The sequence below is a fragment of the uncultured Fibrobacter sp. genome, from assembly GCF_947166265.1.
Lineage (GTDB): Bacteria > Fibrobacterota > Fibrobacteria > Fibrobacterales > Fibrobacteraceae > Fibrobacter.
The window spans coordinates 56,913-113,649 of the sequence record NZ_CAMVDO010000009.1 but is presented as its reverse complement, the minus strand read 5'-3'; the positions used below and the strand labels follow the sequence as shown (position 1 = coordinate 113,649).

Genomic DNA, 56,737 nt, shown 5'->3' with positions numbered 1-56,737 from the left:
TTTCGATGATGTCTTTGATAAGGATAGGGTAGCTGTAGCTGGTGAGAACGATTATTTTCATGCTGTCTGCAATCATGTCGTTCACGGCCTTTTCAAGCGGGAGCCTTTCCTCGGGAATTTCGGTTGTCAGGGTCATCTGCACACCGAGCGTATCGCAGGCGGCCTTGATGCCTCTGTAATGGGTTTCGTTCCAGCCGTTGTCCGCGGTGTCGCTTAAAAGGACGAAACCGACGCGAAGTTTCTGAACTTCGGCCTTTTTCTTTATTTCATCGTTTCCGACCTTGGAAAATGATAGGTACAGCAACGCAAAGAATGCGGCAACTGCAACCAGAGCGGCGATGGTTATTTTACTTTTCATCGGTTTTTACCCCCATTACGAACCAGTTGAATTGGTTGAACATGTCGCTGTCGGACATACTTTCTCCTTCGTTTATGCGTATTGTTCCGCTGTTGTCCTTGATGGGTCCGTAGAATACATCGAAAGAACCGTTCAACATTTTTTCACGTTCGCTTGCGACTAGCGCAATGGCCTCTGGATTCACATGACTTGTAAACGGGGCCAGGTCGACAATGCCCGATTCGATTCCGCCTAGGTAGCTCTTGCCGACAAACTTGTTCTTGAGTGCATCGCGAATATGCGGTGTGTAGAATTTTTCCCACCGCCACACGGGAGCTGTCAAGAAATGTTCCGGATAAAATTCCGCGTTGTCCAGGTTATAGCCGATAATCCATATTCCAAGCGAATCCGCTATTCGCATGGGTTCGCGGCTATCGGTGTGCATGGCGAGAACGTCGATGGAGCGGTTTGCCAAAAGGGAACGAGTCTCCTTGGCGCAGATCTTGTCGTCTTCCCAGGATTTGGTCCAACGGACAATCACATTTGCTTTCGGATTCGCCTTCTTGACGCCCAGGGTGAACGCGTTTATTCCGCGTACGACTTCGGGAATGTCGAAGGCGGCCACGTAGCCGATGTTTCCTGTTTTTGTTTGCATTCCGGCGACGATACCTGAAAGGTAGCGCATCTGGTAGATTCGGCCAAAGAAGGTGGCGACGTTCGATGAGGTTTCTATGCCGGAGGCGTGGAAAAACTTGACTTCGGGATGCTTGCTTGCAACCGCCTGGATGTGTGGCCCAAACTGGAAGGAGTTTGCAATGATAATCTTAACGCCTGCGGCAATAAGCCCTTCCATCACCGATTCCGATATACGGTTTGCGGCGATATTTTCGCGGAACGCAACGTCCAGATTGAGTTCTTTGGCGGTCTTTTTCATGCCCTCGTAATGAGACTGGCCCCAGCTATGGTCGTCGGTGGCACCGTTCATGATCATCGCAACTTTGGTCTTTTCGCGGGTGATGTCGGTGTTTTTCTTTTTGACATTGGTCGCGAGTAACCCTACTACAATAATGACGAAAATAATAGTTGGAATGACGTAGATGAGTTTCACTTTATGCGTCTCCTGATGCGAGGTGCTTTGAAAGTTTGTCTAAAATCGTTTTGTACTCCGCAATACATTCGGGGTGCATTTTTTGAAAAAATGCGGTGTCGCCTTCCTTGCAGGCGGCTTCGAGAGCCTTGGCTTTTTCAGAAAGTTTGACGGCGCCGATTGTAAGGGAGGTACTCTTGAGCGAATGGATAGCGATGCGGTAGTTTTCGAAATCACTCTTTCCGAAGAAATTTTCAAGGTCTTTTGTGCGGTCGTTCTTGACGTATTCGGCGAGCATTTCGAGGTAGAAAGCCTCGTCGTTCATGCAGTAGCCCAGACCTGTATCGGTGTCCAAAATTTCTGCAAGGGGACTGATGGCAGGACTTGCTCCGTCGTTGTGGCCATCGGTTGTAGAACTTGATTCTGTGCTGTCGTTTAAGGTGATTAGGTTTTGTGGCAGGTGCTTCTTGACCGTCGACAGGAGCACTTCTTCGCGGATGGGCTTTGTAATGTAATCGGTGAATCCCGCTTGGATGTAGGCATCCTTGGCGCCGACGATGGCGTTTGCGGTAAGCATAATGACGGGCGACTTTTTGATGTCGAATCCGTTGATGCTATTCATGTGGTGGAGGGTTTCGACTCCGTCCATGACGGGCATCATGTGGTCCAGAAGTATGAGGTCGTAGTGGTTCTTCTCGACAAGTTCGAGCGCTTCTTCGCCGTTAGTCGCGGTGTCGATTTGTATTTCGGTTTCCCTGAGGAGCCCGCTTACCACTTTCAGGTTCATCTCGACATCGTCTACGACCAGCAATCTTGCATTTCTTGCCTTGAACCTGGTAACTTCGGAACTGTACGAAATGAATTCCTTGCGGCGTTCCATAAAGTTTCCTATGGTAGCGTCCCCCTTGACACGTTGCGGTAGGTGCACTTCGAAAATGGAGCCTGAACCGTAGACGCTTTTCACGGAGATAGTTCCTCCCATCATTTCGACAATTCTTTTGGTCAGGTTCAGTCCAAGGCCGGTTCCTTCGATATTTCTGTTGTGGTCCAGGTCGATTCGTTCAAAATTTTGGAAGAGCTTGTCGCGGTCTCCGGAACGGATGCCGATGCCCGTATCTGCGACAATGATGACAAGTTCGATTTGCGGACCGCCGACCCTTATTTCGAGGTTTTTAAAGCTGATGGACAAGTCTACCGTTCCCATGGGGGTATACTTGATGGCGTTGGAAAGCAGGTTGTTCACGATTTGACGGAACCGCACTTCGTCGCCTTCTAGTCGGGAGGGAATTTCCGGTTGGACGTTGATATTGAATTCGAGGTTCTTGCTTTTGGCTCGGGGTTCGGCGATACTGTAGCAGTCGTTGAGGATGGTGAACAGGTCGTACTCTGCGGAAAGCAGTTCCATCTTGCCCGATTCGATTTTGGTGATGTCCAGGATGTCGTTTACAAGAGAAAGGAGCGAGTGCCCTGCATTCTGGATGTTCTGGGCGTATTCGCGCAGGGTTTCGTCTTTGCATTCCTTTAGGAGAATGGTGTTCATTCCGAGAATGCCGTTGATGGGGGTGCGAATTTCGTGGCTCATGTTGGCCAGGAAAATGCTCTTTGCCTTGTTGGCCGATTCCGCGTTCTTTCTCGCTTCTTCGGCTTCGGCCCATGCCTTGCGGAGTTCATCGGATCGCTTAGCCTTTTCTTCGGCGTCTTGCGCCTTTTGCCGCGCGAGAGCTTCGTTTTCGAGCAGGCTGTGGGCGTGCCGTGCGATGACGGTGCATACAAGCGTCATGACGATCGCTTCGATGAGGAATCCGGCGCTTCGTGAAATCCACCAGAGGGTATCCGAAGAGAATTCTCCGTGGTTTGCCCCTTTTGCCCTAAAGTAGAGCGAAATGACTATAAGAAGATAGCTGACGATCGAAATCTTGAACGTGAAGCTAGGATTGAAAAAGAGCAGGCTTGTCACCATGGCAAGCGCATAGGTCATGTAGATGCCGATGTTTTCGTTGGTGGCAAGCATCGCGATGATGCTTGCCATGCCGAGGACGCAAAAGTACCGGCGCAATGTAAGGGGTGCATGCATCCGTTCGATTAAGGTCGGAATCCATAAAATGACGAACGCGATAGCCGTAAAGACATTCAGCTTTCCGTAGTCGATTTGGAACAAGTGAACAATGTTTCCGAAATAAATTAACGGAAACATAATCCATAGCCAACGCATTACCCGCGTCAGCGTTCTTAAGACCCGACGGTCATTCGCTTTGAAGATATCTCTAGAACTCATCGTCGGTACTCGCTTGCTGAACTAAAGGGCCTGCCCGTCGTCACGCATTTCGTAACGCGGGTCTTCGTCGATCATGGTGAGCATAATGTCGGCAAAGTCCGGGTCGAACTGCAAACCCTTGCCTTTCACGATTTCGTCGCGGACAACGTTCTGCGGCAATGCGGCACGGTAACTGCGGCGGCTGGTCATGGCGTCGTAGGCGTCTGCTACGGCGATAATGCGAGCCACTTCGGGAATCTCGTATCCGGCGAGTCCTTCGGGGTAGCCCTTGCCATCGAATCTTTCGTGATGGTAATGCGCCCCGATTTCGATGTTGGGCATTTCCGTAATGTTCTTTAGAATTTCGACCCCGATGCTTGGATGCTGCTTGATGGTCTCGTATTCATCATCGGTGAGTTTTGAATTCTTGTTCAGGATGTGGTCGGGAATGCCGATTTTTCCGATGTCATGCAGGAGTGCTACGAAATAGATCTCGTCCTGGAATTCAATCGGTTTTCCTGCGCGGAGCGAAATTTCCTTGCTGTATTTGGCGACTCGGCTGGAGTGACCGTTGGTGTAGCGGTCCTTGGCGTCAATTGCCGAGGCGAGCGTTTTCACGACCTGTAGCGAAAGAATTTCAAGCTTGCGTCGACTTTCTTCGAGTTCTGCGGTGCGGCGTTCCACTTCGCTTTCCAGGGAGGTCTGCAACTTGCGTAGCGTAAGAATTCGCTTGATTCTTTCCAGGACTACTTCCGGGACAAACGGCTTTTGAATGTAGTCGAGCGCCCCTTCCCTGAAAACGCGGATTTCGGTTTCACGGTCGCTGTCGGCAGTCAAGAATATGACGGGGAGGTCGTGGCAGTTCCTGATTTTTCGGATTTCGGCCAAAAGCTCGAATCCGTTCATGCCCGGCATGTGCAAGTCCAAAAGAACGAGCGAGGGCAATTCCTTGGAAAGGTAGTCGAGGGCGTCCTTATACGATAGCGCGGTCACGACGTTGTATGTCGGACTCAGCATGTGTTCGGCGAATTTCAGGTTCATCCTGTCGTCGTCGATGACTAGCACGGTGTCCTTTGCCGCTGTGTCATTTGCGAAAACGGCCTTGATGCGTTCCTGAATTTCGGGGCCGAACATCGGTTTTGAAATAAAATCCAGGACGCCCAGCCGCTTGGACGGTTCTTCGTACTTGCTGAATTCGTTTGCGGTCAGAAAAAATACCTTGGTATGGGCGATAGATTTGTCGGCGCGGATCATTTCGAGCGTTTCGATGCCGTTCAACTGCGGCATTTCGATATCTAGCAGGACGAGGTCTACGCCGCTCCTGTTTTTCAGGTAATCAATGCATGCTTCGCCGGACTCGACGGAGAGGACGTTGTAGCCGTCCTTTTTCAGCACGAATTCGGCCAGTTTTCTGGACATCTGGTCGTCGTCTGCTATCAAGATGGTTTTACTCTGCAATAATGCCATGTTAAATCCCTTTTACATAATCAAATATATAATTATTGCAAATAAAAACGCCCGGGGATATCCGGGCGAACCGATCGTAAGAGCGGCCTTGATGGCAGCACGCTTTTTTACGGTAATTCGCCGCCGATGAGCTCCATCTGCTTTTTGTAGATGTCCTTGCAGGCGTTTTCGCCGAGGTCAAGCAGCGTGTTCAACATGTTGCGGTCAAAGCTTGCGTGTTCGCCGGTGCCCTGCACCTCGATAAAGTTCTTTGCGTCCTGCATCACCACGTTCATGTCGACATCTGCGGCGGAGTCTTCTACATAGCAGAGGTCGCAGAGGGGCTTTCCGCTCACGACACCGACGGAAATCGCGGTAATGCCATGCTGCAAGATCTGCTGCGTGATTCCGAGGCGCTCCTTGATTTTCTTGAGGGCGATCGCAAGGGCCACGAAGCCGCCGATAATGCTTGCGGTGCGTGTACCGCCGTCGGCTTCGATCACGTCGCAGTCGACCACGATGGCGTTTTCACCGAGGGCAGCAAGGTCGGCGGCACCCCGCAGCGAGCGGCCTACCAGACGCTGGATTTCTTGAGTGCGGCCGCTCGCGCCCTTGCGCTCACGTTCCACGCGCTTGCCCGTACTCTGCGGGAGTAAGCTATATTCAGCGGTAATCCAGCCGGTGCCCTTTCCGGCGAGCCAGTCCGGAACTTTCGGCAAAAGGGTGGCGTTGCAGATGACTCGGGTGCGTCCCATTTCGATAAGGACAGAACCGTCGGCGCTAGAAATAAAGCCGGTGGTCATCTTGAGATTGCGGTATTCATTAAACTTTCGGTCGGTACGTTCGTATGCCATAAAAACCTCTTAGTATTTCAGCGTTTCGACGACGCCTTTCTTAAATGTTCCCAGGATGTACATCTGGCTTGTGTAGTTCTTGAGTTCTGAAAGTGCCGCCTGGGCGCGTTCTTCGTTCACGTTCGCCTCGAAGGATACGTGGAAAATGTATTCCCACGGCTTGTCGGGGTGCGGCCTGCTTTCGCAGCGGGTCAGGTTGATTCCGCGTTTGGCAAAGCAACCGAGCGCGTTATAGAGAGCGCCCACCGCATGGTCGTCGGCAAGTTCGAAAAGCATGGTCGTCTTGGCGCCTTCGGTTTCGTCGAAGGTGGCTGGCGATTTCTGGATGCCGTAAAAGCGAGTGAAGTTCGTGCCCTTCAGGTTTTCAAGGCCCGCCTTCAGAATGTCCAGATTGTAGATTTTGGCGGCGTAGGCACTTGCGATAGCGCCTTCGTCCATTGCCTTTCTTGCGGCGAGTTCTTCGGCGGAACCGGCCGTGTCAAAAGCGGGAATCGCCTTAATCTGCGGATTTTCGGCGAAAAACTTGGAGCATTGGGCGAGTGCCTGTGGGTGGCTGTAGACGCGCTTAAGGTCGGAAATCTTGACGCCCGGCATCACGCAAAGGGTATGCTCGATGCGTAGCATGACTTCGCCCACGATGCGGTGGCGCCACTTGTAAAGCAGGTCGTAGTTGGCATCGATAGAACCTGCCGTCGAGTTTTCGATAGGAATGGCTCCGCCATCGGCTTCGCCGGTTTCTATTGCCTGGTAGATTTCCTCGAAGGTGTCCATCGGGAGTGTCTTGATGTCGTCCCCGAATAGGTAATGTGCGGCACAGTCGCTGTAGGCACCCTTTCGGCCCTGGAATGCAATCTTTTTCATGAGTAGAAATATAACTATTTAAACCTTCTGCCACCCTGGTACTTGTGTCCCCAGTACTTGTCTTGCATGGGTGAAATCATGACGCCCTTGCTTGTGCTTGCGTGAATAAAGCGATCGCCGCTCAGGTAGATTCCCACATGGTCGATTTTCCAGAGGCTCCCGAAGAACACGAGGTCTCCTTCCTTGAGGCTTCCGCGGCTTACGGACTTTCCGCGGTCGTCCTTGTACATCTTGGAGGCGTTATGGTCGAGTGAAATCCCGTAGTAGCCCTTGTAGACCTGCATGACGAAACCGGAACAGTCCGTCTTGGTCTTGGTGGCGGCACCGTAGACATATTTGGCACCCATCCATCCGCGAGCGTAGTTTTCGAGGCTTCCCCGCGGGGCGGCCTTTTGTGCCGCCTTGGCCGCTTCTTTCTTGTTGATAATCTCGCGTGCCTTGGTGACGGAGTTCTTCGCGTGTTTCGTGGTGTCTTGTACGCTGTTTTCCGGGGCGTTCTTGGTCGCTTTTTCTTGCTCCACAGGGGTGGACTTTGCGGCTACGGGCTTACTTGCCGTTTCGCTTGCCGGAATGGGCTTGTAGTCGCCGATGTTTCGGTCGTAACCGGTTCGGACCGGGAAGGTGCAGCACGCGATTCCCAGGCAGAGGGAAACACATATCATTCTTGCTGCGTATTCAAAAAACGAAACCATCGGGTAAAAATGTAATATTTCAACTCGTGGCATAAAAAGAAATGAAACATAATTTCTAGTTTGTTGGCGTGCCTTTAGTCGTTCTCATTTTTTTGTTCCTGCTGTTTTCGCCTGCAACGCTTCTTGCTGAGGCGGACTCCCTGGAACAGGCGTCATCGGTCAGATCGGTTGCCTTGCCCGGAATGTCCGCTTATACGGGCGTGGGCCTTTCGGTCGGCTTGGGCGGCGGTATTTTTAGTCCTATCGAGGACTGCGATTGCATGGGGTCGTGGCAGGCCCAGCTAGAATACTTTTACTCGCCTAGGTTGAGTGGTGGACTCGAAGCCCGTTTTTTCGGCGGGAACCTGGATCGCGATGTCATGCTGATTTACCAGCGCTACATTATGAATGTGCGCTTTCACATACCCCTGGACAATTTTGACATCTTTATGAGTCCGTTCCTGGGCTTTGAAACCACCGATTTTTCGGCGTTTCGCAAGCAGGTGCTAGACCGGAAACAAGAAGCGGCGCAAAAACAGTTGCTCTGGTGGCAGAGGGGCTTGGCCGACTCGCTGGATGTCGATACTGTCGATGTCGAGGTTGAAGACGAACATTGCCAAAAGGCGTTCACCATGGATGGCTTCACTGTAGGGAGCGCTATCGGTATGGGGTATAATTTGTCTAGATACTTCGCTCTGACGGGGCTTGTCCAGGTGGAATACAACTTTTCGGACGATGTCATCTTGAATATTGTTCCGGGGGTCGCCTTTAACCTCAGGGAAATATGGCCCTGGGCGAAAAGGACGCTCCTTTCCAACTGGATTTCCTTTGAAATAGGGGGGCAGCGGAACTTCAACCGCGACGTAAAGGGCTGGTCCAACACCTTTTTCCTGGGACTGCAGCTCGGTGCGTAGCCCAAACCGGACCCTTAGGTTTGACACCGAAATCCCGATTTTCTATATTTGACGCACCGATTTTTATCGGAACCCTCCCGGGGCCAATGGTGGTAACCTGGGCGAAAGACCAAAGGGACTCATTATATGAGACAATACGAAACGATGGTGATCATCGACGCTATGATCTCTGACGACGCTATCAAGGCCGAAATCGAGACTATCGCAGCCAACATCACCAAAGGCAACGGCGAAATCCTCCGCCGTGACGACTGGGGCAAGCGCAAGCTCGCCTACTCCATCAAGAAGCGCCAGCATGGCTTTTACGTGATCTTCTACTACAAGGCTCTCGCCGCTACGGTTGCCTCTGTGGAAGCCGCTCTCAAGCTGAACGAAAACGTTCTCCGCTGGATGACTCTCGCTGATTATCCGATGAGCGAAATTGTTTACGACCAAACTCAGACCCAGTCTACCGAAGAAATCATTCCGGTTGACGCAGAAGAAGGGGAGGCTGAATAATGGCTTTTGAAGATAAGAAGCAGGCTACTCGTATTCGCCGCAAGAAGACTTGCTGGTTCACCGAGAACAACATCAAGTTCATTGACTACAAGGACGAAAAGACTCTTCGTCGCTTTATCTCTGAACGTGGCAAGATCATCCCGCGCCGCATTTCTGGCACCTCCGCTAAGTATCAGCGTATGCTGAACGAAGCTATCAAGCGTGCCCGTCAGATGGCTATTCTCCCGTTCGTTTCGGACAGTCTGCGCTAAGGAGGAACTAGACTATGGAAATTATTCTTAAGGCCAACGTTCCCCACTTGGGCAAGATGCTTGACGTCGTGAAGGTTAAGGACGGCTATGCCCGTAACTACCTCTTCCCGCGTAAGCTCGCTGTTCGCGCAACTAAGGAAGCCAAGCTTGAAATCGAAAACAACCGCGCTGCTGTCGAAGCTCAGTTCCAGAAGGAACTCGCTGCCGCTGGTGACGTGGCTGCCAAGCTTTCTCAGGTTTCTGTCAACCTCGAACGCCGCGTTGTGGAAGGCGAACGTCTGTACGGTTCTGTGACCGCTTCTGACATTGCCGATGCCATCACCAAGCAGGGCGTTAAGGTTACCCGTGCTCAGGTTGCTCTCGAAGAACCGATCAAGCAGCTCGGTGTTTACACCGTGACGATCAAGGTCTTCAGCGACGTTGAAGCTCAGGTCAAGGTTTGGGTGGTTGCAGAGAAAGCATAAGCTTTTTCTAAATCACTAGAAATCTTAAAAGGCCGCTCCTTCGGGGGCGGTTCTTTTTTTAGATTATGATATTGAAATAGCCAATGCTGAAGGAGAGTTGGTCTAATGGATTTCGATACACTGCTTGCTCACTATAGGGCGAAGGCCTGCGTTATATCCGTTGAATTCTTCCCGGACGGGTCTTACGGGAATATCCGCGTTGTTGCGGGAAACCAAGCGCACTGTGCCGACATGGAGGCGCTTCTGCACCATCCGTTTGTGCCGGGCTCTCCGTACGAGACGTGCTTTCCCAAGAACCAGAATTTTGAGGACCATTGCTACCGTTGCGTTCACTCCGGTCAGCCGATTCATGCGTATGTCGACCTGTACATGATGGGGCTCTGGCTCAACATGTTCCTGATTCCTCTGGAGTCGGATCGTCCAAATTTCGGTTACTGTATTTACTGCTACGACGTCACTCCCAAGGCGAACACGACGGCAATGGCAGACCTTTCGGGGGAAACGGCGTCCGCGGTACTGAAAGCCTGTATCAAGCTGCGCGGTGCCGAAGATATCAAGAAGGCGTTCCAGGATGTGGTCGAGGATATTCGCGTCATTTGCGGGTCGGACCACTGCTGTATCTTGCTGACGGACTCTGAGAAAAGGGAGTGTTCCATTTTTGGCGAGTCGCTTCGCGAAGGGGCCGCGTTGCTTCCAATGTCGAGGTATATCGAGGGCTTTTATGCCATTGCTGAAACCTGGCCGAAAACCTTGGCGGGCAGTACCTGCATTATCGTGAAAGATGAACGCGATATGAAAAAGCTTCGCTTGCAGAATCCGATTTTTGGTTCCATACTGGACCTTGCTAACGTAAAAAGCATCGTACTGTTCCCGCTTCGGCATGGGAACGAAACGCTCGGCTACATGTGGACGCTCAATTTCAATGTGGACGATGTGCTAAAGATTAAGGAGACTCTTGAACTGACGACTTTCTTTATTGCGTCTGAAATCGCAAGTTACAAGCTTTTGGACAAACTATCTATCATGAGCTCGATTGATTCGCTGACGGGAATCAAGAATAGAAACGTGATGAATAACCGCGTCGACAGGATTGTTGCGGGTGCAGAACCTGTTCCGAAGGCGGTCCTGTTTGCCGATTTGAACGGCTTGAAGCGCATGAACGACAGGCAGGGACATACCGCAGGCGACAAGATGTTGCGCTCGGCGGCTGCTATTCTGCAAGGCATATTCCTGGAAGAAGAGGTGTACCGCGCGGGCGGTGACGAATTTGTGCTGCTGATCTCCAACATTACCGAAGACGAGCTGCAAAAGCGTGTCGAAAAGATCCGCTGGAAATCGAATATGACCGAAGACGTCCGCTTTTCGATAGGAGTCTGCTACGGTGAACCGGATGTCCGCCGTGCAATGCGTCTTGCGGACCTGCAGATGTACGACGACAAGAATTCCTATTACAGCGTGCATCCCGAATTAAAATACCGGTAAATTTTGCCCGCCTCTTTGGGCGATTGCCCCCTGATTCCTTGTGCCTAATTTGCTATTTTAGCTTTGTATGCGCAAGTTTTCTTTTATAGCCTGTGTGGCAAGTCTTTTGGCGGTGCAGTCCTTTGCTCAGCCGCGTGACCTTTTTGCAGAATTCGAGGCGGAGGCCGAGGCTCACGAACAGTCTTCGGCCGCGGTCGCATCTTCTAGTAGTGTCAAAGCCTCTGAACCTGCCGAAAAGCCCGCTCCGGTTTCGTCTGCTGCGGCCCCGAGTTCCAGCAGCGTCAAGGCCCCTGCAAGCTCTAGCAGCGTCAAGGTCCCTGAGCCTGCCGAAGGGCCCGCATCTAGTTCATCGGCTGCAGTCCCGAGTTCCAGTAGCGTCAAGGCCCCTGCGCCTGTGTCGAGTTCCTCGGTTGCGAGCTCTAGCAGTATTAAGGCCCCTGAGCCTGCCGAAGGTCCGTTGTCGAGCAGCTCTGAAACTCTCGCGCCCGCCGCAGCTGAGGATTCTTCCGCGGTTGCCGCAGATTCTGCCCTGGTGGATTCGACTGAAAATTCCTCGAGCTCGATGACTCCCGAAGAATTCTACGCCGCCGAAATGAAACGCCACAACGAAGAAAACCGTATCCGCGATTCCCTCGCCATGGTAAGTTCCTCGTCTTCTGTGGCTGCCCCGTCGTCGAGCAGCATGAGCCGTCGTGAACTGCTGGGACCGGTGAAGGTTTCCAAGGTGAACGGAATCGACGAAATGAAGGGCCGCTATAAGAGCCCGCGCAAGGCGATGTTCCTGTCGCTTGTGATTCCGGGTTCTGGACAGCTGTATGTGGGTGGCTCTACTTTCACCTATACCCGTGGCGCCGTTTATCTCGCTCTTGAAGCCGCCCTGTGGGGGAGCTGGTATTATTTCTCGGTCCACAAGTACAACCAGCAGGTGGACAAGTACAAGAAGTACGCCAAGAACCATTTCTCTATCGGTCGCTATGAAAACGAGATGCGCGAACTGTACTATGCCGACGCCCTGAACTATGAGTCTGAATTCCGTCGCCGCTACTTTGGCTCCCGTGAAACGTTCTGCGAAGGCATTTTCAGGGATGCGAGTATGCACGGTTGCTATGACAAGTCCAGACTCTTCTATGGCGACGTGGACTACAAGAACGACTTTGTGAACAAACCCCAGAACCTGGGCAAGGAAATGGACAAGATCGATTTCGATTCCCCTGCCGACGTTTACCAGCTGATTGCCGACGATGCATACGTCCTGGGTTGGGATGACGTTGGCGACGATAGGCCGGGGGCAACGGCCCTGAACCTCGCCTTTTCCGATTCGGCGACGGTCGTGTTGGGTGAGTCTGAAAACCAGAAGGAATACCGCAGCCTGCGAAGCAAGGCGAACGATTACGCCGATATGCAGGCGTGGTTCTTTGGCGGCCTGATTCTGAACCATATCGTATCGGCCGTAGACGCCCTTTTCACGGCGAACGCCCATAACAAGACGCTCTACGAGGAAGACCTTTCCTGGTACGACCATCTGCATTTTGATAGCGGGGTGACGTTTGTCGACGGCTTTGGGGTGAACGTTCAGGCGAGCTGGGGATTCTGATGCGCGTACTTCTTGTTTTATTGTTTGCCGCCGCTACCGCCTTTTCACAGATGGTGGTTTCGGTCGATGAAAACGTGAGCAAGAATTCGGGTAAGAACTGGTTATTGGCGATGGGTGCCTCTGCGGTATTGCCTGGCATGGGTGAACTCTACCTGGGCGAACGGCAGTACGTGCGTCCTTTCGTATGGACAGACATCGCTCTCTGGTTTACCGCGATAGGCTCGTATGCCATTGGCGAACGCTACATCACATCTGCTCATAACTATGCGGTACGTCATGCGGGGCTTTCTTCGAAAAGCCGCGATGTCGACATGCTCAATACGGTTGGCGACTACCGTAGCCGTAGTGGTGTCGCGGGGCAGAACTCTTCGCCCGACATGGACGAGGACTATAACCAGGCGATGCTCCGTGCGGGCAAGGAAATTGACGAGGACCTGGACGCAGATATCCAGTGGGACTGGGGATCCAGCGACAATCCCGAAACGACGGAACACATTGACGAGTTCAAGAGCCGTATGCGCCATTATCGCCTGAGCCGTATCGTTTTTCAGGTGTCCGTGGGAGCCCTTCTCTTGAACCGTGTGGTCTCGATGCTGAACACGATACGCGTTTACCGATCCACATCTTCGAAGGCCTTTACCGAGCGCATGGAGTTCGTGCCGGAATTCTACGAAGACGGCAGCGGCCTGATGATGAATGTGAAATTCTAAAGGCTTGCAGCTCCCGAAGACTTCTTTAAGGTATGTGGGAGATGGACGGTGCATGCAGTGGAGCGAAGTGCGAGGGGGTAAAGTGGCTTGGAATTTTCCGTTCATAATAATTTTGCTACTAGCCTTATTCTTTGCAAGCTGTGGTGGCGATTCCGTGTCCAGTCAAGACGACTCGTATTCTAGCGCCTTGCAAAGTAGCACCGGGGAATCTTCAAGTTCTACAGTTGATGTCGACAAGTTTTCTTCGAGTGAACTGAAACTTTCGTCAGCGGATGAGTCCTCTTCATCTGTAGCAATTTCGTCTACAAGCACATCTTCTTCTAACTCAGAAAGCGAATCAAGTTCTTCAACGGAATCGCAGTCATCAAGCAGTTTATTGAAAGAGAAATCTTCTTCGTCATCTTCATTGAACGTTGTCTTTGGCGAGATGACCGATGAACGCGATGGGCAAGTTTATAAGACAATAACGATTGATGGAAAGGCTACATGGATGGCGGAAAATCTGAACTACGCATACCTGCAGCCGACATCTACTCTTGACTCTTCAAGTTGGTGCTATGAAAATGAACCTGACAGCTGTACAAAATATGGCCGACTTTATATATGGTCGGCTGTAATGGATAGTGCGGGGGTATTTAGCGATGACACCAAAGGTTGTGGTTATTATGCTGATGAAGAAAAATGGTATGAGTGCCCTATAAGTTCTAATGTTCGTGGAATCTGTCCAGAACATTGGCATGTTCCAACAGCAAGAGAATTTGACTTGCCCTTAACATTTCCTTATTATGATTGGACGTATTATCCGAATCAGTTAGTTTATGGGAGGGGGTATGGGTTTGATATTTTGTATGCGGGTTATTATGATTCTATGGATGATTTTTTTTGGGCGGGAGGGAATGATGCTAATTTATGGTTTGCTACAGAAGGATCTTATAAAACGGCCGTTTCCGCGGGCTTTCCGTATTTAATCGATATGGGATGGGTGGAGCCTAGAGGGAAATATAGGAAAAATGAGGCCTATTCACTCCGCTGTGTAAAGGATGAAGTAGAAGAATAAATTTGCTTAACATTGATAATTTTTTTATTTGGAATGTATATTTACATCAAAAGGAAGGTGAAATATGAAAAAGAAAATCTTGATTTATGTAGCGCTTTGAATTTCTGCGATTTTTGCAGAAGGTGAAAGATGTTTTGGTAAAAATGAGGATGGCATGAAAGAGGGATCCTGTGAACAGAGCGGCTATGTCTGTAATTTGGGATTCGATGTGAGTAATGGTCCAAATGTGATGTTTTTTTCTCTTGGCAGAGATCCGTCCTGTGAAACTTTGAAGACTAGCGACTTAAAGACGATTGCGTATCCAGGTTCCTCAAGTAATAGTCTATGGCTAAAAATTTTTTTGATAGATGACAAATATAATGCAGATCCCCTGTCTTTGGCGCTTGCGGGATCCTTGGCTTTGGCTGCTTCTAATAACAAGGAACGTGTTGACGTGATTTATGAAAAAGTGGAACCGTACGAATATGGTGGTATTAGGTTGATGAGTATTTCTAAGGCAATAAAGAAATGAAAAATATAAACCTCTTGCAGTTTTGTAGGCGTTTTGTTTTGACGATAGCAACTTGCTTATTCTTTGCAAGCTGTGGTGGCGATTCCGTGTCCAGTCAAGACGACTCGTATTCTAGCGCCTTGCAAAGTAGCACCGGGGAATCTTCAAGTTCCTCTGTAGAAAACGATGAGTCCTCTTCAAGTGTCTTGAGTGTTTCTTCTGCAGAGGAATCATCCTCATCTATGGAAGAAGTCTCGTCTTCTAGCGATGAAATTAGTTCAAGTGAGAGTAGTTCAAGTTCTTCATCGATGTCGCGTGATTTGTCGGATTGTTTAATGTATTGGGGAGAAACAGAATGTAAAGCGTGCTTGGAATTGTCCTCATCTAGTTTGCAGATTTCTTTGGGAGAAATGATTGATGAACGTGATGGGCATGTTTATAAGACAATGACGATTGATGGCAAGGCCACGTGGATGGCGGAGAACTTGAACTACGCATACCTGCAACCGACCTCAACCTTAGATTCTTCAAGCTGGTGTTATGAAAATGAACCGGACAGCTGTGCAAAGTATGGACGGCTTTATCTTTGGTCGGCCGCGATGGATAGCGCCGGCTTGTTTAGCCCTGATGCCAAGGGGTGCGGCTATTACGCTGAAAGAGAAAATTGGTATGAATGCCCTGCAAGTAATGTACGAGGCGTTTGCCCTGAACATTGGCATGTTCCTTCTTCTAGTGAATTTAGTGTGCCGTTGCTGCTAGCAAAAAGATATGTTCCTTGTGGTCCATATTCTTATGGTATTGGTCCTGATAAATATGAATATTTTGGAAATACGATAACCGCTCCCAATGATTTACTTTCTGTTGAATGGTCTAATCCATATCAGCAGTGGTCAGAAGAAGATAGAGACGAAATGGGCTTTAATCTCTTGCCTGCTGGTATATATTATGCAGGAGATGATTGGTTTGAATACAATTACTCGGGGGCATCATTGTGGTTTTCTGATGAAAAAAATGGTTCTATGGCGAAATCTATTTCTTTGCCGCAATTAATCCCAGAAGGTGCGTATGATCCGAGAACAGCCTATGAAAAAAATTGGGCGTTCCCCCTCCGTTGCGTAAAAGATGAAGTAGAAGAATAAGGGGATATATGATGAATCATTTTAGGTCTTTGTTCGGGCGGATTGTCTGTTGGCAATGGATGCTTGCGGCTTTGCTTGCTGGCTGTGGTGGCGATTCTGTCTCAAGCCACGATGAACCGAATTCTAGCGGCTTGCAGAGTAGCGCCGGGGAATCTTCAAGTTCCTCTGTAGAAAACGATGAGTCCTCTTCAAGTGTCTTGAGTGTTTCTTCTGCAGAGGAATCTTCCTCGTCTATGGAAGAAGGTTCTTCTAGCAGTGAAATTAGCTCAAGCGAGAGTAGTTCAAGTGAAAACAGTTCCAGTTCGTCTTCGGGAGAACATTCCTCGTCGAGCAGCGTATTGCCGGAGTCGTCATCTTCGTTGAACGTAGTCTTTGGTGAGATGGTCGATGAACGTGACGGACAAGTTTATAGGACTATAACGATTGATGGAAAGGCTACATGGATGGCGGAAAATCTGAACTACGCATATCTGCAGCCGACATCTACTCTTGACTCTTCAAGTTGGTGCTATGAAAATGAACCGGACAGCTGTGCAAAGTATGGACGGCTTTATCTTTGGTCAGCCGCGATGGATAGCGCCGGCTTGTTTAGCCCTGATACCAAGGGGTGCGGCTATTACGCTGAAAAAGAAAATTGGTATGAGTGTCATCATAATTATGCGCGAGGTGTCTGCCCGGAACATTGGCATGTCGCAACAAGGGGAGAAATTGAATTGCCTTTACAATTTCCTTATTATGACGGGACATATTACACGAACCAGTTAATCCACGGTTATGGGTATGGGTTTGATATTTTGTATGCGGGTTTTTATGATTCGAAGGAAGATTTTTTTGAGGAAGAGGGATATGGTGCCTATTTGTGGCTCGCTACAGAATATAGTTATAGTGCAGCCATTTATGCTGAGTTCCCAGATTTGGCCGCAATGGGAAATGGTGACCCCAGGGGGGCGTGGAGTAAAGATATGGCTTTTTCCATCCGTTGTGTAAAAGATAAAGAAGTAGAAGAATAAGGTAAAATGGATATGGTGAATCTTTTTAAATCATTGTTCTGCCGGGCTGTATGTTGGCAATGGATGCTTGCTGCTTTGCTTGCAGGCTGTGGTGGAGATTCCGTCTCTAGCCACGATGAACCGAATTCTAGCGGCTTGCAGAGTAGCGCCGGGGAATCTTCAAGTTCCTCTGTAGAAAACGATGAGTCCTCTTCAAGTGTCTTGAGTGTTTCTTCTGCAGAGGAATCTTCCTCGTCTATGGAAGAAGGTTCTTCTAGCAGTGAAATTAGCTCAAGCGAGAGTAGTTCAAGTGAAAACAGTTCCAGTTCGTCTTCGGGAGAACATTCCTCGTCGAGCAGCGTATTGCCGGAGTCGTCATCTTCGTTGAACGTAGTCTTTGGTGAGATGGTCGATGAACGTGACGGACAAGTTTATAGGACTATAACGATTGATGGAAAGGCTACATGGATGGCGGAAAATCTGAACTACGCATACCTGCAGCCGACATCTACTCTTGACTCTTCAAGTTGGTGCTATGAAAATGAACCTGACAGCTGTACAAAATATGGCCGACTTTATATATGGTCGGCTGTAATGGATAGTGCGGGGGTATTTAGCGATGACACCAAAGGTTGTGGTTATTATGCTGATGAAGAAAAATGGTATGAGTGCCCTTTTCGTTTTAATGTTCGAGGAGTCTGTCCAGAACATTGGCATGTTCCGAGATGGGAAGAATTTGAGTGGCCTTTAGGACTTACTTACTACAATAGAGAGACTTACGCGAATCAGTTACTCTATGGGAGAGGGACCGGATTTGATATTTTGTTAGCAGGTTATTATAATTCTATGGAAAAAATATATGGAAGGGGAGGGGAAAAAGCCTACTTATGGTTCGCTTCAGAAAATTATTATGAAACAGCCATTTCCGATGATTTCCCATATCGAACCGATATAGAATGGATGAAGATTACGAATAAAGATTGGAAATATATGGCCTACTCACTCCGTTGTGTAAAGGATGAAATAGAAGAATAAAAATGCATACTTTGCACAATGTTGGTATGTTTCTTAATTTGTAATGTATATTTACATCAAAAGGAAGGTGAAATATGAAAAAGAAAATCTTGATTTATGTAGCGCTTTGAATTTCTGCGATTTTTGCAGAAGGTGAAAGATGTTTTGGTAAAAATGAGGATGGCATGAAAGAGGGATCCTGTGAACAGAGCGGCTATGTCTGTAATTTGGGATTCGATGTGAGTAATGGTCCAAATGTGATGTTTTTTTCTCTTGGCAGAGATCCGTCCTGTGAAACTTTGAAGACTAGCGACTTAAAGACGATTGCGTATCCAGGTTCCTCAAGTAATAGTCTATGGCTAAAAATTTTTTTGATAGATGACAAATATAATGCAGATCCCCTGTCTTTGGCGCTTGCGGGATCCTTGGCTTTGGCTGCTTCTAATAACAAGGAACGTGTTGACGTGATTTATGAAAAAGTGGAACCGTACGAATATGGTGGTATTAGGTTGATGAGTATTTCTAAGGCAATAAAGAAATGAAAAATATAAACCTCTTGCAGTTTTGTAGGCGTTTTGTTTTGACGATAGCAACTTGCTTATTCTTTGCAAGCTGTGGTGGCGATTCCGTGTCCAGTCAAGACGACTCGTATTCTAGCGCCTTGCAAAGTAGCACCGGGGAATCTTCAAGTTCTACAGTTGATGTCGACAAGTTTTCTTCGAGTGAACTGAAACTTTCGTCAGCGGATGAGTCCTCTTCATCTGTAGCAATTTCGTCTACAAGCACATCTTCTTCTAACTCAGAAAGCGAATCAAGTTCTTCAACGGAATCGCAGTCATCAAGCAGTTTATTGAAAGAGAAATCTTCTTCGTCATCTTCATTGAACGTTGTCTTTGGCGAGATGACCGATGAACGCGATGGGCAAGTTTATAAGACAATAACGATTGATGGAAAGGCTACATGGATGGCGGAAAATCTGAATTACGCATATCTGCAGCCGACATCTACTCTTGACTCTTCAAGTTGGTGCTATGAAAATGAACCTGACAGCTGTACAAAATATGGCCGACTTTATATATGGTCGGCTGTAATGGATAGTGCGGGGGTATTTAGTGATGACACCAAAGGTTGTGGTTGTTATGCTGATGAAGAAAAATGGTATGAGTGCCCTGTAAGTTCTAACGTTCGTGGAATCTGTCCAGAACATTGGCATATCCCAACAGCAGAAGAATTTTTAGTACCGTTGTCGTTAAGCAATGATAAAAGTTTACTTTATGGGCGTGATCCTAATAGGTTGATCTTACGAAATGAAGGAAAATATCACGGAATGGGATTTGATATACGGCTAATTGGAAGATATGCATCTTTTTGGTTTTCAACAGAATATGATAACATTGATGCTCATTGTGCAGAATTTCCTCTCGTTTCTTTGTCCAGCGATATGGACCCTAGAACTGTTGCTAAGAAAAATGAGGCCTATTCACTCCGTTGTGTAAAGGATGAAGTAGAAAAATAAATATGCATACTTTGTTCAGGTTCTTTGTTTTTTTGGTGATGGGAGCAAAATTTATTTTTGCAGATTCTCCGTCTGTACTGTTGTTAAGTGAACGCCACCGTACCGAATGGAACTGGGTTGAATATAGGATTGCGTTAAAGAACACATCGTCAGAAATCATCTTCAATCGACCCGTTGAACGGAAAGAAAAATTCTGATGCGGTCTTATGGAGTGAACGTGGTGTAAATACGGTTGTTCAAAAGTATACGGGTGATCCCTTCAATTTACGAATAGGACACGTCAGTAATTGGGGAGCTTTTGGTTGTAATTTACCAGAAGGTCCACAATATTGAATATGGTGGCCTCAGGTTGATGTTTTTTCTAAGGTGAAATAGATATATTTGGGCAACCAAATGCGTCTTCTAAGCATCTAAAGAATATGAACCCCTTTTATTTTCTCCTTCTGGTAATTTTTTTCTTTTTTGCCTGTAGTGGCGGTGATTCTGCTCCTGGTGCGGGGGCTCCTGGTAAAGGGGCCGGCAAGGGCGGCCCTGGTGGCAAAGGTGGCCCGGGCGGCAAAGGTGGCCCGGGCGGCAGGCCCGCTCGTGAAATTGCGGTAGAAGGCTACATTGCCGAAGCCCATGAATCGGGCAAGACTTTCTCTGCCATGGCGACGCTTGAACCGCTGAACAGCGTACAGCTGACGGCAGCTACTTCGGGCAGGCTCACGAACCTTTACGCGAAGGATGGCGCCTCGGTTCAGAAGGGGACGCTCCTTGCAAAGATTGACGATTCCGAATTGAGAGCGCAGCTCAAGCAGGCGGAGTCGAACCAGCAGTTGGCCCAGCAAAAATTTGACCGTGTAAAGGCGCTCTACGAAAAGGATGGCGCCACCAAAGCCGATATGGAAGCGGCGGAAGCTTCTCTCAAGTCGGCAGAAGCCTCGGTGGAACTCATCAAGGCGCAGATTGCAAAGACCGAAGTCCGTGCCCCGTTTGCAGGCAAGCTCGGATTCGTGAACGTTTCCGTAGGGGCTTGGCTTACGACGGGAACTTCGATTGCAACGCTTAGCGAAGTGAAAAAACTGAAGGCGAAGTTTGCGCTCCCGCAGCGCTACGCCTCTACCCTTAAGGTGGGCGATGCCGTAGATGTCAAGGACGAAGAACGCAACGTGGCGAAGTCCGGCAAGGTGAAGGCCTTGGAGGCCTCGCTTTCTGAAAGCAGCCGCACGCGTCAGGTTCTCGTGGAAGTCGATAATGCCAAGGGTGAACTTTTGGCTGGTTCTTACGCCAAGGTGAATGTGACGATGCAGACTGGTATGGCGAAAAGTATTCCGGTTCCGGCCGAAGCGTTTACTCTCGATAAAGATGGCGCCTACGTGTTTGTAGCGACCGGTGGCAAGGCTAAGATTAAACATGTCGAAACGGGACTCCGCACACCGATTGCTGTCGATGTCACGGGAGGTCTCGACGAAGGCGATACGGTGATTACCTCGGGCCTAATCAGCTTGCGTGAAGGAACGTCTGTCCGCATCCGTGAAATCCGTCATAATACCGATTACGAAGTGGAGTAGGTGAGCGATGAGTGTTGCTACCCTTTCCGTACGTCGCCCGGTGCTCATGACCGTGATGGCGCTCGTGATTATTTTGCTCGGCGCCTTTGGTGCGTCGAACTTGGGCGTGCGCGAATACCCGAACGTGGACTATCCACTCATTCAGGTGCGAACTTCGTACCCTGGTGCAAACGCTGCCGTGGTCGAAGCCGAAGTCACCGAAATCCTGGAAGCCTCCATCAACAGTGCGTCCGGTATCAAGGCGTTGACCTCTACTAGCCGCGACGGATTCTCTTTCATTAACATTGAATTTGAAACAGGCATGGACCTGGAAGTGGCCGCCAACGAAATCCGCGACCGCGTGAGCCGCGTGCGCCGCAGGCTCCCCGATGACGTCGACGAACCGACGGTGTACAAGTCCGACAGCGACTCCGATCCGATTTTGATGGTGAGTCTCGTGAGCGATAGGCTCGACCCGATGGAGGTTTCTGAACTCGCGAACAACTTTGTCAAGGAACGCTTGCAGACCATCAACGGTGTTTCCGAAGTCGCCATCTGGGGTGAAAAGCGTCCGACGGTGCGCCTGTGGATTGACCCGGTGCGCTTGCAGGCGCTTGGTGTTTCCGGTGCCGAAATGTCGGCCGCTCTCAAGAAGGGTAACCTGGAATTGCCGTCCGGCTCGATCGAAGGGAGCGAAACGACGCTTTCCATCCGTACGCTTGGTCGAATCCTTGATCCGAAATCTTTCGAAAATATAGCGGTGAAGACTGCCGCCGACGGCACCGTGATTCGCATTTCGGACGTGGCTGACATCCATTATGAACCGAAGGATACGCGTACGGGCTTTAGGCGCAACGGCAAGAATTCCATTACGCTTGCGCTGATGGCGCAACCCGGCAGCAACCACGTGGAAATTGCCGATGAATTCTACAAGCGCGTCGAAGATATCCGCCGCGAAATTCCCGAAGGCGTCGATGTGCTTTATGGACGAGATACTTCGGTGAATATCCGCGCCTCTATTAGAGAAGTAGTGGAGACGATTTTTATTGCGTTCCTCCTAGTGATTGCGATTATCTTTGCGTTCCTGCGCGAAGGTCGCACGACACTGATACCGATGGTGGTGGTGCCGGTGTCTGTCATCGGTAGCTTCTTCGTGCTTTATCTGTGCGGGTTCTCGATTAACGTGCTGACCCTGCTTGCGATGGTCCTGGCGATTGGCCTTGTGGTCGATGACGCCATCGTGATTGTCGAAAATATTTACCACAAGATTGAAAAGGGAATGACTCCTAAGCAGGCGGCGGTCGCGGGCACGAATGAAATCTTCTTTGCCGTGATTGCGACTTCGGTGGTGCTGATGGCTGTGTTCGTTCCGGTACTTGCCTTGGGTGGCACGACGGGGCTTCTGTTCCGTGAATTTGTGGCGGTGATGATCGGTACAGTGTTTCTCTCAACGCTTTGTGCTTTGACTCTTTCGCCGATGCTTTGTTCCAAGTTCCTGAGAAAGCAAAAACAGGGGTGGTTCTTCCGCGTGACCGAGCCGTTCTTTGATTGGCTAAATCGCATTTACTCGGTGTTGCTCGGCGGATTCCTTAGACTGCGTATTCTCTTGTTCCCGGTAGTGGCGGCACTTTTAGTGGCGGCTTATTTCTGCTTCAATAACATGAGTAGCGAAATGGCGCCGACCGAAGATTCCAACGCGGTCATGGTGAACCTGAATATGCCCGAAGGTGTCACGCTCACGCGTACCAAGCGTATGGCCGATGCCTTTGCCGAAGAAGTGATCTCGCTTCTGGACAGTAACGAATACTCCGAAATCCAGGCGGGTGCATGGAATGCGGGTAACTCCAGGATGCGCATTACGCTAAATGACGATAAGGAGGCTCGTCGTCCGCAGAGTGAAATCGCCCGAGTGATCCAGCTGCTCGGTAACGAATACCCCGACTTGCGCGTGATGGTGTTTGAACCGCAGAGTATCAGTACGCAGCGTGGCGGACTCCCGGTACAGTTCGTATTGCAGGCTCCGAATATTGAAATACTCCGTACGCTGGTGCCCAAGTTCGAAGAAGAGGCGAGCAAGAGTCCTGTGTTCAGTGTGGTGAATACGAACCTGCGCTTTACCAAGCCGGAACTGCATATCGAAATTCTGCGTGACAAGGCGAATGAAGAGGGCGTGTCGGTGAATGACATTGCCCAGGCAGTGCAGCTTGCGATTAGTGACCAGAGTTATGGTGAATTCTACAAGGACGGCCGCCAGTACGATATCATTGGTGCGGTTGGTTATCAGTACCGCAGCATGCCCGAAAACATTTCGATGCTTACGGTCAAGAATGCGAAGGGCGAACTCGTGAGCCTCGACAACTTTATCCGTTTCAGCGAACAGTCGGCATCGCCGTCGCTGCCGCGTTACAACAGATTCAGTGCCGCGACGATTCAGGCGGGCCTTGTGCCCGGCAAGACGATTGGCGACGGCGTCGAGGAAATGCGCCGCATCGCAAAGCGTCTCCTGAAGGATTATCCGAACGTAAGCACCGCGTTGAGCGGCTCGTCGAAGGAATTCGAGGAAAGCTCCAGTGGCCTCTACATCGTATTCCTCTTGGCACTTGCGCTGGTGTTCCTGGTGCTTGCGGGGCAGTTCGAAAGCTTCCGTGCGCCGTTCGTGATTTTCTTTACGGTGCCGCTCGCCTTGGCGGGTGCGCTCGCTTGCCTGTTCCTTACGGGGCAGACGCTGAACATCTTCAGTGAAATCGCCTTGATTCTACTGATTGCGCTTGTGACGAAGAACGGTATTCTGATTGTGGAATTTGCGAACCAGATTGCGGCGAGTACCGGCTGTAGCAAGCTTGAGGCGGCTCGGATGGCGGCGGAACGCCGCTTCCGCCCAATCCTGATGACGAGCCTTTCGACGGTATTGGGCGCCGTGCCCTTGATTCTCACGGGCACCCCGAGCCGCATTGCGATGGGTATCGCCATCGCCGGTGGACTCACCTTCGCGACGTTCATGACGCTCTTTATTGTGCCTGCGGCCTATAGCTTCTTTGCTGGTAAGGTCAGACTCGATGCCATGAAGAGCACCGACGCCAGCAAAATGGCGTAGAAAGTTCCGAGATACTAGTTTGGCGCCCTATTTCACCATCTGGAAAACGCGCTCGCCTTTGCGACTCATGCCGTAGCGGGTACGGAGCAGCCCTTCCTTGTACAGCGAATCGTTCTTCAGGCGCTCGATTTCGATGTCGCAGGAATCGAGGGCATGCTTCAACGAATCTATTTTCGCCTGGTAAAGTTCGATATCGTGGGAAACCTTGTGTTGCTGCTTTAGGCTATTCTTGCCGAACATGAGCTGGAAACCCACCGACGTTATGGCGAGGACAACCAAGGCAATGAATATCAAAAGGCGTTTATTCAATTTAAGTGATCCCGTTGAAATAGAACTGGTAGTTGTCGCGGGTTTCGACAAGTCCCGCAAGTTCTAACTCTGTTAATATAGCTAAAATGTTGCCAGTCTTAAAGTTACATTCACGTTGCAATTCGGAAAAAGTCTTCCGAAAACCGTTAAATTTCTTGAAAAGTGCGAGTGCATCGGGCGAAAGGGCGCATCCGGAGTCGCCGATTTGCTTCAGGCTTGTTGCGCAAGGTGTGTCCGAGGTGTCGTGAATTTTGGGTATCCCGGCGACCACGCGCAGGCTTTCTGGCAAGAAAATGGGTTTTGCCTTCCCCTGGTCTAGGTAGAAGTTCGGTCCGCTAGCGACCTCGCTGTCAAAATCTCCGGGGACGGCGAGCAGCGGCTTGTTTTCTTGCAGACAGTAGTCCGCTGTTATCAGCGCTCCACCTTTTAATTTACTTTGTACTAAAACTGTTGCGCTGCAAAGCCCGCTGATAATGCGGTTCCTGGCAGGAAAGTTTCCCTTGTAGGCGGGAAAGTCGTTTTCGAATTCAGTGAGAATGCATCCTCCTGTGTCGACAATGCGCTTTGCCAGTTCCCTGCGTTCACCGGGAATAGGTACGTTGAATCCCTGAGCGATAACCGCGATGGTGGAAATTCCGTATTCAAGGGCCGCTTCGTGGCAATAGCTGTCGATGCCCTGAGCAAGTCCCGAGACGACGACCACGTTCGTCCCTTGTAGCGACTTGACGAGCCTTTGGCAGAGTTCCTTGGCGGAGCTGCCCGGGCGTCGCGTGCCGACCATGGCAACGCCTATGGAATCTTTAGGGGGGAGCTGTCCACAACAGAAAAGCTGCTTGGGCTTGAACTTGGATTCTTTGAGGGCGAGCGGAAAATTTTCAGGTTCCACTTCCATAGACTTTCTATCTTTGCGCATCATGAAATACACCTTTCAAGACTTGTTGAATATTATGGCGACTCTCCGTTCTCCCGAGGGCTGCCCCTGGGACCGCGAACAGACGCATCATTCCCTGCTACCGTATCTTGTCGAAGAAGCCCACGAATACATCGATGCGGCGCAAGTGAACGACAAGGCTCACATGGCCGAGGAACTGGGCGATGTCCTGTTCCAGGTGGTGTTCCATTCCCAGGTCGCGAAAGAAAATGGCGATTTCACAATCGACGACGTGGTGCAGGGAATCTGCGAAAAGATGGTCCGGCGTCATCCGCATGTTTTTGGCGATGCGAAAGTTGATAATTCGACCGGCGTGGTCCGCCAGTGGGAACGTATCAAGGCGCAGGAAAAAAACAATATATCAATGGCGGGCAAGTCCGCTATGGACAAAGTAAGCAAGAGCTTGCCGACGCTCGCACGAGCCCAGGAGATTCAGCGCCGAGCAGCCAAGGTAGGGTTTGACTGGGTTGAGGCGGAACCTGTCTTTGACAAGGCTGTAGAAGAATTTAGTGAATTCCGCACCGAAATGCAAGCGGCCTCGCCTGAAAATCGCAACATCGAGCGTATGGAAGACGAATTCGGTGATATCATGTTCAGCCTGGTGAATGTGGCTAGGCATTGCGGCTTTAATGCGGCCTTGGCGCTTGAACGCGCCAACTCCAAGTTTGAACGCCGTTTCCGCAAGGTCGAAAGCATGTGCCGCGAACAGGGCAAGGAAATGAAGGAAGTCGGCCTCGAAGGCCTGCAGGAAATGTGGAAACAGGCGAAGAGGTCGAACTCAAAGTTCTGAATTACTTGGTAGAGCGTCCTGAGCCGTCATCCTGAGCGCAGTGCGAAGCACGGAGTCGAAGGATCTCTAGTAACTACAAGATGGAACATTCCACATTGGAATACGAAAGTTGAAATTTTTTCTCCGCAAGTGAAAATTTTTCGGTATATTAAGTAATGTGCTTCCAGTCCATTCTGGTTTAGCGAAGGGATGCTGGAGCAAATCACGGGGTAGAATAGACCGGAAGCACGCTTGTTTTCTTCTAATTCCACTCGTCCCGCAGGGTAAAACCTGCGGGATTTTTTTGTGGATCCCGTCGCGATTTTCAATCGCTCCAGGATGACCAACTAAAAAATCCCCGGTGCATTGCACCGAGGATTTTAAACTTCAAAGAAGTTTGGCTTAGCTTTTTGTGAGCCACAAGCGACTCGTATTAACGAGTCGTGGTGGCGAGAGAACTGGCTCCAGAGTAAGGACTCTGTTGAGTTTAGCCAGTTCGGTCGTGTTAGGCTCTTGCCTTGGCCTTGTCGCCGTACTTCTTGATGAGTTCGTCCTGAATGTTCTTCGGAACCGGGAGGTACTTGCAGAATTCCATGGTGAATTCAGCCTTACCCTGGGTCATAGAACGCAGGTCAGTAGCGTAGCCGAACATTTCGGACAGCGGGACTTCGGCGGTGATGGTGGTCATGCCGAGTTCTTCGTTCGTACCGGTGATGGTACCACGACGCTGGGAAACGTTACCCACGACAGAGCCCTGGAATTCGGTCGGAGTCTGGATTTCGACCTTCATGATCGGTTCGAGGATCTGAGCGCCAGCCTTTTCGAAAGCTTCGCGGAAGGCCATACGGGCAGCAACCTGGAACGCCATATCAGAGGAGTCGACCGGGTGGTATGCACCATCCTGGACTTCCATTTCGATACCCACGACCGGGAAGCCGATCAAGGAACCAGCTTCCATGCAGCTCTGGAAACCCTTGTCGCAAGACGGGATGTATTCCTTCGGAATACGGCCACCCACGACGGAGTTCACGAAGTTGTAAACCTTTTCCTGGTCGCCTTCGACAGCCATCGGACGCATTTCGCCGACAACCTTAGCGTACTGACCAGAACCACCGGTCTGCTTCTTGTGGGTGTAGTCGAACTTGGCCGGACGGGTAATGGTTTCGCGGTAAGCCACCTGCGGAGCACCGGTCGTCACGTCGCACTTGTATTCGCGGCGCATACGTTCGATGTAAACGTCGAGGTGAAGTTCGCCCATACCCTTGATGATGGTCTGGCCGGATTCCTTGTCGACTTCCACCTGGAACGTCGGGTCTTCCTTGGTGAAGCGGTTCAGAGCCTTGGACATGTTGTCCAGGTCGTCACGGTTCTTGGCTTCGATCACGAGTTCGATCACCGGATTCGGCACGTGCATAGAAGTCATGTTGTAGTGGTTCTTGCCATCGGTAAAGGTCGTACCGGAAGCGCAGTCGATACCGAACAGGGCAACGATGTCGCCTGCACCGGCTTCGGTGATATCCACCATTTCGTCGGCGTGCATACGCACGAGACGGCCCACGGACACCTTCTTGCCGGTGGCCATGTTGGTGATCATGTCGCCCTTCTTGAGGGTACCCTGGTAAATACGGATGTAGGTGAGCTGGCCATAGCGGTCGTTCACGAGCTTGAACGCGTAGCAGACGAGAGGAGCGTTGTCTTCGGACTTCAGCACGACTTCGGCTTCGTTGTTGTCGAGGTCGAGGGCCTTGTTTTCAACTTCGGTCGGGTTCGGGAGGTAGTCGATAACGCCGTCGAGGAGCTTCTGGACACCAACGTTCTTGTGAGCGGAACCCATGAACACCGGGGTCACTTCGAGGTTGATGGTAGCCTTGCGGATGGTGGCCTTGATGAGGTCCTTGTCGATTTCGTCGACGCCATACTGGCCTTCCATAGCCTTTTCCATGATTTCGTCGCTGTAGTCTGCGCAGCAGTCAATCAGCTTTTCACGGTATTCGTTAGCCTGGTCAACGAGTTCGGCCGGGATTTCCTTTTCGATCATGTCGTCGCCGTTAGCGCCTTCGAAGTAGTAGGCCTTCATTTCGACGAGGTCGACCACGCCCTTCAGTTGGTCTTCGAGACCGATAGGAATCTGCATGACGCAGGGCTTGTGGTTGAGCTTTTCCTTGAGCATGACAGCCACGCGGAGCGGGTTTGCACCGGAGCGGTCGCACTTGTTCACGAACACGACGCGCGGCACATGGTAGCGCTTCATCTGGCGGTCAACGGTAATAGACTGGGACTGAACACCTTCCACGCCGGTGAGCACGAGGATAGCACCGTCGAGCACGCGGAGAGAACGTTCCACTTCGATCGTGAAGTCCACGTGCCCCGGGGTATCGATGATGTTGATGGAGTCCTGTTCACCGCTCTTGGTGTGGGTCCAGTTTGCAAACGTGGCTGCAGACTGAATCGTGATGCCGCGTTCGCGTTCAAGTTCCATGGAGTCCATCGTGGCACCGACGCCGTCTTTACCACGAACTTCGTGGATAGCGTGGATACGCTTTGTGAAGTAGAGGATACGTTCGGTAAGGGTGGTCTTACCGGAGTCGATGTGGGCAGAAATACCAATATTTCTGTGCTTTTCAATGTTTTTCATATTTTATTCCACAAATGGAGTTGATGTTTGTTTGAGTTGCGCCCAAAGATAGAAAAAAAAAGCCCCCTTTCAAGGGCTTAACTTTGGAGAGGGGTGGGTTTAGGCCTGAATTTCGGCGTCTTCGACCACCGGTTCCTCGGGGTTATCGGCTAAAGCCTTGAAATAGGCGGCTGCGGTTTTCCCGACTTCATAGGTGTCGTAGAAGGAATAAGCACCGTTTCCGATGGCCCCGATGGCGGGAATGGCTCGGAGGGCAATCTTGCCGAGGAGCTTTGTCGAAATCTTGAGACCTATCTTTTTGAGCAGTACTTCGAGGGCCGCAAGCGAGAGCTTCTGGACCACGATTCGGCTTCCGGTGCGGACGGCGATGTCGCGGACCAGCTGGGCTGCACTGTGGCGGAAAAGACACCAGACCATGGCTTCGCGGCTGAGTTGGGCGAATTTGCCGTAGGTGGCGGCGATATCGGATACGAGCTGCGCCTGGATGCGCCAGATGGCGGCGATGTCGGGAATGGAGGTCAGAACGCCCGTGACACCGGCCGGGACCGAGAGGGTGGCGCTGACGGCGGACGCCTTGATGGCCGCCTGGCGAATCAGTTTATTGATCTTGTCGTCCGAATTTTCGGTGGGGGAGTACAAGGATTCCGGAATGTCCGTAATCAGCTCGAACAGCAGGGTACTCAACTTTTCCTTGATTCTTTCCATCTTTTCGTCTGTGCAATCGCTCATAAAAATCTCCTTACGAGACTAATATATAATATTAGACGAGAGACTAGAGACGAGAGACGAAAGAAAATGCGGAAAAAAGAGTAGACTATTAAATGTGACACGAATGTGTCATCTTGGAGCGTGGTTTGCTTCGACAAGGCTCAGCACAGGCTTAAGCTCACGCTTCGCAAGCTCGCTAACCTTATTAAGGTCCCTGAGCCTGCCGAAGGGCGAAGTCGAAGAATCTCTTGTTGAAACCTAAAAAATAATCTTCGCGAGTCCGCCGGCGAGTCCGGGGAGGGTGTAGCGGAGAGTCTTGTCGCCGAGCCAGTATGAAAGGGCCTGGTCGATCCATTCGCGTTCGCTGGTAATCTTGCGGATGACGATGTCGGTGCCTGTATCGGTGTCGTCGAAGTAATAGTAGCCGCGGAACTTGATCGGGAAAATCTCGCCGTGCAAAAGGACGCTCACGTCGGCGGTGCCGTTGTCCGAATCAATGGACACGGACTGGACATCGCCGAAACGCTTGACCAGTTCGTGATTCTTGACAAAGGCTTCAACCGCCTTATTGCGTAAATTCCCGAGTAGAGACATCTCGCGTATCTCTTCTAACGCGGCAGCGTCAAAATTTCGATTCCGTTCTTCGTGCGGGCAATGGTGTGTTCCCACTGGGCGCTCAAAGAGCCGTCGCGGGTTACAGCGGTCCATCCGTCAGCGAGCGTCTTGGTGCCCGGACGGCCCACGTTGATCATGGGTTCTACGGTGAACACGTTGCCAACTTCGATAAACTGCTTGAGTACGTTGTTGCGGAAATGATACAGGGTCGGTTCTTCGTGGAAACCACGACCGATTCCGTGACCGCAGTAATCTTCGACCACGCTGAAGCCGTGCTCGTCGGCAATGTCCTGAATGGCGTTACCGATGTCGTAGTAGCGGGCGCCGTCTTCGCCAGCGGCGCGGATGCCTTCTTCCATGCAGAACTTGGCGGTGTCCACGAGTTCTTGGGCGAGGTTGCTCACGCGGCCGACGCAGAACATGGCCGAGGTATCGCCATGGTAGCCGGAGAGAATCGTCGTGATGTCGATGTTTACGATGTCACCGTCTTTCAAGATGGTGTTTGCGCTCGGGATGCCGTGGCACACGACTTCGTTAATGCTGATGCAGGCGTAACGCGGGTAACCGTGGTAGCCCATGCAGGCGGAAATACCCTTGTGCTTGCGGGTATAGTCGCCGATGAATTCGTCGATTTCGAGGGTGGAGACGCCGGGTTTGCACATTTCGCCCGCGCGGATCAGCGTTTCGGCAGCGAGAGCGCCGGCGTCGCGGATCAGTTCGATTTCTTTTGCAGATTTAATCTTAATCTTAGCCATTTGAAGTTTTGAGCTCGCGCTTCGCGCTTTGAGGTATGAGGTCGCTCGCGTTGCTCACTTTGAGGTTAATTCCTACTGTTTACTGTTTACTTTTTCCATGCGTAGCGGTCAACGAGGTAGGCGAGCAGCATCTGGTCTTCTTCGGTGCCGTTTGCGAGTTCCTTTACCAAGGGAATCACGCGGCTGATGCGTTCGCGGGCCTTTTGACCCCCAAAGTGATTGCGTTCGCGTTCGAGCTTTTCGCGCACACGTTCGCTCACCTTTTTCGAGATTTCTTCGTTTGTCGGAATTTCCATCTTGATGAAGTTGATGCCGAAGTCGGCGGCGGTCTGCTTCATGTCGATTTCTTCGACCGGCGTAATCAGCGAAATGCAAAGTCCGCTGCGGCCCGCACGGGCGGTACGTCCGCTACGGTGCACATACACTTCGTGGTCGTCGGGGTGGTCGTACACAATCACGTGTGTCACGTGGTCCACGTCAATACCGCGGGCAGCCACGTCGGTGCAGATGAGAATGCGGAGCTTCTTGTCGCGGAAGGCGTTCAAGGTCTTTTCGCGCATGCTCTGGGCCACGTCGCCACTCAAGGCGCCTACGTTGAATCCGTAGCCCGAAAGCACCTGTTCCAGGTAGCTTACGTCGCTCTTCTTGTTGCAGAAAATCATGCAGCTTTCAGGATTGTAGTATTCCAGCACCTTGATGGTCATGGAATCCTTGTCCATCACGTCGCAGGGGTACCAGCGGTGTTCCAGGTTGTTCGCGATCACCTTGTCGTAGCTGAGCGACAGGAATTCGGCGCTTGGACGCTGGAATTCGCGAGCGAGGCTCTTCACCGTCTGCGGAATGGTGGCGCTGAACATGGTGCAGGCAATCTGCTTGGGCAAGTAGCGGCGAATCTTCTGCATGTCGGGGTAGAAACCCATCGAGAGCATTTCGTCGGCTTCGTCCAGAATCAAGTCGCGGATGTCGAGGAAATCCACGTTGCCGCGCTGCACATGGTCCATCAGGCGACCCGGAGTCGCCACGATGATATGCACGCCGTTCTTGAGGGCCTTCAGCTGCGGCTCGTAGCTCACGCCACCAAAAATGGCGACAGAGCGGATGCCTGTGCCGGCAGAAAGTTTCTCAATTTCGTCTTGAACCTGCAAGCAGAGTTCGCGGGTTGGCACCAAAATCAGTGCCTGCGGAAAAACGTGGTCGCGTACAATCACCTGCAAAAGCGGGAGAACGTAGGCGCCGGTCTTTCCCGAACCGGTCTTGGACTGCACCAGCATATCGCGGGCGGCCAACATATAAGGAATCGTCTTGCGCTGCACCGGCATCAGGTCGGTCCAGCCATGCTGAGCGAGAACAGCCTTCTGTTCTTCGGGCAGCATGTCAAAAGTGTAATCGGGGAGCTTGTGTTCGGGCTCGATAATCTTAACGGGAGTCAGAAACGGATTAACTTTCTCTTCTTTCTTTTCTTCTTTTACTTCTTCGCTCATAATGCGAGCAAATTTAGAAAAATTCGGAGTTCGGAGTTCGAAATTCTGAATTGAATTGCGTCAAGAAAGCATTGATTGTAGTGTCTTATTCGGGCTCATTGGCTAGCTTGATGAATGTATCGAAGGCTTCGACAATAGAATTAGTATTTCCGTAAGATTTTCGAAGGATTAAGAACGAATAGGATTCTGTTTCGTCGAAAACGATTTCGCGAGATTCTATAAAGAAATCCTTTTTCCCGAAATTTTCAAACCATGATTTGAATAGGCGATTCCTTGCTTTTCCTTTTTTGTCTGTAGAAGTGTCGATGAATGCGACTAGGGCACAATCGAATCTGTCCAAGAAATTTTTTATGATACTGACGATTGTATCGCGAGTCTTAGTCCCGTATAATTCGTTTGTATGAAAAGAATTTTGTAGCCTATAGATATCTACACAGTAAATGGGGAAAAACGATTCGAAAATGTTAGTCAAATCGCTAAACTCGACAGAAACTTTGTTTCGAGTTTCCGTTTCGAAGGAAAAGACGTTTCCGTCTTCGATGATGGGGTATATCACAAAAACTACTTTGCGGAGGCAAAGCCTTTTAAAGTGCCGTTCGCCTGGAAATATTCAGCCTTTTTTTTCTTTTCGGCAAGAATATTCTTAACGAGTTTCTTGGCTTCTGTGGGAGTGAATTGCTTCATATTCGTTCGTCTCCATTGTTGAATATAATAAAATGTTGGTTCAAAGGCAATATGCAAAGAATGTGCCAAAGAAAAAAATGGCGATTTTGAACTAAAATCGCCATAGTAAAAGAATAGATACCGATTAATCAGTGATTAATCACCGATTAATCGGTGATCAAAAGGTCGAGATTTTTAGGGAATGTTGTTCGGGTTGATACCGTAGTCTCGAAGGATATAGATTGGTATGTTAATGACGAAATCTGTATTGTAGCTTCCATCGCCTAATGGATCGTAATATTTATTGATTCCTGCAATTCTAGCGTCGTAGTAAGTTGCTTTTTCATTACCAATCATTGTTGTTTCTATGACTTCGAAATCTTCATATACAGGATTGTCTTTGGGTTCCTTGAGCCAACCAACGAATGCATGGCCAGGAATAAACATAAGTGATGTAAAATATCCAAGATTTTCCAAAACTGAGGCGAACAGAACTGCTGTCTCAATACATATACCCTGTTTTTTTCGAAGAGTTTCTACAGGATAATTGATTCTTTGACCTATGCTACCGGCACCAGTGCTTTCAACATATTTGATATGTCGCGATTGAAGAACTTCAAAAATAGCTTTTGTTACACGGTAGGTACTATTGCTTAACGATGTGTCAATAGCGTATATTTGATAAACGAGAATTTCTTTGTTTGGAAGTTTTTGTGCAACTTCATTGACAATATTTATTATGGAATCTGCCATAGGGGTAACCCAAACTCCATATAAAAGGTATTGAGTATTGGGATAAACCTGAAATAGAGACTCTAATCCGAAAACTTGCATCGGGTGTATTGTTGTTGGTCTGGATTCCGAATGAAATAATATTTGACTGTCTTTCTCAAGAGCAAAAACTTTAACTTCACGATTGACTTTCTTTGCTGAAGTAAGTGAAATCAATGCATTATCGTTGAATATTAAATTTGGAGAAAGAATTATTGAATCGTTTGGTGGAACAATACCTGTAATGGTTGCTGTATCTGCAAAGCTTGGAATCCATGTTTTTACCATTATTTTTTTTTGATTGCATGGAGTTGTATCTTTACAAGTGTTGGTAATGACAATCGGAAAAGGCGTTTGAATGGTGACAGAGTCTCCATTATCGTCAGGAAAAGTGAAATCTTTATACATTACAGCGTAATGATTTGCGAAAGCTCCATAGATATTTTCAACACCCTCTATTTCAAAACCTTCTGCTCTTGCAATCAACGTATTTGTAACACTTTGGTTGTTTTCTGCATTTCCGGTATGGGAGGCGTTAATACTATCTTTAATTGACTTTTTTACGTCATCCTTGATTGCGTTGGCAATCGAATCAATGTTGACAGCTGTGTTCTGTTCGTTCGATTTAGAAGCAGAATCTGCATTAGATGCTTTATTTAGACTATCCTTAGTGGATTTTATTACTTCGTCTTTGATAGCGTTGGCAATTGAATCTGTATTAACCGCTGTATTCGGTTCATTCGCAGTCACGCCCGTGATATTATTGCTTTCATCTTGGCTGGAACAAGCGTTCAAAACAAAGACTATAGAAATTGAGACGAAGGTAAGAAAAAACTTAAGATATATCCGTTCTATGGTTCTGTTTGCCATGATAGCCTCCATCTGTTGAAAATTTGGTCGTTTTTCAACTACAAGAATAAGAGCGAACTCTAAAATTATGTCACTGTAAAAATAATTTAAAAACTCGCCCTGTGAATAAGGCTTGGAATAAAAATTTCTGTTGAATGTGAAAAATGCCTGTTTTTAATGAATTTTGCGGATTTAATATATTCCAAGTTGGAATGAACTTGTTTTGAGTTTATCTCATTTTATTACTGAATTGGGGTGTTGCGGGGTGCCCCCGCAGTGGGGGTAGCGGCAGACACTGCGAAAGACTGGCCGCTAAGCGAACATTCGTCGGGCGAAGCCCGAGGCCATGTGAGCGTGCGGAGCAGGCTGAGCTGTGGCTAGAGCTAGGGGGACTCTTCCCCCATTTTATTTTTTTTGAAAATCTTACTTAAACGGAGTCCAATGGTATTCCAGTCCGACACTTATGAACCAGTCGACGGTGCTTGTGCCGATAGTGGTGGGCTCGGAGGCCGCTTCGGGCGAGGGCTCTACGTAAACGTCCTTGCCGCGGCTCGAAATGCCGGTGCGCACGCTTAAGCCGTAATGTTGTAAGAAGACGCATTGCGTGCCGAATCCAAGGAGGGCGCCTTTGTACGGGTCTTCGGTCTTGAACCTTGTCTCGTATTCAATGGAAGGCTTGTCGTCACTGTCCTTGAGCTCGATATCTTCGGAATAGAAACTGTATTGGAATCCGATGAAGGCGAACAGATGAAGGTCAAGCCATTTCAGGGGGCTAAATGTTCTTGCGAACATGACATTCATGCCAATTTCGTGCTGGGCGAAATTCCAATGGTCCAGTTCTTCGTAAACGGAGTCTCGGTCGTCGGTTTTGACGGCGTGGTTGGAATAGCGGTAGAAAATTTCTCCTCCGATAAAGCCAAACCAGATTCCGCCTGCGTACAAAGTAAATAAAGGCGTAGAATCGTCCATGAAGTTCCAAAGGCTTACGGAATCGCGGGTGACGCGGTAGTTCCCGACGCGGCTACGGATGTGGCGCTTGTACCAGCTGTAAGGCGTAAATGGAACTTGCGCTTGCGCATATCCTGCCGAGATACCTGCCCAAGACCTGAATGTGGGTGTTTCCTTGTAGAGGTCGTCGGGCTCGGATTCCCTTTTGAGTCGCTCTTCTTTGGACAAGCGGCGCGTGGTGTGCCTATCAAAAAAGGCGTCTGCAATTTCGTCGCCCATGGCAATCTTATCAGCTTTCTTGGCAACGGTGCCTGCCGATTTTGGCTCTAGCGAGGTCTCGTCGAAAATGGCTATCTGTAGAACGTTTCCCTTGTCTGCAACAAAGAGCACGATCTTGTCTTCGACGGACTGAATCTTTGTCATCATGGCGGGGTGACGTGCCTTGAGGTAATGGGCGTCGAGTCCCTGTTCCATGTTGTTCGAGAGCCAGGTGGCGTAACGCATGGCGACCGAATCGCGTCCCCATTCACCGAATAGTCTGCACTTGGGTTCGCCGATTCCCGAGTTGTAGCGGCGAAGCGACAGGCAGAATTCCTTGGGGTCAATAGGCGGTTCCTTGTCGGGAGTCCAGATGAGAATATCCGCATTTTGCCACAGGGTCCATTTGGAATCGAAATAGATTTCCTTGGCGTGCGCCACATTGGCGACCAGGGCTTGTACTGCCAAAACAAGGGTGAATACGACTAGGGCGAAATGTTTCATCAGTTCGCCCCCGTGTACAGGTTCTTGCGGATTTGTTCAACACTTTGGCGCATCAGTTGTTCAAGGTCTGCTAGCGTAAGTGTCGCCACCGGATGCTGAATTTCGTCAACGGCGCTGAATAGCGGACGCTGCTTAACGTTGTCCCAAAGCGTATAAGATACGATGGCGCTGATGTTCTGGACTTCGCGCTTGTCTTCGAGTTCATTGTGAATCAGGGCGTAATCGAAGAAGCTTTCGCGCTTGAGGTCGGTGCCTATGATGACTTCGTGGAGCAAGAGAATCTGAACGGGAATGTTTCCGTCGGGCCCGACAATGGTAACGCCCTGTTCGGGGAGCTTTCCCTTCATGAAAATGCGGTCATCTAGTTTTTGGCTTTCTTCGGGAGCGTTGTCGAGAACGGAATCCGGCAACACGACGATTTTCGCGTAGCCGCCACGGAATACCTGCTCCATGGCTTTGGCGCAGAACTCCGTTGCCTTGATCTGTGTGCTGTCGCCGAAGTCGAGGCGGTTCGCAAACCACTTGGTGCGCGTGAGAACGAATGCCTTTTGGAGCCCTGTTATCGTGAGTTCGCCATAGGGGGCCTGCTTGTAGTCCGGATGTTTTGCGGACCAATGGTAAGAATCGGCGCAACCCGAAAAGAGTAGCGCCAATAATACAAGCAATGTGCAAAGGCGAAACTTCACGAATTTCTCACGAACTTACGGTGCGCCCCACTTTTCACGGTAGGCGTACACCTTGTCGAGGATTCCTTCGGGAGCGTTGATCTTCTTGCGATTTTCTTCGCTTTCGAGGAACGCGATGATGTCGTTAATGTTCACGATGGAGTGGGCTTCGATGCCGTATTCGTCCTGCACGGTCTGAAGGGCGGACTTGCCGTTTTCGAGCTTTTCCTTGCGGTCTACCGAAATCAGGAGGCCGACAACGTTTGCGTTTTCGATCTTCGAAAGTGCCTGCATCGTCTCGTTCACGCTGGTGCCCGCGGTAATCACGTCTTCGATAATCACGACGTTCGTCTTCTCGGCGTACTTGTAGCCGACAAGCATGCCGCCTTCGCCGTGGTCCTTCGCTTCCTTGCGGTTGTAGGTGAAGGTGAGGTTCTGGTTGTAGATGTCGGAAAGCTTCATAGCGGTGGCGGCGCACAGCGGAATGCCCTTGTAGGCCGGTCCGTAAAGGTTCTGGGCCTTGCCGTCAAAATGTACCATGTAGGCGTTTGCATAGTATTCGGCAAGCTTCGAGAGGGTGGCGCCTGTACGGAATTCACCCGTGTTGATGAAGTACGGGGTTTCGCGACCGCTCTTGGTCACAAAGGAGCCGAACTTGAGGGCGCCGGCTTCGACAAGAAAATGGACAAACTGGTCTTTGATTTTCATAGTATCAGTAGAAAGTAGTTGAAAGTGGGTAGAACTTAGGTGTTAGTTCGCTCCGCAGAGGAGGCTGAAGATCTTCGAGAAGACGTTCGTTTCTTCGGTGAGGATCTCTATGACCACCAGGAGGATGGTTATCAGTACGCACAGTCCGATGTAGAAGTAGAACGATTTCTTGACGCCCTTGATTTTCAACTTGAAGATGACCCAGGCAATGACGCTGAAGATGGCGCTGAAGGTCCAGGCCGCGATGGCGCCGAGCGAAATCCCCGGAATAAGGCTGATTGCAAATGTAAGTGCGATGCCCGGCATAAAGAAGAACGCGATGCAGAGGACGCAGAGAAGGGCAAAACCCACGTAATGGGCAAAGCCGCGTTCGCGTTGAACAATCACCTGAGGTTGCGTGGCGGAAGTCTGCGGCTGCGAATATGTTGAGGGCTCTGTTGCCGGAGCGGCTTCTGCGGGTTCGGTTGTAGCGGGTTCTACGGGGGCCGTCGGTGTTTCGGCTGCGGGCTGTGCTTCCGCTGCGGGAGCCTCGCTCACCGGGGCGTCGAGCTGCGGTTCCGCGTTATTCTGGTTGTTCAGTTCTTCGGACATGTTGTCTCCTATAGGATAAATGTTCTTCCGGCGTAAACGAATACGCGGTGTTCGAGCCAGAGCTTGAGGGCGGCAGATAGGGTGCGCTTTTCGATATCCTTGCCGAGTTCTACCAGGTCTTCGATACTTGCCGTTTCGGGCACGCGCTGAATGTCCTGACAGATGATGGGCCCCTGGTCCAGGTCTTCGGTGGCGAAGTGCGCCGTGGCACCGATAATCTTTACGCCCTTGTGCCATGCCTGGTGGTAGGGCTTAGCTCCCTTGAATGCGGGCAGGAATCCGTGGTGGATGTTGATGATTCTGTACTTGAATTCCTCGGTAAAGGCTTCGCTCAGAATCTGCATGTAGCGGGCAAGTACCACCGTGTCGGTCTTTGTTTCGGCGATGATTTCGCGGAAACGGTTTTCGGGAATGCTCTTGTCCGGATTGCTCGGTACGTAGTAGAACGGTACGCCGAAGGTGCCGCCGACGGGGCCCAGATCGGGGTGGTTACCGACAATGCAACTGAACTCGCAGGGGAGGTCTCCGTCGCGTCTCTTGAGCAAAAGGTCATAAAGGCAGTGGTCGGTCTTGGAGACAAAAATGGCGACACGTTCGATTTTGGTGGTGTCGAACAGTTTCCAGTTCAGCTGAAGGTGACCTTCGAGTGTTTCCAAGTGTTTACGGACTTCCTCGATATTTTCGGAATCGGCTTCAAAAACGGCCCTCAGGAAAAATGTTTCGATGTCCTTTGCCGTATGTTGCTGCAAGTCCACGATGTTTGCGCCAGCCTTGGCGAGTACTTGAGTGGTTCCGGCAATAAGTCCCTTCTGGTCGGGGCAATGAATCTGCAAAATGTAACGAGTAATAGCCATAGCCCAAAATTATAAAAACGCAGAGCCTTCTGCCTGCGTCCAAGATAAAAAATTCTACTTTTAAAGTGCAAATTTTTTTTCGAGAAGGAAAAATGAAACACATACTCTCTCTCAAGTCCTTGTTTGCTGTTGCCTGCGGTATGGCTGCCGTTCAGGCTTTTGCCATTCCCCAAAAAACATGGGATGCTATCTACAATGCCGAAGGCGAAGGTGATTACGCCGCGGCAAAGATTGAAGGTAATATCCGTTTTGGCAAGTACACGCACTATAAGGAAGTTCAGCCGGTCTCTTTCAAGGTGAACGATAGCTTGTTCGTATTTTCGGTGGCGGGCAATATGACGGTTCCTGCCGACAAGATTGAAAAGGAACATTTTTACGAAAAGTGCAATGAAACCATGGAAGCATGGATTTCGTACTTCAACAAGCCTCGCAACTTTGGTGGTGACGAACTGATCATTAATATCGCCGGTGTAGACCTTGCCTGTGGCAATGAACTCTATGCCGTGGGTGATCTGAGAATCAAGTTTGCAAACGCCAAGGCTCAGGAAGCCTGGGTGAGCAATCTGGAAGGCCGTGAAAAGTATAGGCGCGAAAAGCTGGTGGAATTCCGCCGTGCCGAACAGGAACATAGGGCGTCTCTGCGCGATGTTTCGGGAATGGTGACCGATCCGCGCGACGGACAGGTGTACCGTACCATCAAGGTCGAAGGTCGTGAATGGTTTGCGCAGAACGTGAACTACAACGTGGAAGGCCACTCTTGGTGCTACGAAGACAAGGACTCCTACTGCGCCCGTGGTGGTCGCCTCTATGACCTTGAAGGTGCCCGCAAGGCATGCCCCGAAGGTTGGCACCTGCCGCGTGACCGCGAATGGATGGATTTGCTTGTTGGTCTGACTCACTGCTACGAAGGCGTGGACAAGTGCGAAAAGTTTGCAAGCAAGATGAAGGCGACTACCGGTTGGCAGGGTGGTGGCGGTACCGATGAATACGGTTTCTCCATTTTCTCTTCGGGTTACCGCAAGATGGTGGGCAAGTCCATTGTCCGCTACGAAGACATGGGTGAGTACGCAGGCTTCTGGTCTGCACAGAATGGCCGCAACGAAACCATCTGGATTTGGGCCATGGGCCGTATGAGCGACCAGATGGTTCGTCAGCTGGTGCCGAGCAAGAATAACGCCTACTCTGTCCGCTGCATCAACGGTAATTAGTTTTAGGGGTATGAGGTCGGTCGCCAAGGCTCCCTTTGAGCTATGGGGGCGCCTCGCTTTGGGAAACGTATAAATGAAAAACGAGAGCTTTAAAGCTCTCGTTTTCTGCTTTTGCTCAAAGCCTTGCTCTGCAAGGCGAGCCCAAAGGGCCATAGGCCCGAGCCCATACCTCACAAGCTGCGCTGCTACATCTGGCGGATGGGGAAGAGTCCGAGCAAATCAAGCACGTTTTCGAGCACAATCTGCGTGGCCTGAACCAAGAACAGGCGGGACTTTTCTTCGGCAGAACCGAGCACGCGGTCTTCGTGGATGAACTTGTGCGCGGCTTCTGCGATTTCGAGGGCGTACTGGGCGAGAACGCTTGGTTCGTCACCGGCGACGGCATCCAGAATTTTCTTGCCTTTCTTCGACAGGATGTTGATGAGGCTGTAAGCGGCATCGTCGCCGAGTTCGGCAAAGTTCACGTCCTTGATTGCGGCGGCGAGGTCCGCGCGTTCAATGCCGGCCTTGCGCATAATGCTGCAGAGGCGCACATGGGCGTTCTGCACGTACGGACCCGTATCGCCTTCGAAGCTCATTACGGCATCCCAATCGAAACGCACGTCCTTCAGGCGGCTGTTCTTCAAGTCGTTGAAGGTGAGCGCGGAAATACCGATCTGGCGAGCGATAAGTTCCTTGTTTTCGAGTTCCGGATTCTTCGCGTCGATGAATTCGAGAATCTTCTTCTGGGCGGCTTCAATCACGTCGCGAAGCAGGCTTGCGGTACCCGTACGGGTCTTGCCCTTTTCCCACTTGCCGTCGACCAGCTGCAGGATCACGCCGAACGGAATGTGGTACATGTCCTTGTACCATTCGCGGCCCATCTTCTTCAAAACGTGGAACACCTGCTTGAAGTGGAGCGCCTGTCCGAGGTCCACCACGTAAAGGCACTTGTCGAAGTTGTATTCCTTCTTGCGGTAGCAAGCGGCGGCGAGGTCGCGGGTGGCGTACAAGGTAGAACCGTCGCTCTTGCGGATCAGGCAAGGGTTCAGGTCGAATTCGTCCAGCATCACCACGTCCAGATCCTGGCTCTTCACCATCAGGTTCTTTTCGCGGAGTTCGTCGAGAATGGCCGGAATCTTGTCTTCGAAGAAGGATTCGCCGGTGTAGTGGTCAAAGCCCACGCCCATCATGTCGTAGATGCGCATGAGTTCCTTGAGCGTTGCGGCGCGGAAAGCTGTCCAAAGCTTGCGGTAGAATTCGTCGCCCTGTTCGAGCTTGGTGAATGCGGCGCGCGCTTCGTCTTCGAGGCTCGGCTCTTCCTTAGATGCCTTGGAGAAGGCTGCGTAAAGGATGTTGAGTTCCTTCACGGTCAGGCTATCGAGCGTGGCGTCGTCGGTGGGGCGATTTTCGCGGAGGTACATCACGATGAGCTTGCCGAAAGCGGTACCCCAGTCGCCGAGGTGGTTGATGCGTTCCACCTTGTAGCCCGCGGCCTTGTAGATGCGGGAGAGGGAATTGCCGATCATCGTCGAACGCAGGTGGTGGAAGGCCAGTTCCTTACCGATGTTCGGGGAGCTGAAGTCGATGCAGACGACCTTCCCGTTCGATGCGGCGTGACCATATTCCAAACCCTTCGCGGCAATTTCTTCGAGAGTCGACTTCGCGAGGAATCCGCGGTCGATAAAGAAGTTCAGGTAACCGTTCACGGCTTCGACCTTCGAAAGACCTGCCGGAAGCTTCACCTGTGCGGCCAAGTCTTCGGCAATCATCTTCGGGGCCTTGCGCATCACCTTCGCGAGCGAAAAGCACGGAATGGTGAAGTTGCCGTGCGTGGTATCAGGCGGCACGGAGATAAGCTTGAGGGCGGCTTCCTTTTCGAAGGAACCGGTGGCGGCGAGCGCTTCTGCGATTTCTTGCTCAAACGAGTTCATTGTCGTCGGCCTTCTTGTCGGTGGTCTTTACAAAGTCATTTTCGTCGAGTTCCACAATCTTGCCGTCGGCGTACAGACGGTCAAGCGAAATCTCGTTACGCTTTTCTTCTTCGAACAGGTGGACCATCAGGTCGAGGCCGGCGTCGAACACGGCCCAGCGCACGCCTTCCTTGTATTCCACGCCCACGGACGGGAGCTTGTTCGCCTTGAATTCCTTGCGGAGTTCGTTCAGAATAGCCTGCATCTGGGCTTCGCTTTCGCAGGTTGCCACGAGGAAATAATCCGTGACATCCTTGATGCCGCGCAGGTCAATCAGCTGCACGTTCTGGGCGCGCAGCTCAAACAAAATGCTTGCGCCCATTTGGACGGACTGGGGAAGTTCTTGCTTATTCGTTGTCATCTGTTTCTCCCTGTTCGGGTTCTATTATTTGTTCAAAGTCTTTGCCGATGTACACGGCGGCGTCTACGACTGCGCGGCTGCTGTGGACCACGAGCACGTTCTTCGTCTTGAGTGCGCGGGCGAGTGCCTTGGCGCCTTCCCACTCGGGGTTCCTGAGTACCAGCACGGTTTCATCGTAGTTCTGCAATCTATCGTTTCTAGAACTTACGACGTCAAATCCGTTTTCGCGCAGGTAGGAGCGCATCTTAGCGGCCGCCCCCTGCATTCCGCAGCTGTTCAGCACCTCAACATCGCCCTTGTAGGTGCGTACCACCTTTTCTACCGGCGCCTTCTTCTGCTCCTCTTCGCACCCTAAAAACGCCGTTGCCACAAACAACAGCGAAACCACCGTCGCGGCGGCCGATGCAAACGAGCGTGCTTTCGAAAAATGAAGGTACATTCTTTGATAGAAATTTAGAAAATTTCAACTTACTTTTAGTAAGTTACCTTTGGTAACTTCGTTATTTCGTCTAGTATTCAAGTGCTATTTGTTGCAGGAAAAATATTTTTCAGAAGCAGTTGTTCTTTTTTCTGTGCCCGTTTAGTCTTGTTTGTTGCTTATTGCAACGTCATTGCTCTGCGATCCATGACTGGTTCGCCTCAGCAATGGCTAAGTAAACTAGTTAAGGTGCGCTTTTTAGCTGGCGGGGCATATAAGAATTGTTTTTCTATGTGTCTTATATGCCCTTTTTGAATTTGTCTGTAAAGAAATGTTACTCGCAGGGGTGTCCGGGGCGTATAAAATGGGCGTTTGCGATGTTTTTATATGCCCCCAATGGTGATGGGAGTGCTGCTATGTGATTTTTTTGAGTGCAAGGGCGTATAAACAGGACGTTTTTGTGGAATTTATATGCCCCCATGCTGAAAATGAGCGTTAAAAAATGTGTTTTGGCGAAAAACAGCTGTAATTATCGCCAAAAACTCGGAAAATTCATACGATTTCGCAAAAATGGATGCTTAAAAGTCTCTCTCTGATCGGCATCCCTTACCTACAGTAATAAGGTGTACTCCAGGGGCATCCGCCGTAGAAGTGGCGGTAAGGGCCATACGCCTTGAAGGCGTCGTTTCCGTTTACGAACATCAGCCTGAAACTCATATTGTCGTTGGGCTTGTATTCTAGCGTTACATCGGGAATGATGACGTCGACATTGCCTTGGCGCACGTCTTCTTTGGCGATCGGAGTGCCGAAACGGAAGTTGGAATAAAGTGGCATCCAGAGTCCCACATTTGCGTACAAGTGAAGCTCTGGAGAAAATTCGTAGGCGAGATGCGCCATGTAGCTCTGCTGGGCGAATGTCCCGAAGCTTCCGCCCATAAAGCTCACCGAGTAGGTGTAGGCGACTTTGAGCGCGGGGTCGAATGTCTCGTGCCGCACTAGGCGTTCGGGGTCAAAATGCTCACGGTTCCAGGGAATGCCGTCATCGGGAATTACATACACCGTGTCGACAATCGTGTCTTTCGGGGTTGTGTTTGCTGCGGGGGCTGTCGCAGTAACAGAGGCCGCGGAGGTTGCTTTTGCGGTAACGGTGTCTCTTTGGACGGTCGTGGCAATAACCGAATCTGTCTTCGCAGGACTTTCCGCGAAGGCTACCGTTGCTACCATACATGCCACAAAAAACATCCACCGCATATAATGAATATAGAAAAAGGATGATTCTGAGGGTTTGAAAATAAACGCCGAAATCCGAGATACGAATTATTACACGATTTCGTTCTTGGCGTTCACGTGGATCACGGTGGGTTTCCACGACTTGGCTTCGTCTTCGCTCATGGTGGCGTAGGCGACGATAATCACCAAATCGCCGGGCTGGACCAAGCGGGCTGCTGCACCGTTCAAGCAGATTACGCCAGAACCGGCAGGGCCTTCGATTACGTAAGTATCCAGACGGGAACCGTTGTTCACGTCAAGTACGCCGACTTTTTCGAAGGGGAGGATGTTCGCTGCATCCATCAAATCGCGGGCAATGGTAATCGAGCCCTCGTAGTTGAGGTTTGCGTCGGTTACGGTTGCGCGATGAATTTTGCTTTTGAGTAATTCTAGCTGCATGATGCGCTTAGAATTTTACGTTGAAGAATCCTGCAACGCCCTTTTCAGGAGTGGGGAGGATTCCGTAGCTGAAACGGTTTGCGTCCGGGTTGCTGTCCCACTGGGAGCTGAAGAATGCATCACCAAAGGACCAGATATGGGCCGCGGCAACAAAAAGAAGACCGTACCACCAGGCTGTATTTCCGTCGGCTGCCATGTAGACTGTAGCTCCAACGCTACCGACCCACAGGGCGTCCATCCAAATGGCCTTCATGGATTCATTCTTGTGCCACTGGTAAAGCGAGGGAATCAGCAAGGAAAGGTAAGCGTAGCTCTGATCGCCTGCGTTATTGCGGTAGGAGCGGTCGATGTCTGCATCTTCGAAACCACCGGAACGTTGACTGATCCATTCTTCTTCGGAAACGCCGAGCTTTTCCCAGGGCTTCTGGAGATATTCAGAAGGGCGAATTCCCATTTCAACAAGGTTCGTAAGCTTGTCCCTAGATACGCCTTCTTCCTTGGCTTGCTGGAATTCCCACTGGGTAAGTCCCATTTCTTCGTAGTTGAAACCCTGCCATTCGTCACCGGAAGCCTTGGCTTCCCCGACGTTTGCTTCGTCATTGTTGTCGGCAAAGGAGTCTTCGGTTTCGGATGCCCCGTATGAATAGGAGTCTTCGGAAGATTCGTCATCGAACTGGGCGAACGCAATGGAGCCGCACAGCAACACTGTTGAGAGAATCTTGCACCAATTCGCCATTAATTTCATCCTTCAGGTTGTAATGCCGGGGGAGGGAATCGAACCCTCACACTCTCGCGAGTACCGGATTTTGAGTCCGGCGCGTCTACCAATTTCACCACCCCGGCTCGGGGGTTTGTTCAAATATAGAACAATTTCTCTTTTTTTGCAGGGGATATAAGAGAAAAATACCCTTTTTTGTGCAAATTTACCTTTTCAGAAGGGGCTGGTATTCGATTTTTAAGGGAGCAAGTTTGCTTGCGGCGTAGTCGACCGCCTGTTCCTTGGAGTCGAACCGTCCTGTTTGGACAAGGTAAAGAGTCCGTTCTGCCCGTGGCTGTTCGACAATGGTGCAGGTGATTTTCTGTTTTTTGAGGTTTGTTACCAGAAGGTCTGCGTTTGACTTTGTTCCGAAAGCGCCCAATTGGAGTGTCCAGTATTCCTGGGTGGGGGCAACCGCCGGAGCCGGTTGGACTACCTTGGTCGTGACAGAATCTTTTTTCGGGGCTGACTCGGCGGGAGTACTTGCTGCGGTTTGTGTTACGGTGGGTTCCGCCGGTGCTACTGCGGACGGCACCGGTGTGGTCGTCGGTGCAGAATTTGCCGTTGCGGAATCGGCCTTTGCTGTCTGGAGCGCCTTGAGCGAATCGGGGTTGTTCAGCAGGTTGCAACGGTCGTTGAGGTCGTCCGACTTGACTTTTGCCTTGACGGCCTGACACACTTTCTGGAGAACGACGGCCTGGTGCGGATGCGAGGTCTCGATCGCCTGGATCAGGTCTTCGGCGGCTTTTTCGTACTTGCCAAGGTAGAGCCTGAACTGGGCGCTTGTCATCATGAGGTCGGCATAGATGGCGCGTTGCGGGTTGGTCGTCTGGATAAGGCTGTCCAGGCGTTTGCCTGCAACTTTGAACGACTGGGCACTCCCCGTCTGCGAAAGGGCGAGAACGTTCCATAGGTAACATTCGGCGCGCACGGAGTCGGGTTCCTTGGGGCATGCGGCCTCGTAGGCTGCCGCCGCTTCTTTCCAGTTGCCTGCAACGTATGCCTTCTGCGCGTCCGCCATCGTCTGTGCAAATGCGCTTGCTGCAAAAACAGAAAGCAATGCAAACGCAATCCCGCGAACATTCCAAAACTTCATCTTCTTTACCTCAAATTTCTCTCTAGCGAACCTCAAAGGGGCGAAGTCCCGACCTCATAACTCAAAGTGCCGAAGGCGCGGCCCCACACCTCACATCTTACACCAGCGTCCCGCGGATCGTCCACCCGCGAATGTCGTCGAGTTTCACCTTCACGTAGTCGCCGGGCTTCACGATGCGGCCTTCTTCGGGCTTGAAAATCACCTTCTTGAAGTTGTCGGTACGGCCGCGCAGTTCCGTTTCGTCGCGAGCAGAATTTTTTTCGACCAGAAGTTCCTCGGTGCGGCCGAGCATCATCTGGTTCCTCTTGAGCGTGATGGCATTCTGCAGTTCCACGAGGCGTGTGTGGCGTTCCTGCTTTTCCTGCTCGGTGAGTGTCTCGGTTTCCTTGTACGATTCCGTGCCCTTGCGCGGGCTGTAGATGAACATGAACGCAGAGTCGAACTGGCAGGTTTCAAATGCCTTGAGGGTCGCCTCGAAATCTTCTTCGGTTTCGCCCACGAATCCGCAAATCACGTCTGTCGAAATCCCATAGAACGGGTCCTTGCTACGCAGCTGTTCGATAATCGAGAGGTACTGCTCCATATTGTGCTGGCGGCGCATCTTCTTGAGCATGGCGTCGGAGCCGCTCTGGATAGGAATGTGCGCGTAGTGGCAGACCTTCGGGTTGTTCAGCAGCACGTCGATGAGCTCGTTCGTGTAATGCCTCGGGTGCGGGCTCGTAAAGCGGATGCGGCGGATGCCCCCGATTTCGGAGACCTTCGTGAGAAGGTCGGAAAAATTGCCGCCTTCGGTCTTGTAGGCGTTCACCGTCTGGCCCAGCAGCGTCACCTCGGTAATACCTTTGTCGGCGGCCTTGCGGACTTCGGCGAGCACGTCATTCATGTCGCGGTACTTTTCCGGCCCGCGCAGGTACGGTACGATGCAGTAGCTGCAGCGCTTGTTGCATCCGCGCTGAATAGCCACGAAGGTGGTGAAGTCGTTCTGGAGTTTTGCGTATTCGCCCAGGTAGTTTTCGCTCTGGTCCTCGTCGATGAACATCTTGTGGTGTGTCAGGTGCAAGGGACTTTTGGCGTCGCCCAGCAGTAACTCCGGAATTTTCTTGTACTGGTCCGGCCCCACGATGTAACTCACGTTAGGCAGGCGCTTCAAAAGTTCCGGCCCGCGATTCTTCGCCATGCAGCCGCAAACGACCACCTTCACGTCGGGGTTCTTCTTGTTCAGGTACTTGAGCTTGCTGATGTTCGCGATGGCGGTTTCCTCGGCCTTTTCGCGCACGCTGCAGGTGTTCACGATGATAAAGTCGGCATCTTCCTGGTTGCTCGTCTCGACGCAACCGCACATGTCGAGCTCCTGGGCAATCATCGCCGAGTCGTACTCGTTCATCTGGCAGCCGTATGTGGCCAAGTGGTATTTTTTCATGCGGGTAAATTTAGAAAAAAATATAGAAGGGGGAGGTATCCCCCTCGCTTCAGCCACGGCACGGCCGTGTCTTCCGCTACCCCCACGCCTAGTGGCTCCGCCCCTAAAACCCCAAAAGGCGAATGCCGTGACAATCATGCTTGCGCGAATTGTCATGGCTGAGCCGCAGGGGTTTTTGCAATGCCCACGAATTATCTAACAACTTACAAGCTAAATTTCAATATATTTATACATTGATTCATTAGCAAAGAAACCGTTATTTTCAAGATTCTTTTTGATGGTTTCAATTGCTATATCTGATTTATCAACGCCAATCCATTTGCGGCCCAACCTGCTTGCTTCAACTAAAGTGCCTCCCGAGCCGGCAAAGCAATCCATCACGATGGAATCCTCATTGGAGGACGCCTTAATAATTGTTTGCAACATTTCGTGATTTTTCTCTGTCGGATAAATAGGATTAGGAGAATCCTTGAAAGTCCAAATATCTTGCAACTTCTTGGTCAGATGTTCATCGGCATAGTTGATTTTACGCGGATTTCCCGATGCAGACCATTCAATTAAACCATCTTTATCTAATTGTTCTAGTTCTTCCACACTACATCTCCAATGCCTTCCTGGAGGGGGTAAAATCCCTTTGAATTTTTGCGAAGATTTTCCATCTTTTGTTTCGCCAGGAGCGTGGATTGGAACAGTTGTATAGCGTCTTCCGTTTTTGTCAACTTTTGTATATAACTTTACAATTTCCTCTTCTGACATAGGAATTCTTGGCTCGTGCCAGATAGGATTCTTTCCTTTTGTGTAGAATAGAATCATATCCTTTATGTTGCCATAGCCAATTCTTGAAAAATTTTTCGGATTGCATTTTATTCTTGTTATATCATTCCTGAAATTTTCAATTCCAAAAATTTCATCAAGCATGCACTTTACATAATGACCAATTTTATAGTCTATGTGTAAATAGAATGAACCTTGCGGAGAGAGAAGATCATATATGATTTGAATCCGCTCGCGCAAAAATTCAATAAAAGCCGAACCAGTTAATTTATCAGAATACGCTATTTTACCGGATGACGAACTACTAATTGTAGCTACACGTCCATTAGAATCTGTTTTAAACTCACCTCCCGTTGCAAAAGGAGGATCAATATAGACCAAATCAATAGATTCGCGTAATTTCATCTTATCACGGATATACACCAGTGAATCTATGTTGTCGCCTTTTATGAGAGTGTTTTTCATAGCGACTCCAGGAAATCACGAAGTACAAGAGCCGACATAATGTTGTATTCTGTCCTGATCAAATTAAGAAAAAGTTTCCCGTTATTCCGTATATAAGGAACACCATCAATTATGCCGATTTTTACGACATCGTTATTTCTAAGGGGAGATTCAATTGTCGCAATAGCATCCACAAACTGGTAATTTTGATGACCACCAAAATCAGAAATGAATTTTGCTTCGCCAATAACATAACGGCCGTTATATCGAGCTATGAAATCAAGCCCCTTTTCTCGGTTGTATCCGAAATTCCGTCTAGCATAATCCATCATTGAGCTGTCGGATCCATCAAGAATTGCATTTCCTGTACTACGAACAAAAACTGATTCAGGAACAGGTCTAATTCCTAAAGCCCCAGAATTAAGCCAATTGCGAAACATGGGACCCATTTGACGATTGGCTTCTTTGGGTTCGGTGCATCTTTTATAGAGCTCCCTGAATCCCATTTCATAGAGATCCCCGCAGATGCGGTTGATTATTTGTGGATTTCTTCTAATGGCGTCTTTTGATTTTCGTAAGAAGGGAATATAACTGTCTTTTACAGGAAACAGGTCTAAATCCAACAGAGAGGCTATTAGATTGAAATTATCTCTCTCGTTAAAGTACATTTCAACGCGATGCATGATTCTTTCATCTATTCTGCGTACATTTTCGTGTACCACAGGATAGACTGTGTACAAATCATCTAGATAGGGGAGGTTTGCTGCGTAGTCGATGCTTTTTTGTGTCCATGGATTGGCAGCTCGTAAAATGGCGGGCATTTTATTTGACTCCTTACTGAAAGTGAACGAGTCACTCTCGCAAGTGCCAAAACGCACGACATTTCAAAGAACAAAACTCGCAATATGAGTCAAGAGATTGCTTCTCCTTTACAGGTTCGCAATGGCATGACTAATAAACCCGAGCGAATACTATTCACTCAGGATACACTACACCCATATATTACAAAGGCGTAGGCGAGCATAGTCTTATTCTTTGTATCAGAAATTGTCGAGATTTCTAGCTAAGAACAAGAGTTAAACTCCGGTACGAGTTCACCCTTATTCAGCAATCAACCCATTTTTTTGAATAAAAAAGGCGTGGAGTTGAATGTATTTACCAGCTAGAGGCTCTCGACTGCCCGATACAAATAAACACAAACAACTCACGCCCCAATAAAGGTCGCGTAACTAAAAGGCAAATACAATTTGCCTATAGCAAAACGATACGGCAACAGAATTGCCGCAGACGTGAGCGTTCGTCCTATCCTCTATATCTGGAAACTGTCGAGATTTCTAGCTGAGAATAAGAGAAAACTCTATTTTCAAGAATAAATATATAATTTTTTTGGGGAAAAGAAAGCCCGCTTGCACGGGCATGACAAAAAAGCAACAATCTGACTTAAAGGCTTCGTCCTTCCTAGTCAGACGTTCTCGTAATGGCCTTTGCACGAGAGAATGTCGATAAATTCGTCGTTGATTCGATAAATCAGACGGTTTGCGTCGTCGATTCTGCGGCTTCCGAAAAAGCGATTTTAGCCATTCTCCATCGCCTCCAGTTCTTCTATGGTCTTTACAATTCCCTTGCCGGCATTCAGCTGTTCGATGCCTTTTTTGAGGGCTTCGATGTCGCTTGCATTGCTGCAGAACTTATCGAAACTTTCCTTGTCCTTGCTGTCGATGCGTGCGGAAACTGTTGCCTGTGCCATACTGCGCTCCTTGTTTCCCTAGACTTCTAGCCCTGCCTGCGTCATGTATTTTTGCGCGAATGCGTTTGCCTCGTCGTCCTTCTGCTGGTTTTTGTTGCCGTAATAGACGTTCTTGATGAAGATGTCCTTCTTGCCGTGGAGCGCGATGTGGCCGAGCTCGTGGAAGAACGTGAACCAGAATGCATTGCGGTCCTTGAAACGGTCGTGAAGCTGGATGACGGGAATGTCCTTGTACCAGCGGGCCATGCCATGAATCGGCGCCGACTTGAAGTTCTGCGCGTAGAGTACCTTGATTCCGAACTTTGCGCCCAGTTCCTGCAGCTTGTGCATGCCGTCGTCAATGAAGTCTTCGCCCACCTTCGGCTTGGGCAAGGCCTTCTTGCGGCGTAAATCTTCCCACGCGGCAACATCGTTTTTGGCCAGTTCCACGAATTGCGGCATTGCCTTCTTGATGGCGGAACGCAGCTTCTTGTCGTTCTGCTTTTCCATCTTGATTTCGTCGGCGAGGATTTCGCCGCGGCGCATCCACACGGAGGCCGCGTACGGGTCTTCGGTTTCGGCCAGCGAGATGCGGAAGGCCACCTTCAGGCGGTTCTTGTAGTAGTAATTTTCCCACGCCTTGGGGCTTGCCACCCCGAAGAACTTGAGGATGGGCGACACGCCGTCTTCTTTGTTGTTGAAGTCCTTGATCCATGTGCGCGGATTGAGTTCACCGATAGGGAAGAACTTGCGCCAACCGGCCTGGTTCTTGACGGCTTCTTTGACTTGAAGTCTCATAAGTTCTTCTTCGTACCCTTTTTGGGCGTTAAGCCAAAAACTGACCGGGATTCCGGTGGCGTAATCTAGGGAATGTGCGACTTCGATAGTTATGTTGCACTTGCCTTTCAGAATTTCGTTCACTGTTTTAGGCGTGTAGCCGATACGCGCTGCAAAATCATTGACATCGAGGCCCATTTCCTGAAGTTTTTCTTCAAGAAACGCTCCCGGCGGGGTAATTCCCCAAACGATAGCTTCCTTATTCTTCTGCATGTTTACCTCTGCTAATGATAATCTACGATTTCCATAATTTCGGCATTGTGCCGTTCTGCCCAGATAACAAATTCGTTCGGTTCTGCGCCTTTGATTATAAGACGATAAGGCTGGTCAAGGCTGCATGCCCATTGGCCCTTGCGGTTGCCCACAAGTTCATGGAAATTTCCGGGCACAGTCTTCAGAATTTCAAAGTTCTCGGCATATTTGATTGCCTTTATTCGCAAATTGTAGCATGTCGCCCGTTTTTTGCCCATGCGCCGTAAGGCATACGCTTCGTCTATTGCGCATAATTCTAATTCTCTGCTCCTGTATTCAATTTTCATGAAACCCTCTCCGTTAGTCAAAAGTCCTGTTTTCTAATATAATAAAAACTTTTGAGAAACGCAAGGGGTGTCTTATTTTTATAAAATACGCAGTTTGAGTTGATTATAATACTAGCCAATGGGGACGGTACCCACCTGCCTACAGTCTTGCCCTCCTTAGGAGTCATTCTGGAGTTGCAGGGAATTCTGTAATGCCCCGATGTTCGCAAAAATATTTTGTTATACTTAAATTATGACGGAACCTTTTAGCAAATTTCTTGGAAAGTTTGTTCTGATGACCGCGGCGGCGCTGTTCGTCGCTTGTGGCGATGACTCGAACAGCTCCGGACCCGAGAATACAGAAAGCTGTGCCGTTGAAGAGTCGAGTTCTTCGGATCTCGCGCTCTCCTCGGTTGTTGTGGAGTCAAGTTCTTCAAGGATTGCTGCCACTTCGTCGAACTCGTGGTTAGCTCCCTCTTCGAGTTCTCGCAATGACGAAAAAGAAACTTCCGCGGTTCTTGCTGCCGACACCACAAAAATCACTTACGCCCTCAAGCGTTTCGACGGCCCGATTTCTAACCCGCACAAGGGATTCACGGTCCCGACGGGTGGCGCCTGGGTGTTCGTGCCGGAGTTCGAATACGGTCCTTACGGTTCCCTGAACAACAGGGCGTGGGATTTGGTCTCGTACGGTTCCGGTTACCAGCAGTGGAACAAGCTGAACCCGGCTAAGGGCGTTTTCGACTGGACGGAACTGGAAAAACTGCTGAACGCTCTTGCCGAACGCAACATGGGCTATGCCCTGCGTGTGCTGCCGTATTCTCCGTCGTATATCAAAAGCAGCGACACGCCCGAAGAGGAATATGACTGGACTCCGTCCTTCGTCTACGAATCGGGGGCGAAGAAGGTCTCTGCCACCTTGGATTGGAACGGCTACCGCGCCACCGTTCCTGTCTGGGATGACTCGGTCTACCTGTACTATGCGAAGGAATTTGCCAAGGCTCTGGCAGAAAAATATGATGGCGACCCGCGAATTGAATACATTGACATCCGCACCTTTGGTGAATGGGGCGAGTGGCATGCATCCCATTTGGATGGAAGTGAAATGCCGTCTGATTCGATAGAGATGGATTTGTTGGATTACTACGCCTCCGTATTCAAGAAAACTCAGCTGGTGTTGCCTTCTAGCGGCATGGGCGAGGTGTATACGCATGCGCTTAAACTGGGCATAACCAAGCGTGACGACGGATTCATCGGCATTCCCGGCAGGCCGGATTCTCTAGTGCGAGCCTACGAGGCCAACTTGCCGACTATCGCCGAGAATATAGCCGGCTATACTACCATGCTGAATTACACCGATGTGATTCCCGGAGGCTATCTCAAGTGGACTCCGCAGCGTTGGGTGGACGCGATTACTACGGCCCACTTGACTTACTACGTTCTAGACCAGGACAGCGATTGCGGTTACAATTTTTATAAGGACAACAAAGCTCTTGCCGATTCCATGAGCAAGGTCATCGGATACAATTTTACTGTAACGAAAGCGGAACTGGAGACTGTCATAAGCTCCAAGGATACAACAAGCACACTGAACATTACCGTCAAGAATACTGGCGTAGCTCCGTGCTTCTTCGATGTCTATTTGGTGGCAGAATTCGTGGATAGTACGGGCAAGGCTCTTGCGCCAATCGGCGAGATGGTTCGCATTCCGAAGGCTACATTCAAGGACGGTGCTTCAAAGGATTTCTCCTTTACGTATAAAGCCCCCGTGGGGAAGGTGAGTGTCGCAAACCAGCCGGGTGTTTTCGTGGCTCTTTCACTCTACGAAAGCGAAGACGCCTTTAAGAGCGGCAAGAATCCGACCGTTCGCTTCGATAACGACGGCCTGTTGGAAAACAAGAAATTACTGTTGAAACTATAAAAGAAAATAACTTATTCCTGCATTTATACCGTATACCCATTCGGATTTTTTAGAATCCGCTTTAGTCAAAACGGTACCAATGCTAAAATCGAATTTCTTGTTGAATCTATAGCCCAAGTTAAAGTAATGAGAGATTACAAGTGGCATGTCCAGTGATTTGCTTTCTATTTCAAGGTAACTTGTATAAAAACTCAGGCTGTAATTAACAAAAAATTTATCAATAAACGTTCCCGCAAACACTCCCAAAAATGGGTCGAAACCAAATTTATATTTGTCTTCTTCAAACGGAGTGTATGAGGTGCAGTATTCTTCACTCCCTAAAACAAGACCGTCTAATGAAATGTCTCTTGTTTTTGTTGCCTCACATTTTTTTCCGCTATATTGAACATTATAGAGCTGATTAAAAATGCCTAAAAAGGCTCCCAATTCAAAATGCGAAAAATTCCATCCTGACGTAAAGTGGTAAAATATTCCGTCATCTATGCCAAATCCTCCGCCAATTACAAAATGATCTATTTTGTACAAAGCGTCCATTTTGCCGGCAACGTCGACGCCTCCCATTTCGTACCACAACTTGTAGCTTCCACTTGGTTTAACATTTTCATCTTTTTGTTTAGAATAGCCAATCTTTCCATTGACTCGCAACATGGCTGAATGCGGGTTCCCATTTGCGTTAAGTCCATGAACTTCAGGGGCATCAGACGCAGATACGCTCACTTTATCAATATGGGGGCGAGTGTTTGAGGTTGTGCATCCCATAAGAGCTAACGTAGACAAAATGAACATCGAAATCAAAAATTTTTTCATAAAGCCCCCTTAAATATGCATGATGTCTTACTATTTTTTGGCTTGGTCATTCTTTAATATATATTTTTTTGGGAAATTTACTTAAAATATGGCGAAAATTTATCTCGGACTAGAAATTTTATGAATCGTTATATTTGTTTTTTATTGTTAAGCCTTAGTTTGGGACTAATCGGTTGTCTTAAAAGTTTTGAACCAGAAGAAAGTTATTGTGATACGCATAAGTGTCTGCCTTCTACGGAAATCCGTCATCGTCCGACATCGTTTGCTGTCGAGTTGCATGCGGATGATTCATTGCGCGTGGCGTGGCTTTATACGGTTGATTGTGCCTACCTTCCCGACGAAGATGTTTCGGAACAAAGCACCTTTTGTGTCGATAGTATCAAGTATGGTGATGACGAAACGCTTCATCACTTGCCTCAAAAAAGCAAGTACGAGGAACCGTCGAATTTAGAAGTTTTCGTTAATGGAAGAGTTTTAGGTTATCATGCCGAAATTCCTCTCGGTGAAGACGATCACCTGCGTTTTACTCTGGTGGATCGAGAATACAAGGAAAAATCCTTCGATATAGACCTTTCTGCCTATGTCAATATATACGAACTTTATGGGGATTCCTTTACTTTTAATCTTCCTCCCAAAACCGACTTGACGGCTTACAGTAACGATACCACCTTTGATGTATCCAGGTTACCGAAGTCTGCAAGAGTGACTGAGGATGAGAGCTGTTTCTTTTATTCTTTCACTCGAACGGATTCCACATTCTACTGTTTTGATACGCTGGGATATTTCCATCCGATGGCAGATTCTAGCCTATGTCCGACGCATAGAGTGGAGCGAGGTATTATCAGTACACCGAATGCCTACGTGATTCAAGGACCTTGCTATAAAATTGAGTATGAGCATGCAAAAGGTCGATTGACTCTTTCAAATCTGTATTCGCTTTCTCAATGGAAAGAGTCTGTAAAGGATTCCGTTCCGCCAGAAGACAAGGATTTGTCTTATGTGCGCGAAATTCGCCACCCTTGGCATACGGTGAATTATCTGAATAAACAGGGCCCGGACGGTGAAGATGATTTCACCATTTACGTAGTCTACCGCGGATATGAGAAATTTTGAAATTTGTCGGTGCTTTCATGATTTGTCCGAAATGTGGTGATAAATACGAAGACGATATGCCTCGCTGTCTTTGGTGCGATGCACCCAATCCGAATTATGGTAAGGAGATGCAGAATACTGCTCCCAAGAAGGTCTCTGTTATAAAGAGAGAGCAAGGCGAGATTGAATGGGATGGCAAAGTCTTTTATGAAGGTGCGGAATTCAAGCTGAACAGGGCCAAGCATGTCTTGAATATATTGGGAATCGCCTTTTGGTTGGGACTGGTGCTGTTTTATGGTATCGCATGGCCTTGTGGCTTCTTTGCCGATGTTCCGCTGCCACTGCGTTTGATTTTTCTTGGCGCAGCAATCATTTTTCTTTATATGGCTTTTATTCTTTCAAAAAAGGTCTTGAAAGTAAAGTGGTTCAAGAATAAATTTGTTCTATGTACCCGTTATGGCGAAAAGGAC

General features: G+C 49.7%; 60 protein-coding genes and 1 tRNA gene (2 of these 61 only partly in view). 21 read left to right on the top strand and 40 right to left on the bottom strand.

Features of this window, described 5'->3' with window-relative positions; all coding sequences use genetic code 11:
* From Q0W37_RS06860 to Q0W37_RS06830, 7 genes are all read right to left on the bottom strand, one after another.
* On the bottom strand, positions 1-358 hold the 5' portion of the coding sequence (locus Q0W37_RS06860; RefSeq protein ID WP_297700035.1) for a BMP family ABC transporter substrate-binding protein. Its footprint begins 749 nt before the window's first position; 358 of the gene's 1,107 nt are visible here — the first part of the coding sequence; the start codon lies at positions 356-358; its stop codon lies off the left edge, out of view.
* Complete coding sequence (locus Q0W37_RS06855) at positions 348-1,445, bottom strand: BMP family ABC transporter substrate-binding protein (protein ID WP_297700033.1); 1,098 nt, start codon at positions 1,443-1,445, stop codon at positions 348-350. The genes Q0W37_RS06860 and Q0W37_RS06855 overlap by 11 nt, the downstream gene beginning before the upstream one ends.
* A 1-nt stretch (position 1,446) precedes the next feature.
* Positions 1,447-3,618 carry an ATP-binding protein gene (locus Q0W37_RS06850; protein ID WP_297700031.1) on the bottom strand — a complete coding sequence of 724 codons (2,172 nt, stop codon included), beginning with the start codon at positions 3,616-3,618 and terminating at the stop codon, positions 1,447-1,449.
* 102 nt (positions 3,619-3,720) lie between these two features.
* Positions 3,721-5,145 carry a response regulator gene (locus Q0W37_RS06845; RefSeq protein WP_297700029.1) on the bottom strand — a complete coding sequence of 475 codons (1,425 nt, stop codon included), beginning with the start codon at positions 5,143-5,145 and terminating at the stop codon, positions 3,721-3,723.
* Positions 5,146-5,252: 107 nt separating this feature from the next.
* A complete protein-coding gene (rph, locus tag Q0W37_RS06840) occupies positions 5,253-5,978 on the bottom strand; it encodes a ribonuclease PH (RefSeq protein WP_297700027.1) in 726 nt (241 codons plus the stop codon).
* A 9-nt stretch (positions 5,979-5,987) separates the two neighbouring features.
* Entirely contained in the window at positions 5,988-6,839 is an 852-nt protein-coding gene (locus Q0W37_RS06835) for a prephenate dehydratase (RefSeq protein ID WP_297700026.1), read from the bottom strand.
* Positions 6,840-6,853: 14 nt separating this feature from the next.
* Positions 6,854-7,501 carry an NlpC/P60 family protein gene (locus Q0W37_RS06830; protein WP_297700024.1) on the bottom strand — a complete coding sequence of 216 codons (648 nt, stop codon included), beginning with the start codon at positions 7,499-7,501 and terminating at the stop codon, positions 6,854-6,856.
* 122 nt (positions 7,502-7,623) lie between these two features.
* On the opposite strand from Q0W37_RS06830, the gene Q0W37_RS06825 reads away from it, so the two are divergent.
* The 7 genes from Q0W37_RS06825 to Q0W37_RS06795 all read left to right on the top strand — a co-directional run bounded on the left by Q0W37_RS06825 (position 7,624) and on the right by Q0W37_RS06795 (position 13,423).
* Positions 7,624-8,424 carry a hypothetical protein gene (locus tag Q0W37_RS06825; protein WP_297700022.1) on the top strand — a complete coding sequence of 267 codons (801 nt, stop codon included), beginning with the start codon at positions 7,624-7,626 and terminating at the stop codon, positions 8,422-8,424.
* A gap of 126 nt (positions 8,425-8,550) precedes the next feature.
* Positions 8,551-8,922, top strand: a complete 372-nt coding sequence (rpsF, locus tag Q0W37_RS06820; protein ID WP_297700020.1) for a 30S ribosomal protein S6 — start codon at positions 8,551-8,553, stop codon at positions 8,920-8,922.
* Positions 8,922-9,173 carry a 30S ribosomal protein S18 gene (gene rpsR, locus Q0W37_RS06815; RefSeq protein ID WP_072801474.1) on the top strand — a complete coding sequence of 84 codons (252 nt, stop codon included), beginning with the start codon at positions 8,922-8,924 and terminating at the stop codon, positions 9,171-9,173. Before rpsF ends, rpsR begins: the two co-directional genes overlap by 1 nt.
* Positions 9,174-9,187: 14 nt before the next feature.
* A complete protein-coding gene (gene rplI / locus Q0W37_RS06810; protein WP_088627222.1) occupies positions 9,188-9,637 on the top strand; it encodes a 50S ribosomal protein L9 in 450 nt (149 codons plus the stop codon).
* 105 nt (positions 9,638-9,742) lie between these two features.
* On the top strand, positions 9,743-11,119 hold the full coding sequence (locus tag Q0W37_RS06805) for a diguanylate cyclase (RefSeq protein ID WP_297700017.1): 1,377 nt from the start codon (positions 9,743-9,745) through the stop codon (positions 11,117-11,119).
* A 67-nt stretch (positions 11,120-11,186) separates the two neighbouring features.
* Entirely contained in the window at positions 11,187-12,713 is a 1,527-nt protein-coding gene (locus tag Q0W37_RS06800; RefSeq protein ID WP_297700015.1) for a DUF5683 domain-containing protein, read from the top strand.
* Positions 12,713-13,423 carry a hypothetical protein gene (locus Q0W37_RS06795; protein ID WP_297700013.1) on the top strand — a complete coding sequence of 237 codons (711 nt, stop codon included), beginning with the start codon at positions 12,713-12,715 and terminating at the stop codon, positions 13,421-13,423. The genes Q0W37_RS06800 and Q0W37_RS06795 overlap by 1 nt, the downstream gene beginning before the upstream one ends.
* Before the next feature lie 162 nt (positions 13,424-13,585).
* On the opposite strand, the gene Q0W37_RS06790 is transcribed toward Q0W37_RS06795, so the two are convergent.
* Entirely contained in the window at positions 13,586-13,735 is a 150-nt protein-coding gene (locus Q0W37_RS06790) for a hypothetical protein (protein ID WP_297700001.1), read from the bottom strand.
* A gap of 64 nt (positions 13,736-13,799) precedes the next feature.
* On the opposite strand from Q0W37_RS06790, the gene Q0W37_RS06785 reads away from it, so the two are divergent.
* The 6 genes from Q0W37_RS06785 (at position 13,800) to Q0W37_RS06760 (ending at position 18,654) form a co-directional block, all read left to right on the top strand.
* Positions 13,800-14,480: an FISUMP domain-containing protein gene (locus Q0W37_RS06785; protein ID WP_297700011.1), complete on the top strand. Its 681-nt coding sequence runs from the start codon at positions 13,800-13,802 to the stop codon at positions 14,478-14,480.
* Positions 14,481-14,634: 154 nt separating this feature from the next.
* Positions 14,635-14,991: a hypothetical protein gene (locus tag Q0W37_RS06780; RefSeq protein WP_297700003.1), complete on the top strand. Its 357-nt coding sequence runs from the start codon at positions 14,635-14,637 to the stop codon at positions 14,989-14,991.
* A gap of 221 nt (positions 14,992-15,212) precedes the next feature.
* Positions 15,213-16,109, top strand: a complete 897-nt coding sequence (locus Q0W37_RS06775) for an FISUMP domain-containing protein (protein ID WP_297700009.1) — start codon at positions 15,213-15,215, stop codon at positions 16,107-16,109.
* Positions 16,110-16,117: 8 nt separating this feature from the next.
* Positions 16,118-17,119, top strand: coding sequence for an FISUMP domain-containing protein (locus tag Q0W37_RS06770; RefSeq protein ID WP_297700007.1), 1,002 nt, complete (start codon positions 16,118-16,120; stop codon positions 17,117-17,119).
* 6 nt (positions 17,120-17,125) lie between these two features.
* Positions 17,126-18,133: an FISUMP domain-containing protein gene (locus tag Q0W37_RS06765; RefSeq protein WP_297700005.1), complete on the top strand. Its 1,008-nt coding sequence runs from the start codon at positions 17,126-17,128 to the stop codon at positions 18,131-18,133.
* Positions 18,134-18,297: 164 nt separating this feature from the next.
* Entirely contained in the window at positions 18,298-18,654 is a 357-nt protein-coding gene (locus Q0W37_RS06760; RefSeq protein WP_297700003.1) for a hypothetical protein, read from the top strand.
* A 94-nt stretch (positions 18,655-18,748) separates the two neighbouring features.
* Here the strand turns inward: Q0W37_RS06760 and Q0W37_RS06755 are convergent, their stop codons facing one another.
* Positions 18,749-18,898: a hypothetical protein gene (locus Q0W37_RS06755; RefSeq protein WP_297700001.1), complete on the bottom strand. Its 150-nt coding sequence runs from the start codon at positions 18,896-18,898 to the stop codon at positions 18,749-18,751.
* A 64-nt stretch (positions 18,899-18,962) separates the two neighbouring features.
* Between Q0W37_RS06755 and Q0W37_RS06750 the strand changes: the two genes are divergently transcribed.
* The 3 genes from Q0W37_RS06750 to Q0W37_RS06740 all read left to right on the top strand — a co-directional run bounded on the left by Q0W37_RS06750 (position 18,963) and on the right by Q0W37_RS06740 (position 24,254).
* A complete protein-coding gene (locus tag Q0W37_RS06750) occupies positions 18,963-19,628 on the top strand; it encodes an FISUMP domain-containing protein (RefSeq protein WP_297699999.1) in 666 nt (221 codons plus the stop codon).
* A 419-nt stretch (positions 19,629-20,047) separates the two neighbouring features.
* Positions 20,048-21,181, top strand: a complete 1,134-nt coding sequence (locus Q0W37_RS06745; RefSeq protein ID WP_297699997.1) for an efflux RND transporter periplasmic adaptor subunit — start codon at positions 20,048-20,050, stop codon at positions 21,179-21,181.
* A gap of 7 nt (positions 21,182-21,188) precedes the next feature.
* Positions 21,189-24,254, top strand: a complete 3,066-nt coding sequence (locus Q0W37_RS06740) for an efflux RND transporter permease subunit (protein WP_297699995.1) — start codon at positions 21,189-21,191, stop codon at positions 24,252-24,254.
* Positions 24,255-24,281: 27 nt separating this feature from the next.
* Here the strand turns inward: Q0W37_RS06740 and Q0W37_RS06735 are convergent, their stop codons facing one another.
* Together Q0W37_RS06735 and dprA are read right to left on the bottom strand one after the other, a co-directional pair.
* The gene (locus Q0W37_RS06735; RefSeq protein WP_297699994.1) at positions 24,282-24,563 is read right to left on the bottom strand and encodes a septum formation initiator family protein; all 282 of its coding nucleotides are present in this window, start codon (positions 24,561-24,563) and stop codon (positions 24,282-24,284) included.
* A gap of 1 nt (position 24,564) precedes the next feature.
* Positions 24,565-25,479, bottom strand: coding sequence for a DNA-processing protein DprA (dprA, locus tag Q0W37_RS06730; protein WP_297699992.1), 915 nt, complete (start codon positions 25,477-25,479; stop codon positions 24,565-24,567).
* Here dprA and mazG point away from each other — a divergent pair.
* Entirely contained in the window at positions 25,478-26,284 is an 807-nt protein-coding gene (gene mazG / locus Q0W37_RS06725; RefSeq protein ID WP_297699990.1) for a nucleoside triphosphate pyrophosphohydrolase, read from the top strand. The genes dprA and mazG overlap by 2 nt on opposite strands.
* A 484-nt stretch (positions 26,285-26,768) precedes the next feature.
* Here the strand turns inward: mazG and fusA are convergent, their stop codons facing one another.
* The 13 genes from fusA to purU form a co-directional block, all read right to left on the bottom strand.
* The gene (gene fusA, locus Q0W37_RS06720; RefSeq protein ID WP_297699988.1) at positions 26,769-28,898 is read right to left on the bottom strand and encodes an elongation factor G; all 2,130 of its coding nucleotides are present in this window, start codon (positions 28,896-28,898) and stop codon (positions 26,769-26,771) included.
* Between the two features lie 99 nt (positions 28,899-28,997).
* Positions 28,998-29,627: an EcsC family protein gene (locus Q0W37_RS06715; protein WP_297699986.1), complete on the bottom strand. Its 630-nt coding sequence runs from the start codon at positions 29,625-29,627 to the stop codon at positions 28,998-29,000.
* Positions 29,628-29,864: 237 nt separating this feature from the next.
* Complete coding sequence (locus tag Q0W37_RS06710; RefSeq protein ID WP_297699984.1) at positions 29,865-30,200, bottom strand: hypothetical protein; 336 nt, start codon at positions 30,198-30,200, stop codon at positions 29,865-29,867.
* A 14-nt stretch (positions 30,201-30,214) separates the two neighbouring features.
* On the bottom strand, positions 30,215-30,976 hold the full coding sequence (gene map / locus Q0W37_RS06705) for a type I methionyl aminopeptidase (protein WP_297699982.1): 762 nt from the start codon (positions 30,974-30,976) through the stop codon (positions 30,215-30,217).
* An 86-nt stretch (positions 30,977-31,062) separates the two neighbouring features.
* Entirely contained in the window at positions 31,063-32,457 is a 1,395-nt protein-coding gene (locus Q0W37_RS06700; protein WP_297699980.1) for a DEAD/DEAH box helicase, read from the bottom strand.
* Positions 32,458-32,542: 85 nt separating this feature from the next.
* On the bottom strand, positions 32,543-33,013 hold the full coding sequence (locus Q0W37_RS15405) for a DUF6169 family protein (protein ID WP_367186250.1): 471 nt from the start codon (positions 33,011-33,013) through the stop codon (positions 32,543-32,545).
* A gap of 5 nt (positions 33,014-33,018) precedes the next feature.
* Positions 33,019-33,141, bottom strand: a complete 123-nt coding sequence (locus tag Q0W37_RS06695; RefSeq protein WP_297699978.1) for a hypothetical protein — start codon at positions 33,139-33,141, stop codon at positions 33,019-33,021.
* A 174-nt stretch (positions 33,142-33,315) separates the two neighbouring features.
* Entirely contained in the window at positions 33,316-34,761 is a 1,446-nt protein-coding gene (locus Q0W37_RS06690; RefSeq protein ID WP_297699976.1) for a transglutaminase-like domain-containing protein, read from the bottom strand.
* A gap of 402 nt (positions 34,762-35,163) precedes the next feature.
* The gene (locus Q0W37_RS06685; RefSeq protein ID WP_297699964.1) at positions 35,164-36,450 is read right to left on the bottom strand and encodes a hypothetical protein; all 1,287 of its coding nucleotides are present in this window, start codon (positions 36,448-36,450) and stop codon (positions 35,164-35,166) included.
* Positions 36,450-37,136, bottom strand: coding sequence for a hypothetical protein (locus Q0W37_RS06680; RefSeq protein ID WP_297699962.1), 687 nt, complete (start codon positions 37,134-37,136; stop codon positions 36,450-36,452). Before Q0W37_RS06680 ends, Q0W37_RS06685 begins: the two co-directional genes overlap by 1 nt.
* Before the next feature lie 15 nt (positions 37,137-37,151).
* Positions 37,152-37,823, bottom strand: a complete 672-nt coding sequence (gene pyrE, locus Q0W37_RS06675; protein ID WP_297699960.1) for an orotate phosphoribosyltransferase — start codon at positions 37,821-37,823, stop codon at positions 37,152-37,154.
* 42 nt (positions 37,824-37,865) lie between these two features.
* A complete protein-coding gene (locus Q0W37_RS06670) occupies positions 37,866-38,414 on the bottom strand; it encodes a hypothetical protein (protein WP_297699958.1) in 549 nt (182 codons plus the stop codon).
* Positions 38,415-38,422: 8 nt separating this feature from the next.
* Entirely contained in the window at positions 38,423-39,268 is an 846-nt protein-coding gene (gene purU, locus Q0W37_RS06665; RefSeq protein WP_297699956.1) for a formyltetrahydrofolate deformylase, read from the bottom strand.
* A gap of 92 nt (positions 39,269-39,360) precedes the next feature.
* Here purU and Q0W37_RS06660 point away from each other — a divergent pair, with 92 nt between their 5' ends.
* Positions 39,361-40,476: a fibrobacter succinogenes major paralogous domain-containing protein gene (locus tag Q0W37_RS06660; RefSeq protein WP_297699955.1), complete on the top strand. Its 1,116-nt coding sequence runs from the start codon at positions 39,361-39,363 to the stop codon at positions 40,474-40,476.
* Between the two features lie 185 nt (positions 40,477-40,661).
* Here the strand turns inward: Q0W37_RS06660 and argS are convergent, their stop codons facing one another.
* From argS to Q0W37_RS06585, 15 genes are all read right to left on the bottom strand, one after another.
* Positions 40,662-42,389, bottom strand: coding sequence for an arginine--tRNA ligase (gene argS / locus Q0W37_RS06655; RefSeq protein ID WP_297699953.1), 1,728 nt, complete (start codon positions 42,387-42,389; stop codon positions 40,662-40,664).
* Positions 42,376-42,789 (bottom strand): ribosome silencing factor, encoded by a 414-nt coding sequence (gene rsfS / locus Q0W37_RS06650; RefSeq protein ID WP_173352226.1) that lies wholly within the window; start codon positions 42,787-42,789, stop codon positions 42,376-42,378. Before rsfS ends, argS begins: the two co-directional genes overlap by 14 nt.
* Complete coding sequence (locus tag Q0W37_RS06645; RefSeq protein WP_297699951.1) at positions 42,776-43,228, bottom strand: LytR C-terminal domain-containing protein; 453 nt, start codon at positions 43,226-43,228, stop codon at positions 42,776-42,778. Before Q0W37_RS06645 ends, rsfS begins: the two co-directional genes overlap by 14 nt.
* Before the next feature lie 585 nt (positions 43,229-43,813).
* Positions 43,814-44,431 carry a hypothetical protein gene (locus Q0W37_RS06640; RefSeq protein WP_297700046.1) on the bottom strand — a complete coding sequence of 206 codons (618 nt, stop codon included), beginning with the start codon at positions 44,429-44,431 and terminating at the stop codon, positions 43,814-43,816.
* Positions 44,432-44,527: 96 nt separating this feature from the next.
* The gene (gene panD / locus Q0W37_RS06635) at positions 44,528-44,875 is read right to left on the bottom strand and encodes an aspartate 1-decarboxylase (protein ID WP_297699949.1); all 348 of its coding nucleotides are present in this window, start codon (positions 44,873-44,875) and stop codon (positions 44,528-44,530) included.
* Positions 44,876-44,882: 7 nt separating this feature from the next.
* Complete coding sequence (locus Q0W37_RS06630) at positions 44,883-45,611, bottom strand: hypothetical protein (protein ID WP_297699947.1); 729 nt, start codon at positions 45,609-45,611, stop codon at positions 44,883-44,885.
* 23 nt (positions 45,612-45,634) lie between these two features.
* Positions 45,635-45,718, bottom strand: a tRNA-Leu gene (locus Q0W37_RS06625).
* An 80-nt stretch (positions 45,719-45,798) separates the two neighbouring features.
* Positions 45,799-46,728 (bottom strand): SPOR domain-containing protein, encoded by a 930-nt coding sequence (locus tag Q0W37_RS06620; protein WP_297699945.1) that lies wholly within the window; start codon positions 46,726-46,728, stop codon positions 45,799-45,801.
* A gap of 97 nt (positions 46,729-46,825) precedes the next feature.
* Positions 46,826-48,148 (bottom strand): tRNA (N6-isopentenyl adenosine(37)-C2)-methylthiotransferase MiaB, encoded by a 1,323-nt coding sequence (gene miaB, locus Q0W37_RS06615; protein WP_297699943.1) that lies wholly within the window; start codon positions 48,146-48,148, stop codon positions 46,826-46,828.
* Between the two features lie 210 nt (positions 48,149-48,358).
* On the bottom strand, positions 48,359-49,387 hold the full coding sequence (locus tag Q0W37_RS06610) for a site-specific DNA-methyltransferase (protein ID WP_297699941.1): 1,029 nt from the start codon (positions 49,385-49,387) through the stop codon (positions 48,359-48,361).
* Positions 49,384-50,187: a hypothetical protein gene (locus Q0W37_RS06605; protein ID WP_297699940.1), complete on the bottom strand. Its 804-nt coding sequence runs from the start codon at positions 50,185-50,187 to the stop codon at positions 49,384-49,386. The genes Q0W37_RS06610 and Q0W37_RS06605 overlap by 4 nt, the downstream gene beginning before the upstream one ends.
* A 641-nt stretch (positions 50,188-50,828) precedes the next feature.
* A complete protein-coding gene (locus Q0W37_RS06600; RefSeq protein ID WP_297700045.1) occupies positions 50,829-50,915 on the bottom strand; it encodes a type II toxin-antitoxin system YoeB family toxin in 87 nt (28 codons plus the stop codon).
* A 24-nt stretch (positions 50,916-50,939) separates the two neighbouring features.
* Entirely contained in the window at positions 50,940-51,113 is a 174-nt protein-coding gene (locus Q0W37_RS06595; RefSeq protein ID WP_175547366.1) for a hypothetical protein, read from the bottom strand.
* 18 nt (positions 51,114-51,131) lie between these two features.
* Positions 51,132-52,142 (bottom strand): ImmA/IrrE family metallo-endopeptidase, encoded by a 1,011-nt coding sequence (locus Q0W37_RS06590; protein WP_297699937.1) that lies wholly within the window; start codon positions 52,140-52,142, stop codon positions 51,132-51,134.
* An 11-nt stretch (positions 52,143-52,153) separates the two neighbouring features.
* Positions 52,154-52,468 (bottom strand): killer suppression protein HigA, encoded by a 315-nt coding sequence (locus Q0W37_RS06585; protein WP_297699935.1) that lies wholly within the window; start codon positions 52,466-52,468, stop codon positions 52,154-52,156.
* A 232-nt stretch (positions 52,469-52,700) separates the two neighbouring features.
* Between Q0W37_RS06585 and Q0W37_RS06580 the strand changes: the two genes are divergently transcribed.
* Entirely contained in the window at positions 52,701-54,368 is a 1,668-nt protein-coding gene (locus Q0W37_RS06580) for a beta-galactosidase (protein ID WP_297699933.1), read from the top strand.
* On the opposite strand, the gene Q0W37_RS06575 is transcribed toward Q0W37_RS06580, so the two are convergent.
* Positions 54,363-55,175 carry a hypothetical protein gene (locus Q0W37_RS06575; RefSeq protein ID WP_297699931.1) on the bottom strand — a complete coding sequence of 271 codons (813 nt, stop codon included), beginning with the start codon at positions 55,173-55,175 and terminating at the stop codon, positions 54,363-54,365. The genes Q0W37_RS06580 and Q0W37_RS06575 overlap by 6 nt on opposite strands.
* A gap of 120 nt (positions 55,176-55,295) precedes the next feature.
* Here Q0W37_RS06575 and Q0W37_RS06570 point away from each other — a divergent pair, with 120 nt between their 5' ends.
* Together Q0W37_RS06570 and Q0W37_RS06565 are read left to right on the top strand one after the other, a co-directional pair.
* Complete coding sequence (locus Q0W37_RS06570; protein ID WP_297699929.1) at positions 55,296-56,288, top strand: hypothetical protein; 993 nt, start codon at positions 55,296-55,298, stop codon at positions 56,286-56,288.
* On the top strand, positions 56,285-56,737 hold the beginning of the coding sequence (locus Q0W37_RS06565) for a hypothetical protein (protein ID WP_297699927.1). The gene runs 582 nt beyond the window's last position; the window shows 453 of its 1,035 coding nt (coding positions 1-453); its start codon is at positions 56,285-56,287; its stop codon lies beyond the right edge, outside the window. Before Q0W37_RS06570 ends, Q0W37_RS06565 begins: the two co-directional genes overlap by 4 nt.

Coding starts and splice junctions, on each gene's coding strand:
- panD (WP_297699949.1), bottom strand. CDS start 44,875: ATGCAGCTAGAATTACTCAAAAGCAAAATTCATCGCGCAACCGTAACC.
- Q0W37_RS06580 (WP_297699933.1), top strand. CDS start 52,701: ATGACGGAACCTTTTAGCAAATTTCTTGGAAAGTTTGTTCTGATGACC.
- map (WP_297699982.1), bottom strand. CDS start 30,976: ATGGCTAAGATTAAGATTAAATCTGCAAAAGAAATCGAACTGATCCGC.
- rplI (WP_088627222.1), top strand. CDS start 9,188: ATGGAAATTATTCTTAAGGCCAACGTTCCCCACTTGGGCAAGATGCTT.
- Q0W37_RS06645 (WP_297699951.1), bottom strand. CDS start 43,228: ATGTACCTTCATTTTTCGAAAGCACGCTCGTTTGCATCGGCCGCCGCG.
- mazG (WP_297699990.1), top strand. CDS start 25,478: ATGAAATACACCTTTCAAGACTTGTTGAATATTATGGCGACTCTCCGT.
- Q0W37_RS06710 (WP_297699984.1), bottom strand. CDS start 30,200: ATGTCTCTACTCGGGAATTTACGCAATAAGGCGGTTGAAGCCTTTGTC.
- Q0W37_RS06800 (WP_297700015.1), top strand. CDS start 11,187: ATGCGCAAGTTTTCTTTTATAGCCTGTGTGGCAAGTCTTTTGGCGGTG.
- Q0W37_RS06685 (WP_297699964.1), bottom strand. CDS start 36,450: ATGAAACATTTCGCCCTAGTCGTATTCACCCTTGTTTTGGCAGTACAA.
- Q0W37_RS06700 (WP_297699980.1), bottom strand. CDS start 32,457: ATGAGCGAAGAAGTAAAAGAAGAAAAGAAAGAAGAGAAAGTTAATCCG.
- fusA (WP_297699988.1), bottom strand. CDS start 28,898: ATGAAAAACATTGAAAAGCACAGAAATATTGGTATTTCTGCCCACATC.
- Q0W37_RS06690 (WP_297699976.1), bottom strand. CDS start 34,761: ATGGCAAACAGAACCATAGAACGGATATATCTTAAGTTTTTTCTTACC.
- pyrE (WP_297699960.1), bottom strand. CDS start 37,823: ATGAAAATCAAAGACCAGTTTGTCCATTTTCTTGTCGAAGCCGGCGCC.
- Q0W37_RS06745 (WP_297699997.1), top strand. CDS start 20,048: ATGAACCCCTTTTATTTTCTCCTTCTGGTAATTTTTTTCTTTTTTGCC.
- Q0W37_RS06570 (WP_297699929.1), top strand. CDS start 55,296: ATGAATCGTTATATTTGTTTTTTATTGTTAAGCCTTAGTTTGGGACTA.
- Q0W37_RS06740 (WP_297699995.1), top strand. CDS start 21,189: ATGAGTGTTGCTACCCTTTCCGTACGTCGCCCGGTGCTCATGACCGTG.
- Q0W37_RS06795 (WP_297700013.1), top strand. CDS start 12,713: ATGCGCGTACTTCTTGTTTTATTGTTTGCCGCCGCTACCGCCTTTTCA.
- Q0W37_RS06695 (WP_297699978.1), bottom strand. CDS start 33,141: ATGAAGCAATTCACTCCCACAGAAGCCAAGAAACTCGTTAAGAATATT.
- Q0W37_RS06780 (WP_297700003.1), top strand. CDS start 14,635: ATGAAAGAGGGATCCTGTGAACAGAGCGGCTATGTCTGTAATTTGGGA.
- rsfS (WP_173352226.1), bottom strand. CDS start 42,789: ATGACAACGAATAAGCAAGAACTTCCCCAGTCCGTCCAAATGGGCGCA.
- Q0W37_RS06585 (WP_297699935.1), bottom strand. CDS start 52,468: ATGAAAATTGAATACAGGAGCAGAGAATTAGAATTATGCGCAATAGAC.
- rph (WP_297700027.1), bottom strand. CDS start 5,978: ATGGCATACGAACGTACCGACCGAAAGTTTAATGAATACCGCAATCTC.
- Q0W37_RS06775 (WP_297700009.1), top strand. CDS start 15,213: ATGGAAGAAGTCTCGTCTTCTAGCGATGAAATTAGTTCAAGTGAGAGT.
- Q0W37_RS06590 (WP_297699937.1), bottom strand. CDS start 52,142: ATGCAGAAGAATAAGGAAGCTATCGTTTGGGGAATTACCCCGCCGGGA.
- Q0W37_RS06835 (WP_297700026.1), bottom strand. CDS start 6,839: ATGAAAAAGATTGCATTCCAGGGCCGAAAGGGTGCCTACAGCGACTGT.
- Q0W37_RS06765 (WP_297700005.1), top strand. CDS start 17,126: ATGGATATGGTGAATCTTTTTAAATCATTGTTCTGCCGGGCTGTATGT.
- Q0W37_RS06845 (WP_297700029.1), bottom strand. CDS start 5,145: ATGGCATTATTGCAGAGTAAAACCATCTTGATAGCAGACGACGACCAG.
- Q0W37_RS06610 (WP_297699941.1), bottom strand. CDS start 49,387: ATGAAAAACACTCTCATAAAAGGCGACAACATAGATTCACTGGTGTAT.
- Q0W37_RS06640 (WP_297700046.1), bottom strand. CDS start 44,431: ATGGTAGCAACGGTAGCCTTCGCGGAAAGTCCTGCGAAGACAGATTCG.
- Q0W37_RS06630 (WP_297699947.1), bottom strand. CDS start 45,611: ATGGCGAATTGGTGCAAGATTCTCTCAACAGTGTTGCTGTGCGGCTCC.
- Q0W37_RS06805 (WP_297700017.1), top strand. CDS start 9,743: ATGGATTTCGATACACTGCTTGCTCACTATAGGGCGAAGGCCTGCGTT.
- Q0W37_RS06850 (WP_297700031.1), bottom strand. CDS start 3,618: ATGTTTCCGTTAATTTATTTCGGAAACATTGTTCACTTGTTCCAAATC.
- Q0W37_RS06660 (WP_297699955.1), top strand. CDS start 39,361: ATGAAACACATACTCTCTCTCAAGTCCTTGTTTGCTGTTGCCTGCGGT.
- rpsF (WP_297700020.1), top strand. CDS start 8,551: ATGAGACAATACGAAACGATGGTGATCATCGACGCTATGATCTCTGAC.
- dprA (WP_297699992.1), bottom strand. CDS start 25,479: ATGATGCGCAAAGATAGAAAGTCTATGGAAGTGGAACCTGAAAATTTT.
- Q0W37_RS06760 (WP_297700003.1), top strand. CDS start 18,298: ATGAAAGAGGGATCCTGTGAACAGAGCGGCTATGTCTGTAATTTGGGA.
- miaB (WP_297699943.1), bottom strand. CDS start 48,148: ATGAAAAAATACCACTTGGCCACATACGGCTGCCAGATGAACGAGTAC.
- Q0W37_RS06770 (WP_297700007.1), top strand. CDS start 16,118: ATGATGAATCATTTTAGGTCTTTGTTCGGGCGGATTGTCTGTTGGCAA.
- Q0W37_RS06620 (WP_297699945.1), bottom strand. CDS start 46,728: ATGAAGTTTTGGAATGTTCGCGGGATTGCGTTTGCATTGCTTTCTGTT.
- Q0W37_RS06605 (WP_297699940.1), bottom strand. CDS start 50,187: ATGCCCGCCATTTTACGAGCTGCCAATCCATGGACACAAAAAAGCATC.
- rpsR (WP_072801474.1), top strand. CDS start 8,922: ATGGCTTTTGAAGATAAGAAGCAGGCTACTCGTATTCGCCGCAAGAAG.
- Q0W37_RS06830 (WP_297700024.1), bottom strand. CDS start 7,501: ATGATATGTGTTTCCCTCTGCCTGGGAATCGCGTGCTGCACCTTCCCG.
- Q0W37_RS06670 (WP_297699958.1), bottom strand. CDS start 38,414: ATGTCCGAAGAACTGAACAACCAGAATAACGCGGAACCGCAGCTCGAC.
- argS (WP_297699953.1), bottom strand. CDS start 42,389: ATGAACTCGTTTGAGCAAGAAATCGCAGAAGCGCTCGCCGCCACCGGT.
- Q0W37_RS06595 (WP_175547366.1), bottom strand. CDS start 51,113: ATGGCACAGGCAACAGTTTCCGCACGCATCGACAGCAAGGACAAGGAA.
- Q0W37_RS06715 (WP_297699986.1), bottom strand. CDS start 29,627: ATGAGCGATTGCACAGACGAAAAGATGGAAAGAATCAAGGAAAAGTTG.
- purU (WP_297699956.1), bottom strand. CDS start 39,268: ATGGCTATTACTCGTTACATTTTGCAGATTCATTGCCCCGACCAGAAG.
- Q0W37_RS06575 (WP_297699931.1), bottom strand. CDS start 55,175: ATGAAAAAATTTTTGATTTCGATGTTCATTTTGTCTACGTTAGCTCTT.